This window comes from Amycolatopsis kentuckyensis (assembly GCF_041679295.1).
GTDB lineage: Bacteria > Actinomycetota > Actinomycetes > Mycobacteriales > Pseudonocardiaceae > Amycolatopsis > Amycolatopsis kentuckyensis_A.
On sequence record NZ_JBGDMD010000023.1, the window covers coordinates 1 to 47362 of the forward strand.

The window sequence follows — 47362 nt, forward strand, 5'->3', positions numbered from 1 at the left end:
TCTAACCCTGTTTCTCACTCACGACCCCGTGGTTAGGTCGCCCAGGTCGCCGGCGTGAACGCGTCTACGTCGGGCTCCGGCGGCCGACGTGGCCGGATCCTCGGTCCGCCGTCGGTCACGCTCGCCGGGCGGTCCGCGATCTTCGGGCCTTCCGAGCCGTCCGGCAGCAGGTCGCCCAGCAGCTCGCGACCCTGCGCCAAGGCATCCGAGCCTGCCTCCGAAGCCAGCCGCCGGATCAGCCCGGCCAGCTCCCCCGGCGGCTTGTTCAATGCCCATCGGTCGAACCTCAGGTCCACCAGTGCCCCGTGCAGGTCGACCACCACCGCGACCCCGTCCTCCGCCGCGGCAGCGCGGATCGCCGCCAGCCGTGCCCCGAATCCCGGCTCCGGGGCCGCGAAAGCGTCGTCAGCCAGTTCCACGGCCGTCCGGTTCACTGCGACCGCCAGCTGTCCGGTGTGGTCTCTTCCGCGGCTTCCCCCGGCTCGGGCAGGCCGAGGGCCTCGACACCGTCCTGGTTGCGCCACAAGGAAGCCGTGGCCCGCGCCGACGCGGCCGCCGTCAGCAGCAGGATGCGGCGCGCCAGCTCGTCCGGCTCCAGCCGCAGCGCCGCGGCTTCCAGGGTGAGCTCCTGCAGCGCCCCGCCGGGCGCGACCTCGACGGCGACCGTCCGGTCGGCGGCTTTTCCGGTGATCACGGGTGCACCCCTCCGTAGAACGTCGACGCCGACAGCGTGTGCGTGTTCCGGCGGACGGCGTCCCCGGAGTTGCCCTCGATCATCGTGACCCGGTTCCCGTCGACCTTCTCGACGATGCCGATGTGCGTGCTCGTCGACGTGTTCTGCGGGCCGGTGCCGAAGATCAGCACGTCCCCCGGCTTCGCTTCGTGCAGCGCGTTCTTGCCGTAGGCGTGCCCGTTGCGTTCGCCCCAGTGGTAGACGTCGCCGCTGAAGGGCAGGACCGGGATCTTCACGCCGGCCTTGCGCCACATCGCCGTCGCGAACGACGAGCACCACGCGGCGGTCGGCCCGTACGGGTTCCGGTTGCTGCCCGGCGGGTTCTCGCGCGTGCCCAGTTCCTTCCGCGCCGCGTGGACGATCTCCGTGCCCCGCCCCGAAGCCGCCTTCGTCGGCGCGGTCTTGTCCACGACGCCGTCGTGGGTCAGGTCCGTCCGCAGCTCGTGCAGTTTCTCCGCCGCCGTTTTGAGTTCGGCGTCGACGTGCCGCAGGGTCGACGCCGACTGCCGGGTATACCGCGGCGCCAGGTCGGCGGCGTGCCCGACGGCCCGCATCAGCGCCGCCTGCGTCCCGGCCGCGACCCCGGCGTCGAGAACCTGCTTGGCCCGAGCGGTGTACTCGTCGACCAGCCGCTGCACGGCCGTGTGCCCGCTGTCCACTGTGGACGCGACATGCGCGACGACCTTCTCCGCCGCCGCGCCGGCCGCACCGGTGACCCGAAGCTCCTTCGTCAGCTTCGCGCTGTTGTGGCGGAAGCCGTCGGCGCCGCGTCCGTGCCAGTGTTCCAGGACCGTGGTGCTTTCCTTGTGGTAGGCGTCGTGCTGGGCGTCCAGCGCCCCTGCGACCTGGTGCAGCGCGTATTCGGCGCGGACGGCGTCCTCGGCCTTCCCGGCGAGCTTGTTCCGGTGCGCGACGAGGTCCTTCGCGAAGGAACGTGCGAGCGCGGCGGTGTCCATGTCAGCCCTTCCCGTTCAACGCGGCGGCGGTGGCCGTCTCGTGGTCGCGATAGGACTTCGCGGCCTTTCCGGCCGCCGACGCGAGCCCGTCGGCGTGCGCGCCGACCCCCTTCACCTGGCGTTGCAGCGCCAGCCCGAACCCGGCGAGCGCGTCGGCGAAGCCCGACTCCTCGCCGATCTTCCCGAAGCTGTCGCGCGCGATCTCGCGGACGTCGCGCAGCTGCCCGGTCGCGGTGCCCAGCGCGTCGGCGACGTGCCGGGTCCGGTGCACGTACGAGTGCAGCACCGTGTCGTCCACCCGCAGCGGCTCGCCACCCCCTCGCGCCTGGGGTGCGCCGTGGTGCTTCGTGACGTCCTGGGCGGCCTCGCGCGCGGCCCTCAAGTGGTGCTTGTAGGCGCCGTTCGTGTACGTCGACCAGGGCGTGAAGTCGTGGCCGTCGCCCGAGATGCGATTCGCGACCCGTGCGTTGGTGTCCGCGTCGAACAGCTGGTCGTCGGACTTCAGGTGGTACTGGCGGCGCCGTTCCGGGCCGAGCGCGCCCAGCATGTTGATCTGCCAGAGGCCGTAGGAGTCGTCCGGCGGGGTGGCGTTGTGCGCGGTCGTCCGCCCGCCGGACTCGGCCAGCGCGACCGCGACCGCGGTGGTCAGGCCCTGGCCGCGGAACCCGGCCGCGTAGGCGTGCCGGGCGATCTGCTCGGCGCTCAGCTTCGTCATGGTTCGACCTTGTCCGTCCGGGTACCCGTTCCGGTAGGCGCGGTGCACGCAGGGACAACCCGCGTGCACGCGCGGCTCAACCTCCGGGGCCGCTCACCCGTACTGACCACGGGAGACCTTTCGGCGAGGGGAAGACGGATGCGCGCAACCGGGGTGCTGACCCTGCTGGGGTTGACGCTGGTCACGGCGTCGTGCGCGGCCCCGCGCGCGACGACGCCGAGCCCGATCGCGGAACCCGAGCCGCTGACGCGGACGTCCACTCCGGCCACCACGACCCCGCCGCCCGCGCCACCCTGCACGGTAGTGACCGGCGCGTGCGTGAGCCTGGCGCAGCACCTGGCCTGGCTGCTGCGCGACGGCCGGGTCGTGCGCGGCCCGGTCCCGGCCGGGTTCGGCCCGCCGGACCAGGCGACGCCGGCCGGGTCGTTCCACGTCGTCTGGAAGGACCGCGAGCACACCAGCAGCGTGTACGGCACGGACATGCCCAACTCGGTGTTCTTCGCCGCCGGCGGCATCGCCTTCCACGCCGGGCCGCTCGACGCGCCGTCGCACGGCTGCGTCCACCTCACCGACGCCGATTCCGCCGCGTTCTTCGACGGCCTGAACGTGGGGGACGCGGTGCAGGTCCAGTAGGCTCCCTCCCTGGTGGACACTTCGGTTGTGGTTTCCCGGCTGCGCGCGGCGGGCTGCGTGTTCGCCGAGGACGAGGCGGACTTGCTCGTCGCGGCCGCGTCGAGCCCCGCCGAACTCGAGTCGCTGGTCGGTCGCCGGATCGCCGGGCTGCCGCTGGAGCACCTGCTGGGCTGGGCGGAGTTCCACGGGCTGCGGATCACCGTGCGGCCCGGGGTGTTCGTGCCGCGCCGCCGCACCGAGTTCCTGGTCGACGTCGCCGTCTCGCTGGCGCCGCCGGACCCGGTGGTGCTGGACCTGTGCTGCGGATCGGGTGCGCTGGGTGCCGCGTTCGCGGCTTCGGTGGCCCCTCGTGAGCTGCACGCGGCCGACGTCGAACCCGCGGCCGTCGACTGTGCGCGGGTGAACCTCCCGGACGCTCGGGTCCACCTGGGAAATCTCTACGACGCGCTGCCGTCGTCCCTGCGCGGCCGGGTCGACGTGCTGCTGGCGAACGTGCCGTACGTCCCCTCGGAGGCCGTCGCGACGATGCCGCCGGAGGCGCGCCTGCACGAACCGCGGGTCGCGCTCGACGGGGGTTCTGACGGCCTCGACCTCGCGCGCCGCGTCGCGGACGGCGCTTCGCTTTGGCTCGCGCCAGGCGGGACACTGCTGGTGGAAACCAGCTCGAGACAGGCACCTGTGTTGAGCGGGATCTTCGCCGCGGCCGGGCTGGCGCCGCGGGTGCACGAGTCGGAGGAGCTGGGCGCCACCGTCGTCACGGGTACCACGAAGGTGTGACCTCACATTCGCGCCGCTCCGGACGTCTACAGGGTGTGATCGTGAAACCGTTCGAGCAGATCGTGGCCGAGCACGGGCCGATGGTCCTGCGTGTCTGCCGGGCCGTCCTCGGCCAGGCGGACGCCGAAGACGCCTGGTCGGAGACCTTCCTGGCGGCCCTCAAGGCGTACCCCGAGCTGCCCGCCGACGCGAACGTCCAAGCGTGGCTCGTCACGATCGCGCACCGCAAGGCCGTCGACGTCACCCGCGCGCAGGCCCGCCGCCCCCTGCCGGTGAGCGAGATCCCGGACCGCCCCGGCCGCACCGACGCGTGGAACGGCGACCTGTGGGACGCGCTCGCGAAGCTGCCGGACAAGCAACGCACGGCCGTCGCCTACCACTACCTGGCGGGGTTGCCGTACCGCGAAATCGCGGAGATCACCGGAGGCACGGCGGACGCCGCCCGCCGTGCGGCCGCCGACGGCGTCAAGGCCTTGCGGGCCGTCTACCCCCTGGAAGGAGCGCACTCATGATCGACGCAATCTGGTCGTTCCCGTTCGAGGCCCAGGTCCTGCCGCACCACATGCACGAACGGCTCACGGCCGACGCGGAGCGCGAGGGCCTGCTGGACATCGCCTACCACACGATCGACACCCCGGTCGGCCCCCTACTGCTGGCCGCGACGGCGCAAGGCCTGGTCAGGGTGGCATTCGACCGCCAGGACCACGACGCGGTGCTGGCCGAGCTGGCATCGCTGATCAGCCCGAGGATCCTCCACGCCCCGGCCCGCCTCGACGCGGCGGTCCGCCAGCTGGACGAGTACTTCACGGGAGGGCGCAGGAACTTCGCCCTGCCCCTCGATTTCCGTTTGGCACGCGGGTTCCGTCTGTCGGTATTGGAGCACTTGCCGGAGATCGACTACGGCCACACGGAGAGCTACGCCCAGGTGGCAGCGGCGGCGGGCAGCCCAAGGGCGGTCCGCGCGGTCGGCACGGCGTGTGCACTGAACCCGTTGCCGGTGGTGGTGCCGTGCCACCGGGTGGTGAGGTCGGACGGGTCGTACGGGCAGTACGCGGGAGGCGAGGAAGCCAAGCGCACCCTGCTCACTTTGGAGGCGGCTTGAGGTTGCGGAGTAGGTGAGAGGCTTCGGCCGGGGTCAGGCCGGAGGGCCAGGCCGGGGGCCGCAGGCCGGGCCGCAGGCCGGGGGCCGCAGGGCCAGGCCGGAAGGCCAGGCCGCAGGGCCAGGCCGGAAGGCCAGGCCGCAGGGCCAGGCCGGAAGGCCAGGCCGCAGGCCGGGCCGGGCCGCAGGGCTTGGCCGGAGGCCGGGGCCCGCAGGCCGGAGGGCCAGGCCGGAGGGGCCGGGGCCGCGAGCCGGGGGCGGGGGGGCTGGAGGCACGAGTAGACGCAGCCGGGGGGCGGGTGTGCGGTGACCGCCGCCTTCCTCGCCACCTCGCTCGGTCACGCCAACCACCCCAGCGCGCCGATAGCCGCTCCGGCCCCCACCGGGGGCCGCGGGCCGGCAGCCCCCGTGGGAGCCGGTGTGCGGTCGCCGCCGCCTTCCTCTCCACCTCGCTCGGTCGCACCGACCACCCAGCGCGCCGATAGCCGCTCCGGCCCGCCGCCACTTCAAGCACCCAGTGGCATCGACCCCGCACGCCCGGGCGGCGCCCGCACCGCCGCCGACACCCCACCGGCCGCCACCGAGCAGCCGCCACAACCGCCCGTCCCCACCGCACCCTTGTGCACCGGCCGACAACACCAAGCGAAATTCCCCGCCCACCCGATCTCACGTTTCACCCCGCCGGCGCGTCTACCCAATATGAGCACCTTCGAGAAACGAGTCGCCGCGGCGGACTGGGGCGCAGTGGCCGCCGAGGTCGATGACTACGGCTGCGCGCTCCTTCCACCGCTGCTCACGCCCACCGAATGCGCCGAACTCGTCGCCCTCTGGGACCAGCCCGAACACTTCCGCGCGACCGTCAACCTGCGGCGCCACCGCTTCGGCGACCACGGCGACTACCACTACTTCGCCGAACCCTTCCCGGAACCCGTACAACGCCTCCGACAAGCGCTCTACCCACGCCTGCTGCCCATCGCCCAAGACTGGTACACCCGGCTCGGCCGCGAACCCGAGTGGCCGTCCACTTTGGACGAATGGCTGAAGGTCTGCCACGACGCCGGCCAACGCAGGCCCACCCCGATCCTCCTCCGCTACGAAACCGGCGGCTGGAACGCCCTGCACCGCGACCTCTACGGCGACAAGGTGTTCCCGCTGCAAGTCGTGATCAACCTCAACGAACCGGGCGCCGACCACACCGGCGGCGAGTTCCTGCTCGTCGAGCAACGCCCACGAGCCCAGTCCCGCGGCACCGCGACCCTCATCCCGCAGGGCTACGGCCTGGTCTTCACCACCCGCGACCGCCCGGTCCGCTCGGCCCGCGGCTGGTCCGCGTCGCCGGTGCGGCACGGCGTCTCGGCCGTGCGGTCGGGCCGGCGGCACACCCTCGGCCTGGTCTTCCACGACGCCGCATGACCGACGCGGAACTCGAGGCACTCGTGAAGCTGATCGGCCCGGCCCGGCACGTCGTGCTCGGCACGGCCGCCGATCCGGCCTCGCGAGCCGACGGCGAACGGATCGCCGAAGCCTGGGGTGGCCTGGTGCTGGCGACCGTGACGTGGCCGGAAACGGCGGCGTCATGGCTGCGGCAGGCCCGGCGGTTCGCGACGCCCGACCCGGACGTCTGGGTGGTCAGCGCCACCCCGGCCGGCTGGGCGGGCATGACCCGGCGGCTGCTGCGGTCGACGTCGTGGCGTCCTCATCGGACGGTCGTGACCTCGAAAGCGGCCGACGTCCGGCTGCCCGGCCTGCGCGGCACCCGAACAGACGGCACCACTTGGGAGGACTGATGCACCACGCGATCATCGACTCGCCGATCGGCGAGCTCACCCTGGTCGGCGACGGCGATGTCGTCACCGGCCTCTACTTCCCGCACCACTGGACCCGCCCGGACCGCACCGCGTTCGGCCCGCGCGACGACTCGGCGTTCCCGGTCGCGGTAGCACAGCTGAAGGAGTACTTCGCCGGCCAGCGCACCGAGTTCGACGTGCCCACCCACGCCGACGGGCCGAACTTCGACCGCGCGGTCTGGGCCGAGATCGCGAAAATCCCCTACGGCGCAACAGCGACGTATGGCGACCTCGCACGGGCCGTCGGGGCGCTGCCTCACGAAGTCGGGGCGGCCGTGGGGCGGAACCCGCTGAGCATCCTCGTGGCGTGCCACCGGGTCGTCGGGAAGAACGGGAAGCTCACCGGGTACGCGGGCGGCGTCAAACGCAAGGAGTTCCTGCTGGAGCTGGAACGACCGCCGGCCGACGAGCGCGGGCAGCTCTGGTGAGTCACACGTGGCTCAGGAGCATCGTCGCACCCAGGCCCGTCATCGTGACGGCGATCAGGACGTCGAGGACGCGCCAGGCCGCGGGCCGGGCGAACAGTCCGGCGAGGCGACGGGCGCCGAAGCCGAGAGCGCTGAACCAGACGGCGCTGGCGATCCCGGCACCGACGCCGAACAGCCAGCGCCCGTCGCCGTGGGCGACCGCGACCGAGCCGAGGAGCAGCACCGTGTCGAGGTAGACGTGCGGGTTGAGCCACGTGAACGCCACGCAGGCGAGCACGGCTTTGCGCAACGGCGTCCGTTCCTCGCCGACGGCCATGACCGACGGCCGGAACGCCCGCCGCGCGGCGAGGGCGCCGTAGCCGAGCAGGAAGAGCCCGCCACCGACGGCGATCACCCCGATCGCCGTCGGCCACTGCTCCAGCACGGCGCCGATCCCGCTCACGCCGAGCCCGATCAGCACGAGGTCCGACACGGCACAGATGACGACGAGCGGGGCGACGGCGCCGCCGCGCAGGCCCTGTTGCAGCAGGAAGGCGTTCTGGGAGCCGATGGCGACGATGAGGGAGAGACCGGTCCCGAACCCGGCGAGGAGCAGTGGCAGCACCACTCTACGGTATGACCGGCCGGCTGGATTACTCCAGCTAAAGATTCTTACGTAACATTAGCGCTCGTGATGTCAGATCTTCCGCTCGACCAGGTCAGAACGCTGCTGGCCGTCGTGGACGAGCAAAGTTTCGACGCCGCGGCGGCGATGCTGCACGTGACGCCGTCGGCGGTCAGCCAGCGGGTGAAGGCCCTGGAGCAGCGCACAGGCCGCGTGCTCCTGCTGCGGACGAAGCCGGTCACGCTCACCGAGTCCGGCCGGGTCTTGATCCGCTTCGCGCGCTCACTCGCCCAGCTCGAGCAGGACGCGCTGGCCGAGCTGGGCCTCGGCTCGTCGACCCGGACGTTGTCGATCGCGGTGAACGCGGACTCCCTGGCCACGTGGTTCCTCCCCAGCTTGGCCCACGTCCCGGAGTCACTGGGAATCTGCTTCGACCTGCAACGCGAGGACCAAGACCACACGGCGGCGCTGCTGCGCGAAGGCCTGGTGATGGCGGCGGTGACGGCCTCACCGCAGCCGGTCCAGGGCTGCACATCGAGCCGCCTGGGCCGCATGCGCTACCGGGCGATGGCGTCCCCGGAGTTCATCACCCGCCGGCTGACGGCGCCCCTCACCACGTCCCTCCCCCAGGCACCGGTGGTCCTGTTCGACCGCAAGGACGACCTGCAGGACCGCTTCCTGCGCGCCCTGACCCGCCGCCGCACGTTCACGCCGGTCCGCCACTACATCCCGGCATCGGAGTCGTTCGCGGACGCGGTGGCAGCCGGCCTGGGCTGGGGCATGGTCCCGGAAATCCAGGCGGCCACCCGCGGCGACGCTTTGGTGGACCTGGCCCCGGACCGCCCGTTGGACGTCCCGCTGCACTGGCAGCAGTGGAAGCTGGACTCCCCCGCCCTGGCGGCCGTGGCGGCAGCAGTCGCCGAAGGCGCGAAGGCCGCTCTCCGCTGAGAACGATCACGACGTGCCGCGGACGATCCGGCGCGCCGCGGTAGTCGCGATGGGCGCGCCGCTCGGGTGAGCTCATCGGCCGCGGCAGTGCGTTTCCGGTCAGCTCGACGAAGCCGGGAAGTCGCCCACACCCCGCTCCACCAGGTCAAAAGCCTGATCGATCACCGCGACCTGCTCCCGCCGCACCACCTCCGCGTCCTCCCCCGCCACGATCCGCCCCATGGCGTGGGAAAACACCGTCGTGATCGCCGTCGTCAACAACCCTGCCACCATGCGGGACCGGAACACCTCGCCCGTCTCCGCGGCGAGCACCTCCGCGATCGCCGAAGCGATCTCCCGCTCCTGCTCGTACCAGCGGGCCATCAACGCCGGGCTCGACGTCAGCACCCACCAGAAACCCGGTCCGCCGGTGATGGCGCCCGACAGCGGATGCCCCGAAGCCAACAGCGCGTGCTGATGTGCTCGCAACGCCGCCACCGGGGACACCCCGTCCGCGCGGGAACGGACCACGTCGGTCAGCTCGGCCAGCCGGTCGGCGTGGCGGTCGAGGAACAAGTCCTCCTTGCGGGGGAAGTAGTTGAACACCGTCATCTTCGAGACGCCCGCCGCCTCGGCGATCTCGGCCACCGTCACCTCTTCGAAGCCGCGCTGGATGAACAGGCCTGTTGCCACGTTCGAGATCAGCTCGCGCGTGGCCCGCTTCTTGCGCTCGCGCAATCCGTGATCCGCCATGAGCCGAGAGTATAGACCGGACACAAAGTTTGACTCGGTAAAAGTTTCGCGGCATCATCGGAGCCATGAACAGGGATGTGGTGATCTCCGGGGGCGGACCGGTCGGGCTGATGCTGGCCTGCGAACTCCGGCTGAAGAACGTGGACGTGCTGGTCGTCGAGCGGCTGAGCGAGCCGGACCTGACAATCAAGGCCGGGTCGGTCAACCTGACGACCGCCGAGGCCTTCTACCGCCGTGGCCTGCTGCCCGCGGTGGACGAGGTCGTGCGGCAGAACGCCGAACAGATCAAGAAGTTCCTCGAATCACGCGGCGGGGGCGGCCCGAAGCCGGCGATGCCGGTCGGGCACTTCGCCGGGATCATGGTCGCGTCGAACGGCGTCGACTTCGGCGATCCCGCCTTCCGGGACGTCGGGCCGGCCTCGCGGGTGGTCGTGATCCAGCAGCAGGCCGTCGAAGCCATCCTCGGCGCCCGCGCCCTCGAGCTGGGGGCCGAGATCCGGCGGGGCGTCGAGGTGACCGGGTTCGACGCCGGCGACGACGGCGTGACCGTGCGGCTCGATGATGGGACCGAGGTCGGCGCCGGCTGGCTCGTCGGGGCCGACGGCGGCCGGAGCTTCGTGCGCAAGCACGCCGGGTTCGAGTTCCCCGGGACCGATCCGGCGATCACCGGGCGCCAGGCGCTCGCCGAGCTGACCGGCGCCGAGAAGCTTCCCGCCGGCTGGCAGCACGGCAATGGCGGCCTCTACGTCCACGGGCCGATGCCCGGCCGGATGCTGACCGTCGAGTTCGACGGGCCGCCCGCGGACCGGCACACGCCGATCACCGCCGAAGAGCTGGAAGAGAGCTTCCGGCGGGTGTCCGGCGCCGACATCCGGGTGACCGAGGTCCACAGCGCGACGCGCTTCACCGACAACGCGCGGCAGGCGGCCACCTACCGCCAGGGCCGCGTGCTGCTGGCCGGGGACGCCGCGCACGTCCACTCCCCCTTCGGCGGGCAGGGCCTCAACCTCGGCATCGGCGACGCCGTCAACCTCGGCTGGAAGCTCGCCGCTACCATCCACGGCACCGCGCCGGACGGGCTGCTCGACACCTACACGACCGAACGCCACCCGATCGGCGAGTGGGTCCTCGAGTGGACCCGCGCGCAGGTCGCGCTGATGCGCAGCGACGTCCGGACGAAGGCGCTGCGCCAGGTCGTCACCGACCTGCTCCTCACCGACGACGGCGCCACCTACCTGGCGAAGAAGCTCTCCGGGGTCCTGCACCGGTACCCGATCGACGGCGAGCACGACCTCACCGGCCGCGGCGCGCCCGACTTCGCGTTCGCCGACGGCACCCGGCTCGGCGAGCACCTCCAGGACGGCAAGGCGCTCCTGCTCGACCTCGCCGAGAACGCCGAACTGCGCGAAGCGGCGAGCGGCTGGGCCACCCACGTGACGACGTTGACGGCGAAGTGCGTCAGCGCCCCGGCCCTGACGGCCGTGCTGATCCGCCCGGACGGCTACATCGCCTGGGCACGCGAAGACGGCACGACGACCGGCTTGGCCGAGTCGCTGCGCCGCTGGTTCGGCGAGCCCGCCTGACGCCGAAAGGGGCGCGCCGGGCAAACCGGCGCGCCCCTCACGAACTTCAGTAGGCGACCGCGAAAGCGTGGCTCATCGCGTCGTAGTGCTTCGCCGTCGAGCCGCTCGCGTCGGGCAGACCGCCCGACGCCATCTGGACCGCCCCGGTCGAGCCGCTCACCCAGTCCGTCTTCACGTAGAAGTTGAACTTCGGGACGCAGCCGTTGCCCGTCGCCGCCGTGAAGCGGGTGTTCAGCGGGACCACCATGTGGTGGACGTCGCGGCGGACGACCGCCGTCACGCTGGACGACGCGTCCGACTTGCAGAGCGTGCCGTCGGCCTTCCACTGGTTGACGAACAGCGTCACCCGGGCGGTCATGCTGTTCACCGGGCAGTCGTAGTCCGCCGGCTCCGGGTAGCACGCCATCAGTTCCATGTCGCCGAAGACGCTGAGCCCGGTCACCGGCGCCGTCTCGAAGACAGCCGAGGCCGGCTCGCGCACGGTCGGGGCCGCGGAGCTGAGGCCGATGACGCGACCGGGAGGCGTGTCCCCATCGTCGGCCTGCGGCGGCGTGCCGGCGGTCGTGTTCGCGACGCTGGTGTCCGCGAACTTCAGCTCGCCGCCGACGAGGCTCACGGTCGAGTTGCCCAGCCCGAGGTTCGCGCTGCGCAGGTACGTCGTGCAGGTCACGGTGCCGGCCGCGCCCGGGTGCACCAGGAACCGCGTCGTGACGTTGATGTCCCGCAGCGAGGCCGGGGTGCCGGTGGCGCTCGCGATGATGACGTTCTGGCCGAGCACCTCGTTCTTCGTCCAGCCGCTCGTACTCGAACAGCGGACCTCGTTGTCGATCAGCGTCGTGTTCGACGCGTTGTTCACGCGCAGCGTCGAGTAGACGTACGCGGTCTGCGTGGCCGTCATCGACAGCTGCACCGAGCCCAGCGCCGCGACGTACTGGGTCTCGTGCGGCGAGGTCACCGTGCGCGGGGTGAACGTCACCGCCGTCGCCGCCTGGGCCGCCGGAGCGGCGCCGAGCAACCCGGCGAACGTGGCCGCGCAGGCGACGGCCGCGGCGAAGATCCTGCGTTTCATCGAAGTCCCCTCAGCTGGAGTGGAATGATCAACGGGACCGATTCTGTCGGCCGGCGGCGCGGCGCGGACCGGTCAAGACCGGTCGTTGACCGAAAGAGGACACCCGCCATGGCCGAGCTGTACCCGCCGATCGAGCCCTACGACCGGGGCTTCCTCGACGTCGGCGACGGGCACCGCATCTACTGGGAGACCAGCGGGAACCCGGCCGGCAAGCCCGCGGTCGTGCTGCACGGCGGCCCGGGCCAGGGCAGCACGCCGGGCATGCGGCGGGCGTTCGACCCGGCCCGCTACCGGGTGGTGCTGCTCGACCAGCGCGGTTGCGGCCGGAGCACGCCGCACGCCGTCGATTCGGTGCGGGACAACACGACCGGCCACCTCGTCGCCGACCTCGAGAAACTGCGCGAGCACCTCGGCATCGAGCGCTGGCTGGTGACCGGCGGGTCGTGGGGCACGACCCTGGCGCTCGTGTACGCCGAAAGCTTCCCCGAGCGGGTCACCGAGATCGTCGTGAGCGCGATCAGCACCACGCGCCGGTCCGAGATCGACTGGCTCTACCGCGGCCTGCGGCGGTTCTTCCCCGAGGAATGGGCGCGGTTCACCTCGGGCGCCGACGACGACGTCGCGGCGTACGCGCGGCTGATGGCCGACCCCGACCCGGCGGTCCGGCAGCGCGCGGCGGAAGCCTGGTGCCGGTGGGAGGAGGTGGTCCTGTCACTCGAACCCGGCGCGCCGCCGGTGAGCGACGCGCCGGTGCACGAAGCCGCGCTGGCGTTCGTCCGCCTCACGACGCACTACTACGCGAACGCGGGCTGGCTCGAAGAAGGCGCGGTGATCCGCGACGCCGGACGCCTCGCCGGCATCCCGGGCGTGCTGATCCACGGCCGCCTCGACCTGAGCTGCCCGGTGACGACGGCGTGGGAGCTGGCCGAGGCGTGGCCCGGTGCGGAGCTGCTGGTCGACGACCACTCCGGGCACCGGGCCAGCGACGTCAAGCGCGGCTGGAAGCTCGCCGCGCTGGACCGGTTCGCGGGTTAGCCCTCGGCGGCCAGCGTCACCGCCACGTCGATGATCATGTCCTCCTGGCCGCCGACGAGCGCGAGTTCGCCGCAGCGGCGCAGGATCGCCTGCGCCGGCACCCCGTACCGCTCGGCCGCGCGCTCCGCGTGCAGCAGGAAGCTCGAATACACCCCGGCCCAGCCCTGGACGATCGCGTTGCGGTCCATCTTCGGCCAGCGGTTCAGGTACGGGCGGACGACCTCTTCGGCCGCGTCGAGGAGACCGCCGACGTCGAGGCCCGTGTCGATGCCCAGCCGGTCGAACACTGCCGCGAGCACCTCGGTCGGCGAGTTCCCGGCACCCGCGCCGAGCGCGCAGAGCGACCCGTCGATGTAGCGGACCCCGGCCTCGTACGCCAGGACGGAGTTCGCGACGCCGAGCGAGAGGTTCTGGTGGCCGTGGTAGCCGACCCACGCGGTGTCGCCGACCTCGGCGACCAGCGCTTCGAACCGTTCCCTGGCCTCGTGCATCAGCAACGCGCCCGCCGAGTCCGTCACGTATGCCGCCTGGCAGCCCGCGTCTACCATGATCCGCGCCTGCTTCGCGAGGTCCTCCGGGGGCGTCCGGTGCGCCATCATCAGGAACCCGGCGGTCTCCATGCCGAGCTCGCGCGCCAGCCCGAAGTGCTGCGGCGAAACGTCGGCCTCCGTGCAGTGCGTCGCCACGCGGACCATTTCAGCGCCCGCGTCGAACGCGCGCTGGAGGTCTTCCGCCGTCCCGATCCCCGGCACGAGCAGCACGGCGATCTTCGCCTGCGTCGCCTCTTCCCGGGCTGCTGCGATCAGTTTCAGCTCGTCGACGGCGGAGAAGCCGTAGGTGAACGACGAGCCGCCGAGGCCGTCGCCGTGGGTCACCTCGATCACCTCGACGCCGGCGCGGTCCAGCGCGCGCACGGTGTCGCGCACGTGCTGTTCGGTGAAGCGGTGGGCCATCGCGTGGCTGCCGTCCCGCAGCGTCGTGTCGACGATCCGGACGTCGTGCTTCAGTTCCGGGCGGCCGGTGTGCATTGATTCGTTCGCAGGCTCACTCATGCCGGCACCTCCTGCTTCGCGCGGGCCATCAGCTCGCCGACGCGGGCGGCCGCGGCGGTCATGATGTCGAGGTTCCCGGCGTACTCCGGCAGGTAGTCGCCGTTGCCGCGGACCTCGAGGAAGATCCCGACCCGCGCGTTGCCGTCCCACTCCTCGCGCGCGTCGTCGAACTGCGGGTCCGCGCGCAGCGTGTAGCCGGGCACGTACTTCCGGACTTCTTCGGCCATTTCGTGGATGGACGCGGTGATGGCGTCGCGGTCGGCGTCGAGCCCGATCGCGCAGAACACGGTGTCGCGCATGATCATCGGCGGCTCGACCGGGTTGAGGATGATGATCGCCTTGCCGCGCCCCGCACCGCCGACTTCGGCGACCGCGCTGGACGTCGTGCGCGTGAACTCGTCGATGTTCGCCCGCGTGCCGGGTCCGGCGCCGCGCGAAGCCACCGACGCGACGATCTCCGCGTACGGCACCGGCGTCACGCGCGAAACCGCGTGCACCATGGGAATCGTGGCCTGGCCGCCGCAGGTGATCATCGAGACGTTCGGCGCGTCGAGGTGCGCGCCGAGGTTCACCGGCGGGCACACCATCGGGCCGAGGTGCGCCGGGGTGAGGTCGATCGCCTGGATGCCGGCGGCTTCGTAGCGCGGCGCGTTGGCGGCGTGCGCCTTCGCCGACGTCGCCTCGAACACCAGCTCCGGCAACGGGTCCTGCCGCAGCAGCCAGTCGACGCCCTCGGCGGACGCTTCGATCCCCTGCGCGCGGGCGCGCTGGAGCCCGTCGGACTCGACGACGCCGACCATGTATCCGACTTCGATCACTTCACTGCGTCGCAGCTTCGCCAGCAAATCGGTACCGATGTTGCCGGGGCCGACGATCGCCGCTTTCACGGGTGCCATGCGGTCGACCGTCGCACCGGGCCGGGTGGGCGGGACAGCCTGGTGTTCCGGCCAGCGGAACGCCACGTCACCTCCGCTTTCGAGCGTTCCCCGGCGGAGATCCCGACGGTCACGGCCGCGGCGCAGGGATGCCGGCAGGAACGCGACGACTCTTGGGCCGGCAGTTTGATCGACACGCGATCGGGGCAGCTTCGGGAGGTCACCCGAACGAGGAGGCGCGATGGCCGGGCAGACCCGTTGGCACGTGATCCCGAGGACCGCCCCGCTGTGCTGGCTCAGCCTGGCGGCGGGAGTGCTGCTGTTGGTGTCGAGCATCATCACGTTGACGACGGCCGCGGCCCGGGTGCCGGTCCTGGAGGTGATCGTCGCGGTGGTGGCGGTGGCGCTGATCGCGTTGGCGGGCATCGGCTTGGCCCGCCCGGACCTGCGCGGCCGCTGAGCTCAGGGACGCACGCACCGCTGGGTGTCGACGTCCCAGGTGCCGCCGCCGGCGAGGCAATCGGTGAATTCCCGCTGCCCGTCGACCCACGCTTTGTGGCCGGCGCAGACTTCGTACCTGGTTTCGTCGCCGTCCCGGCACTGGTAGCCGTATTGCGGCGGTTTCCGGGACTGCGTCGGCTTGCGCACCGGCGCCTTCTTGGTAGTCGCCGGGACAGGCAGGGAAATCGTCGTCGGAGCACTTGACGTCGTCTCGGTGACGGTCACGACCGGCGTCGGCTCGATGGTGAGGATCGATTCGCTGGTGAGCGGCGGATCGGGCGCGCCCGGAACTTTCGGAGACGCGTCGCACGCGGCCGTCGCCATGCCCGCGACGAGCAGCATCCCCCACCACCACGACTTCACCGGCGCACCCTCGACGATTCGGATCGGACAGCAGTTCGGTCGCCGAAGAGACTGCGACGGTTACCGTCGTCCGGTCGTTGTCGCCGGATCGCAATGTGCGGCCGCTGAGGTCAGCGCGGCCGGCGGCGGGTTGTCGTGTGCCGCGGAGTCGTCGGCTTCTTCGTCGTGGCCGTCGGCGTGTGGGCTCGCGTCTGCGTAGGCGCCGGGGTCGCCGGGGCTGTCGGCGAAGTCGTGGTCGCCGGCAGCCCGGTCGTCGCCGGGAAGTCCGTCGTGGACGGTGGCGGCGGGATCAGCCGCCCCGTTTCCGATCCGCCCCCGGCACACGCCGCCACCAGCACGGCCGTGCTCACGACCAGTCCGCACCACCGCGCCTTCACCCACCGGACGTTAGCAGCGGCAAGCCGCCGGTGAGGCCGGAACCGGCCGGGTCCCGCGGCGGCGCCGGGGCCCGGCCGGACGGCGCTACAGCTCCTCGTGGTCCGCGTGCTCCACCTTCGCCTCCGGGACCGGGCGGCCGTCGCTCACCCGGAAGTCGTCCACGCCGTCGAGGACGAACGTCGGGGTGCCCGCCACCTTGTCCGCCCGGCAGTGGTGCACGTCCAGGTCGGCCACGTCCCGCGCCACGAACGCCGGGCGCGTGTCCGGTGCTCCGAATCGGACGTCCACATTGTCCAGGCTGATCCCGCGCGCGTGGCGGATGAAGAACCCGTACGCCGGGAGCGTGCCGAACATCGACGGCTCCGGGTACGCCGTTTCCAGCTCCGGTGGGTTCTGGACCGCGTCGCCCGGGGTGAGGCCGCCCGCCAGGTGGTGGCGGATGTTGCTCAGCTTGACGTCCTCGATCGGGTGGCCCGGGATCCCCGCGAGGCACGACGGGTACCTCGGGTCCGCGGCGAAAGTCGTGACGTCGCTGATGCTCACCCGGCGGAGGAAGCCGACCGGGATGCCCGCCGGCCCGCGCATCCGCGCGCCCAGCCGCAGGAACAGCGGCATCTGGACGTTGCGCATCGTCAGGTTGCTGACCGTCACGTCCTCCAGCCACCCGCCGTCGACCGTCTCCAGCGCCAGGCCGCGGCAGTACTCGAAGACCACGTTGGAAATCGCGATGTTGCGGAACCCGCCGTTGGCCTCCGTGCCGAACTTGACACGGCCGGTCCGCCCGTACGACGACGAGGTCTTGAACGTCCCGTCGACCAGCGTCCCGAGGTCGTAGCCGCTGACGAAGCAGTTGTCGATCGTGACGTTCTCGGTGTCCCGCATCCGGTTGAGCGCGTACGAGCTCTTCAGCACGATCGCGTCGTCGTTCGGCGAGTTGACCGTCGTGCCGGAGATCCGGACGTTCTTGCAGCAGTCGATGTTGATGCCGTCGCGGTTGGTGTCGATCACGAGGCCTTCGATGCGGAAGTTGTCGACGCCGGTCGGCAGGATGCCGAAGTGGCCGCCGTTGACGATCGTGATGTCGCGGATCGCGACGTTGCGGCACAGCTTGAGCGCGATCGTCTTGTTGCCGTTGAGCGGCGCGGACTCCGCGCTGCCGCCCGCGACGAGGCCCTTGCCGTCGATCTTGCCCGGCCCCTCGATGGTGACGTTCTCCAGGTTCTCGCCCCAGATCAGGCTGTTGTGCCAGTGGCTGTGCCCGAAGTCCTGGTACGGGTTGCCCGCGCCCGGCTCGGCGGGGTCGTACCCCTTGCCGCCGGCCGGCGTGGCCGCGAGGATCGTCGCGTTCGCCGCCAGGTACAGCGCCACGTTGCTCTTGAGGTGGATCGAATAGCTCGCGTAGGTGCCGGCCGGGAAGTAGACGGTCCCGCCGCGGGTCGCGGCCGCGTCGATCGCGCGGTTGATCGCCGCGGTGTCGATGGTGAGGCCGTCGCCCTTGGCGCCGCACTTCGTGACGTCGAAGACGCGGCCGTCCGCCGCCAGCTCTTGGGCACTGGCAGCCGGAGATCCGATGAATGGCAGCGCGGCACCCGCCGCCGCTCCCCAGGTGACGGCACGACGACGGCTCAACGGTCTGCTCACAAGTCTCCCTTTCCTGGCCACAGCGGAAACACCACGCGGTGTTCCGACGGCGGATCGGGAATGCGCGAAATCAGGCTAGGAGGAAGTGATCGGATGAGTCAAGCGCGAGCGCATGACCAGTGCCGCGACGTGGTACGAGCACGGCTCCTCGCCGCGATTGGCGTACGAGTGCGTTTCGTCCGCCGGGAAGTAGACCGAATCCCCCGCCGTCAGGACGTACTCCGCCGAGCCGACGCCCAGCCACAACGTCCCCGATTCGACGGCCACGAACTCGTGCGAACCCGCCGCGTACGCCGGAAAACTCCCCGCGTCGCACCCCGGCGGCAACGTGGTGCGGATCCATTCGAAGTTGACGCCGGGGACCACCGGCGTCAGGACCGTGCGGTGCCAGCCACCCGGCTCCGCGACGTGGTCCTGCTCCGCCGCGCGGCGGACGATCACGCGGTCCGACTCGAGGCCGGCCAGCAGCCGCGACAAGGACAGCCCGAGGCCGTCGGCGACGCGGGACAGCACCACCACCGTCGGCGTCTTCTCGCCGCGCTCGATCGCCGACAGCATGCTCACGCTCACGGCGGCCCGCGCGGCCAGCGCGCTCAGGGCCAGGCCGCGGTCGGCCCGCAGGTCGTGCAGGCGGCGGCCGAGGACAACCGGATCGATCATTCCTCTATAATACCTGTCATGTCCACTATAGAGGAAGCCGTCGAAGCCGACGCCGAAGGCATCGCGGCGGTCTTCGCGCCCTACGTCACCGGCTCGGTCGTCACGTTCGAGACCACGCCGCCGACCGCGGACCAGTGGCGCGCGAAGATCACCGACCTGCCGTTCCTCGTGCTGCGCGGGACGAAGGTCGACGGCTTCGCGTACGCCGCGCCGTGGCGGCCCAAGCCCGCCTACCGGCACACCGTGGAGACCACGATCTACCTCGCGCCCGAAGCCGCCGGGCGCGGACACGGCCGGCGGCTGCTGGACGAACTGCTCGAGCGGTGCGCGAAAGCCGGTGCCCGGCAGGCGATCGCGGTCGTCGTCGACTCCGGCAACCCCGCGTCTCGGAACCTGCACCGCGCCGCCGGCTTCACCGACGCGGGCGTACTGCGGCGCGTCGGGTTCAAGCACGGCCGCTGGCTCGACACCGTCCTGATGCAACGCGAACTCGGCTGACCATCGGGCAGGATGCGCGCATGGACACCGAAGCCGACCTCCTGGCAGCGGCGCGGCGCGCGGACCGCGGCGCGTTCGACCGGCTCGTGCGGCCCTACCAGAGCGAGCTGCGCGCCCACTGCTACCGGATGCTCGGCGCCCTGCACGACGCCGAAGACGCGCTGCAGGAGGCGTTGCTCGGCGCGTGGCGCGGGCTGGCCGGGTTCGAGGGACGCAGCTCGGTGCGCGCGTGGCTCTACCGGATCGCCACCAACGCCTGCCTGCGGCTGATCAAGCAACGCCCGAAACGCTTGCTGCCACGTGACTTCCACCCCGCGGCCGACCCCGGCGACCCGCTCGCCGACCCGGTCGACGGCGAGGCGTTCGTCGAGCCCTACCCCGAGGACGACTGGGACCCGCAACGCCGCTTCGAGCTCCGCGAAAGCGTCGAGCTGGCGTTCATCGCCGCGCTGCAGCACCTGCCCGGCACCCAGCGGGCCGTGCTGATCCTGCGCGAGGTGCTCGCGTTCTCGGCCGCGGAAGTCGCCGACGCGCTCGGCACGTCGGTCGCTTCGGTGAACAGCGCGCTGCAGCGGGCCCGCAAGACCCTCGACGAGCACGCGCCGTCGCAGAGCCAGCAAGCGACGCTGCGCGCCCTCGGCGAGGAAGCGGAACGCGCGCTGGTGGCGGACTTCGTGGCCGCGTGGGAACGCGCGGACGTCCCGGCGCTGCTGGATCTCCTGGCCGAAGACGCCCGCTTCACGATGCCGCCGCTGCCCGCCTGGTTCGACGGCCGCGACGACGTCGCCCGCTTCCTTTCCGGCAGCGTGTTCGCGACGCCGTGGCGGCTGGTGCCGGTCCGGGCCGCCGGCCAGCTCGCGTTCGCCTGCTACCAGCGCCACCCGGACGGCGTCTTCCGCATCGGCTGCGTCAACGTGCTGACGCTGCGCGGCGACCGCGTCGCCGAGATCATCGGCTTCCTCGATCCGAGGATGTACGCGGGCTTCGGCCTGCCGGAGACCCTTCCCTAGCTCGTCCAGCGGCGGAGCTTCTCCGGGTTCCGGACGACCCAGATGTGCCGGATCCGGTCGCCGGCGACGTCGAACGCGAACACCGTCACCGTGACGCCGTCCTCCAGCGCCACCAAGCCGGGCCGGCCGTTCACCGTGCGCTCCAGGAACGCCGTGGTGGGCGGCCGGCGCCGGGCCAGCTCGACCCAGGCCGTAGCGATCCGCTCGCCGCCGTCGAGGGGACGCAGGAAGGTGGTGGCGAGGCCGCCCCCGTCGGCGGTCGCGGTGGCGGCGGGATCGAGCAGCCCGATCAGGGCGTCGATGTCCTTGGCCTCCCACGCCTGCTTGAAATCCCGGACGATCCCCGCCTGCCGGGCGACCGGAGTCGCCGGACCTCGCGACGCGCGGACCCGGCGGCGGGCCGAAGACGCCAGCTGGCGGCACGCCCCCGGCGTCCGCCCGACGATCTCGGCGACCTCCGCGAACGAATGGCAGAAGACGTCGTGCAGGACGAATGCGACGCGCTCGGCCGGCGTCATGGACTCGAGCACGACCAGGAAGGCCATGCTGACCGACTCGTCGAGGGTGACCCGGTCGGCCGGGTCGCCGCCCTGGTCCTCGGGCACCGGCTCGGGGATCCACTCGCCCACGTAGGTTTCGCGCCGGGCCCGGGCCGAGCCGAGGACGTTCAGGCAGATGCGGCCGGTCACCGTCGTCAGCCAGGCGCCCGGGGACACAATCTCCTCCCGCTGGGCCGGGGACAGCGCGCACCAGCGGGCGTAGGCCTCCTGAACGGCGTCCTCGGCCTCGGCGAGGCTGCCCAGGAGCCGGTACGCGAGGTCGATCAGCGGGCGCCGCTCGCCCATGACCGCGGCCAGGGTGGTCATCGCGCTCCCTTCGTCGTCACCGGTACGACCGGACAGCGCCCCGGAATGTGAGGCCTGACGTTCCGGGCGGCTGCGTGGTCGAACGGGGGAAACCGATCCGACCACGTTCTGGAGCCAGCATGACCACCTTCACCGAGCCGGCCGCCGCCGGCCGCCTGGAGCGCGCCGCCGCCGCGTTGACCGCCCACGGGTTCGCCGCGGAAGTCCTCGACGACGCCGCCGCCGCGCGCGTCCGCGTCAAGGAGCTGATCCCGGCGGGGGCCGCCGTGTTCACCGGGTCCAGCGAGACCCTCCGCCGGTCCGGCATCGCCGACGACATCAACGCGACCGGGAGCTACCAGGCCATCCGGCCCCGGGTGCTGGCCATCGACCGCGAAACCGGCGCCGACGAGATCCGGAAGCTGCTCGCGAGCCCGGACGTCGTCGTGGGCAGCGTCGCGGCGGTCACCGAAACCGGTTCGCTCGTGGCCGCTTCGGGCAGCGGCAGCCAGCTGCCCGCCTACGCCGGCGGCGCAGCCCGGGCGATCTGGGTCGTCGGCGCGCAGAAGATCGTGCCCGACCTGGAGACCGCGCTGCGCCGCGTCGAGGAGCACTGCCTGCCGCTGGAAAGCGTCCGCACGCGGGAGGCCCACGGGTGGCCCAGCGCCGTCAACCGCCTGCTGGTCCTCAACGCGGAACCCCGGCCCGGCCGCGCCACCGTGCTGTTGCTGCGCGAAGCGATCGGGTTCTAACGGGACTTGGCCCGCAGGTGGAGCCGCTCGCCCTGCTTCCCGAACAGGCTGAGGATCTCCGCCGGGCGGCCGACCGCGCCGAACCAGTGCGGCAGCCGCGTGTCGAACTCCGCCGCCTCGCCGGGGCCCAGCGTCATGTCCCGGTCGGCCAGGATCAGGCGCAGCCGGCCCGACAGGACGTAGAGCCACTCGTAGCCTTCGTGGACCTGGGGCTCGGGCTCGCCGGTCTCCGGTTCCAGGATCATCTTGAACGCCTGGGGCGCGCCGGGCTGGCGGGTCAGCGGCAGGACGGTCATCGTCGCGCCGTTGCTGCGCGGGAAGCGGCGGGCGGTCAGCCGGACGCGCGGGTCGCCGACCTCCGGGGCGCCGACCAGCTCGTCGAGGGGCACCTGGTGGGCCTGCGCGATCGGCAGGAGCAGCTCGAGGCTCGGTTTGCGCTGGCCGGACTCCAGCCGCGACAGCGTGCTCTTCGAGATGCCCGTCGCGGCCGAGAGGTCGGCCAGCGTGACCCGCCGCTGCGTGCGGACCCGCTTGAGGCGCGGGCCGACCTCGGACAGGGCCTGGGTGATCGCGTCGGTCATGTCTCCAGGAAACGCGCTCGTTGCGGAAACGGCAACATTTGTTGTCGGATTCGCGAAGCCGGGCCCAGGGTGGCGGCATGACCGAAAACAGCTATGACGTCCTGGTGGTGGGTGGCGGCGCGGCGGGCTTGAGCGCCGCCCTGATGCTGGGCCGGGCGCGGCGGCGCGTCGCGGTCGTCGACGGCGGCTCGCCGCGCAACGCGCCCGCCCGGCACATGCACGGGTTCCTGTCCCGCGACGGCCTGCCGCCGTCCGAACTGCTCAAGATCGGCCGCGAGGAGCTCGCCGGCTACGGCGTCGAGGTCCTCGACGACCAGGTGACCCGGCTCGAAGCGGGCTTCACGGCCGAGCTGGCGAGCGGCCGGGAGCTGACCGCCCGCCGCGTCCTGGTCGCCACCGGCGTCCACGACGACCTGCCCGACCTCCCCGGGCTGCGCGAAAGCTGGGGCACCGACGCCGTGACCTGCCCGTACTGCCACGGCTACGAGGTCCGTGACCAGCCGCTCGGCGTCCTCGGCACGGAGCCGCTGAGCGTCGAGCACGCGCTGCTCGTGCGCCAGTGGTCGCCGGACGTCGTGTACTTCGCGCACACCGCGCCACTGTCCGAAGAGGACCGGACCCGGCTCGACGCGCGCGGCATCCGGGTCGTCGAGGGGACTGTCACGGCGGTGCGGCGCGAAGACGGGCGCCTCACCGGGATCGAGCTCGGCACGCGGTTCGTGCCGCGGGTGGCGCTGTTCGTCCGCACGCGGACCGTTCCGCACGCCGACCTGCTGCGCAGGCTTGGTTACGAAGAGACCGACGCGATGGGCCAGACGAACGTGCCGGGTGTCTGGGCGGCCGGGAACGTGGTCGACGCGCGGGCGACGGTGATCATCGCCGCGGCCCAGGGCGCGGCCGCCGCGGGCGCGCTGAACCACGACCTCGTCGCCGAAGACGTCGAGCGGGCGGTGGCGAAGTTCGGCGGGTTCACCCCGGCCGCCGAGCGCGCGGCCGCGGCGGCGCGCTGACGTCCTGGCGTCCGGCGGCCGGGCGTGCCAGGCTCGACGCGTGCGTCCGACGCTGTACGACTTCGCCGGCGGCGACCCCGCGTTCCTCGCGCTGGCCGCCGCCCACCACGAGCGCTGCCTGGCCGACCCCGAGCTGAACCACCCGTTCTCGCACCCGGGGCAGAACCCCCGGCACGTGGAGCGGCTGGCCTGGTACTGGGCCGAGGTCATGGGCGGCCCGCCGCGGTTCTCCGCCGGGTGCAACGACCACTCGGCGGTGCTGCGGATGCACGCGGGCAACGGCGACATGAGCGACCTCGGCCGCCGGTTCGTCGACTGCTTCGTGCGCGCCGCGGACGACGCCGGCCTGCCCGCCGATCCCGAGTTCCGCGCCGCGCTGCGGTCCTACATGGAGTGGGCGGTGGCCGAGGTGCTCACCTACCCCGGCCCGGCCTCGGAAGTCCCGGGCGGGCTGGCCATGCCGCGCTGGTCGTGGACGGGACTGCAACCGGTGTAACGCCCGGGGCGGTGGCGGCGTCTTGCAGGCAACGACCGGCTGTGGAGGTCCGTCGCAGAGCCGGCCCGCGGCGCGTTTCCCCCAACCCGCCCGGGCCGGCTCGTCCACGGTGTCCGAAACCCGCCCGCGCCGGGCCCGGCACCGGGCCAGACTGGCGGGCATGCTCCTTGATCGCTTTCTGGCCGCCAGCACGGGTTTCGAACGGCAGGTCCGTGCGGTCCCGCCCAACGGCTGGACCGCACCGACGCCGTGCAGCGAATGGGACGTGCGGGCACTGGTGAACCACATGACCCGGGGCAACCTCAACTACGTCGGGCTCCTGCGCGGCGCCACCCGCGAGGACTTCCTGGCCGCGCGCGACGCCGACGCCCTCGGCGACGACCCCGTGACCGCGTTCACCGAGTCGGTGCGGGCCTGCGCCCAGGCCTTCGCCGAAGCGGGCGCGCTGGACCGGGTCGTCGACTACCCGCTGGGCAAGCTGACCGGGCGGCGCGCACTGGCCGTCCGCACCACCGACAGCACCGTGCACACCTGGGACCTCGCCCGCGCCCTCGGCGCCGACGTCACACTCGACCCCGGCCTCGTCGCGTGGATCGACGACAGCTACGACGACATCTTCGCTGGGCTCGCGCTGAATTCCCGCGTCTTCGCCGAGCCGCCGGCCGCCGCGCCCGGCGCGTCCCGGCAGGACCGGCTGCTCACGCGCTTCGGTCGCGATCCCCTCGGACCGCGCACCCCAGACGCGCCGCCAGCTCGGTGAGCGCCCGACCCAGCGGCAGGTCGACGCGGAGCGAGGCATGGCGGTCGCCGCGCGTCTCGCCGCGGTTGACGATCACCACCGGCTTGCCCGCGGCCGCCGCGTGGCGGACGAACCGCAGGCCCGACATCACCGTCAGGGACGAGCCCAGCACCAGCAGCGCGCCGGCCTCGTCGACCAGGCGGTAGCACTGCTCGACGCGGGGCCGCGGCACGTTCTCGCCGAAGAACACCACGTCCGGCTTGAGCACGCCGGCGCACTCGGTGCACGGCACCGGCGTGAACCGGCGCACGACGTCCTCGGGCAGCTCGACGTCGCCGTCCGGGTTGATCCGGGTGGCCGCGCCCCCGAAGTCCGGGTTCGCGGCCCGCAGCCGGCGATCGAGGTCGGCGCGCGGGCTGGTGCGGCGGCAGTCCAGGCAGATCACCCGGTCGAGGCTGCCGTGCAGCTCGACCGCATCCGCGGTGCCGGCCGCCTGGTGCAGGCCGTCGACGTTCTGCGTGATGACGCCGCCGAGGTACCCGCCGTCGCGCAGGGCGGCGACCGCGCGGTGGCCGTCGTTCGGGTCGGCACGGGCGATGGTGCGCCAGCCGAGGTGGCTGCGCGCCCAGTACCGCTGCCGTCCCTCGGCGCTGGTGACGAACTCGTCGTAGGTCATCGGCGTGTGCTTGCGCAGGCTGCCGGACTCGCCGCGGTAGTCGGGGATCCCGGACTCCGTCGACAGCCCGGCCCCGCTGAGCACGGCGACCCCGCGCCGCGCGACGACGTCGGTGAGCTCGTCGAGGCTCGAGGTCCGGGGCAGCGGCGCGTCCGGGGACGTCCAGGTCAGGGTGGGGCGGGTCCGCACTACGCCAGAGTACGTGTGCTCTGGCGTCTGTAACGCCACGGCGCCCGTGGCAGACTTCCCGGTGTCGGGGTGCCTTGCGGAAAGGGTGCGCGTGAGCTGGCAGTTCGGCCCGTACCGCGTCGAGTCGTTGATCGCCCGCGGTGGCATGGGCGAGGTCCTGCGCGCCTACGACTCCCGCCACGACCGGGTCGTGGCCTTGAAGCTGCTCGCCCCGGAGTTCGCGGCCGACCGCGACTTCCAGGAGCGGTTCCGGCGGGAGGCGCACGCCGTGGCGCGGCTGCGCGAGCCGCACGTGATCCCGATCCACGCCTACGGCGAGATCGACGGGCGCCTCTACCTCGACATGCGCCTGGTCGACGGCGACGACCTCGGCTCCCGCCTGGCCGCGGGCGGCGCGCTGGCCCCGGCCGAGGCGGTCGACGTCGTCGGGCAGGTCGCGCAGGCCCTGGCGGCCGCGCACGCCGAAGGCCTGGTGCACCGGGACGTCAAACCGTCGAACGTCCTGGTCGGCGCCACCGGCTTCGCCTACCTCGTCGACTTCGGCATCGCCCGCGCGGCCGGGCCCGCCACCGGGATCACCGCCACCGGCGGGGCCGTCGGCACCCTCGACTACATGGCGCCCGAGCGCTTCACCGACGCGCCGGCCGACCACCGGGTCGACGTCTACTCGCTCGCCTGCGTGCTGCACCAGTGCCTGACCGGCAGCAAGCCGTTCGCGGCGACGACGGCCGCGGCGCTGATCGGCGCGCACCTGAACCAGCCGCCGCCGCTGCCGAGCGCGCTGCGGCCCGGGCTGCCCGCCGCGTTCGACGCGGTGATCGCGCGGGGCATGGCGAAGGACCCGGCAGTGCGCTTCGGCAGCGTCACGGAGCTGGCGGACGCCGCCCGGGCCGCGCTCGGCGGCACCACCCCGGTCCACGTCGCCCCTCCCCCGACCCGCCAGGCCACCCGGACGACCCCGGCGCCGGAGGGGAGGCGGCCGTCGAAGGCGCCGTGGCTGGTCGCGGGCGTCGCGCTGCTCGCGCTCGTGGCCGTCGTCGGGTGGTTCACGGTCCTCAAGCCGTCGTCTCGGACCGCGTCCGGCTCGACACCGCCCTCGACGCCGCCGTCGTCGACGTCGTCCGCGGTGCCGCCGGTGACCGCCCCGCCGGTCACGACGACGCAGGTCACCGTCCGGACGTCCATCGCCACCAGCGTCGCGAGCAGCGCCGACCTCGGCCTGGCGACGGCGATGAGCACGCCGGCGTGCGACGGCTCGTTCGTCGTGATCCTCGGTTCGGCCATCACCCCGGCCCGCTACCGCGCCGACGTCCAGCGGTTCCTCGACGCCCACCCGGGTTCGGCGTACCTGCACGTGCCGAGCACGGGGTGCGGCTCCTTGCGGCGGCAGGTGAACGGCGCCGACGTGTACGCCGTCTACAGTGGACCGTTCGGCACGAAGGACGCGGCCTGCGCCCATCGCAGCGGCGGCGCATACGTCAAGCGGCTCGACAACACGACGTCGCCGACGCAGGTCGTCAACTGCTGAAAGCGTTCCACACGGATTCGGCGTCCACAAAGGACTTCAGTAGCGCGGTCAGCCGGGTGTCACCGCGCCCGTTCAGCGCGTCGGAGGCGATCCGGCGGGCGACCCCGGCGAGGAAGTCGGCGACCTGCACGCGGGCGTCGGACCGCGAGTCGACGAACCGGACGCCGGCCAGCCGGTGCCCGAGCGTGGCCTTGAGCTGCAGCACGCGCTCGCCGGTCAAGGCCAGCTGCTCGTCGTGGACCAGGGCGACCGGGGTGCCGCCGGTGCTGAAGTGCCGGACGGTGTGGATCACCGCGGGCACCAGCGGGTCCAGCACCGGGATCAGCCCGGGGTCGGTCGCCAGCCGGACGCGGTAGCCGGCGACGCGGCCGCCACCGTCCTTGAGGTGGCCCAGGATTTCGCCGGCCTCGCCGGGAACCGCGGCGAGTTCGCCGGCCAGGGCGAAGAACTCCGCCGGCGACGTCGTGACGCCGCGCCGCGGCCGGAGCCGCAGCACGCTGGTGAACGCGGCCAGGAAGTACGCCCAGCGCTCGGCACCGAACGCGGCCGGGCCGGCGCGGTGGAGGGTGCGAGCCATCGCGTCCGTGCCGTCCGCGGCCAGCAGCGTGACCGCGGCCCGCACGGCGAAGAACGTCTTGTCGGTCAGGTGCACGTGCCCGCGGCCGGCGAGCGGGCCGCCGGGGTCGAGCAGCCACTCGAGCACCGGGCGGTGCTTGGCGCGCAGCAGGTGGTTGGCCTTGTACTCCTCGGCGGGCGAGCCGATCCGCGCGCGGATCTCGGCCACGCAGGCGCGCGCGGCCTCCGGGGTCAGGCGGACGCCGGCGTGGGCGAAGACGTCCGTTTCGCCGCCGACGAGGTTCTCGCCCTCGGAGCCCGACTCGTCGCAGGCGATCTCGACCGGGCTCACCGGTCCGATGGTGCCAAACGAGCCGCCCGGCGGCGACCGATTACCGGCCGCGGCGGCCGTCCGCGGTGAACCCCGGTCGCGCCGGCGTCGTTCGCGCCGCGCGCCCCCGGCGCTGTCACGGTTGGGCCACGGCGGCTAACGACCGGGAGGGGTCCGGTGACTTGCCGGAGGTAGGGGGTTCCGGGAGGCGCCGATGGCCACGAACGACCGGCCGGCCCGGCTCGCACTGACCGCGGCGGTGCTCGTGCTGCTGCTCGGTGGGGCCGGAGTGCTGGTGCAGCACCGTTTTCCCGCGACGGCGGGTCCGGCTGGGACGGTCGCCGGGATCGAGGTCGACGCGCCCGCCGGCGCGCGCGTCTCCGTGCGGCCGGTGCCGGAACCGGCCGTCGTGCCGCCGTTGACGCGGCGGGCCGGCGGTGGCGCGGACCTGGGTTTCGACGGCGCCGCTCCGGTGCGGGTGCGGATTCCCGTGCCCGCGGCGCCGCCGGCCGGGTTCGCGCCCGTCGTCGTCCGGGAGCGAACGCTCGTCCCCGCGGCGTACGACCCCGCGAGCCGGAGCATCGTCGCGGAACTCACCCGGGAAGGCCCGGTCTGGGGCGGGCTGCTCGACTTCGCCGCGCTCGGCCGCGAAGTCCGGCCGGCACCGGCGCCCCGGCCGGGCTGCGCCGGCCGCTCGGCAGGCTCCGACGGCGTCGTCGTCACCCTCGGCGCCCTCGACCCGGCGGCTCCGCTGTCCCTCTGCGTGAGCGCCGGCAGCGGCCACGCGAACGTCACCTTGACGTCGAACGCCCGCGTGCCCTACCGGATCGCCCTGCCGCCGAGCTGGCCCGAACCGGCCGCCCGGATGGTCACCGCCGGCCGTTCGCGGCAGCGTGACCTGCTCTGGCCGGGTGCCGCCGTGACCTACGACGTCCCGTTCGGCCGGCTACCCGGTGCCGTCCGCGGTCAGGCCGAGCCCGGCCCCGCGATCGGCACCACGCTCGCCGCGGCCGCCCACCGCCTCGCCGCGCTGTTCGGCATGACCGACGCCGCCGAGCCCGCTCCCGAAGTGCTGGCCTGCGCCGCGGACGCCGGCGCGGGGCACTTCGCCGCGGACCGGCCGGAGGCCGCCGTCTGGGCCGCGCTCCGGTCCTGCCACCCGGCCGGCGGCGACGTGGTGCGCCGGTTCCTCGCGCCCGGGATCGGGCCGGTGACCGGTGGTCTCGCCGGGGCGAGTCCCGCGTTCGAGGTCCCGGTGACGACGAGCCGGGCGCAGCGGTTCACGCAGACCGTCGAGTACCGGCCGCGGGCCACGACGAACCGGGCGACCGGGGTCTGCGGTTCGGTGTCGGCGGTGACCGGCCGCCACGACGCGTACCGCTGCACGAGCGGCGGCACGACGTACGACCCGTGCTTCGCCGCGCCGGGCACGCGGGTGGTTTGCCCGGTGTCGGCGGTGAAGGCGGTGGCGCTGACGTACGGCGGTGCGCTGCCGATGCCGCCGGAGCCCGGCGGGACGGCCGACCCGTTCCTGCTGACGCTGGAGGACGGCGTGCAGTGCACGGCGGCCGCGGACGATTCCGTCCCCGGCACGCGGTTCGCCTGCGCGGACGGCCGCGTCACGCGGGGGCTGTTGGACACGTCGGGTCCACTGTGGATGGTCGACGGGCTGACCGTCGTGAAGGCTTACACCTAGGAGGTGTCAGTCCACCGGGGCGAAGTCCCCGCCGGCCCGGGCGGCGGCGAGACGTCGGTGTCGATGTCGTCAGTGGCGCCCCGGCCGGTCGCCGGATCCGCGGCCTCGAACTCCATCCCGAGCCACCGGTGCGGCTCGACGATGACGGTGGCCCGCCACGTCGACCCGGCGAGCCGCTCGCCCGCCCCGGACGTCATGCACCCACCACTTCTCAGGCCAGCGTGATCTTGCCGTTCGCGACGGTGACCGCCTTCTTGTCCAGGGCCTTGGCCGCCGGGCCGTTCGCGACCGAGCCGTCGGCGATCTTGAACTTGCTGCCGTGGCAGGGGCAGTTGATGGTGCCGTCCGCGACCGTGTCCACCGTACAGCCCTGGTGCGTGCAGACCGCCGAGAAGGCCGCGAACGTCCCCGCCGCCGGCTGGGTCACCACCACCTGCTTGTCGGCGAACACCTTGCCGCCGCCGACCGGGACGTCGGCGGCCGCGCCCAGTTCGGTGCCGCCCGGTGCCGCGGGTGCCGGCGCGGCGGACGGGGTGGCCGTGCTGCCGCCGTAGGTGCTGCAACCCGCCACCAAGCCCGCGCCGGCCGCCGCGATCGCCGTCCGGCGGGTGACCGCCGGGTCCGTGTCCTCGTTGCCCACGATCGTCCCCCTAGAAGGTCAAGCCCGATTGGGTGAAGAACCACAGCGACGCGGTCAGCCAGAGCCCGACCAGCCCGGTGAACACGAGCCCGCCGAGGACCGGCAGCGACCAGCCGGGCGCGCCGTCCTTGCGCAGCAGCAGCATCTTCGCGACGAACGCGCCGTAGAAGAAGCAGCCCAGCAGCGAGTGCAGCAGCACGCGCGTGTCGAACGCCTGGAACCCGAGCGCGTACAGGCAGTGCAGCGCCACCGGGATCGACACCAGGAACGCGAGCCGCCCCGACCACCGGTGCACCGGCGACACCCAAGCCGGGACGTTCCGGCCGAGCTTGCCGTACATCGCCAGCGCCGAGAGCAGCTGCACGACGGCCAGCACGACGACGACTGTCGCGAGCCACGCCTTCACCGCCATCGGGCTCGAGAACCCGGCGACGTTCACCGCGACGCCGGTCGGCGTGTGCAGGCTGCCGTAGACGCCGAGCACCACCGACACGACGGCGCCGACGACGAGGGGCACGAGGAGCGCGACCGCGGCGCGGTTGCCCGCCGTGGTCATCAGAAGTCACCGTTCCCGGTGAGGCCGCTGACCGGCTCCGCGGTCACGGGCGCGCCGTCGACGGTCGCGGTGCCGGCCGCCGCGTCGAGCGCGGGCGCGGCCACCGAGTCCGCCTCCGTCGTGAGGACGCCGACCTGGCTGCCGTCGGGCTGCACGATCCAGCCGACCTTCGCCGGCTTGCCCTTGACCTTGGGCGCCGCGCGGTAGAGCCCCGCGGGCTTCTTCGCCGTGGGCGCGGTGAACTGCCACGTCTTGCCGGCCGCCGTCACGGTCCCGGTGACCGCGGCCGCGTCGAAGCTGCCGGTCAGGCTCGCGTTCTTCGCCCCTTTGAGGTCGAGCTTCCCGCCGGCCGTCACGCCCTGCAGCCAGGCTTCGACCTTCTTGCCGTCGCAGAGGTAGGCGATGGCGTGGCCGTCGCGCACCGACACCGCGACGGACGCGCCGCCGCCGGTGACGCGCCCCGCGTAGTCCGCCCGGGCGGGCGCATCCGCTTGGGGTGCTTCGGTTTTCGGCGCGTCGGCCGGCTTGGGCGGCGCCGCCGTGGTGCTTGCGGCGGCCGCGTTGGCGGCTCCGGCGACCGGTGCGACACCGGTCCCGGTAACCAGGTTGACGATCCCGATCCCGCCGGCGAGCACGACACCGGCGAGCAGTGTGAACAACGGCCCCGGATGTTTCATGGTTCTTCCCCGCATTCCCCTGACCCACCACCGTGCCCATAACACGGAGGTCGGGGCGAAACGGCTCAACGCTACGCGCGGAAAAGAGGTATCGCTTAGCCCCCGCAACCGGTTGGGCCGTGGTTGACTGGCGGCATGCTGCCCTGGGACGGCGACCTCGCCGGCCGGCTCGACCGGCACACCGTCACTTCCGCGCTGCTGCGCGGCAACCCGCTCGGCGACCCGCACGAGCGGCCGCTGTGGGTGTACGTCCCGCCGGGCTACGACGACGGCGCCGAGCGGTACCCGGCGGTGTACGTCATCCAGGGCTACACCGGGCACCTGTCGATGTGGGCCAACCGGACGCCGTTCCGGCAGCCGTTCGTCGAGACGGCGGACGCGGTGTTCGCGGACGGCGCGCCGGGCTGCGTCGTCGTGTACGTCGACGCGTGGACGGCGTACGGCGGCTCGCAGTTCGTCGACTCGCCGGGCACGGGCCGCTACCACTCGTACCTGTGCGACGAGATCGTCCCGTGGGTGGACGAGCACTACCGGACGATCCCGGACCGCGAGTCCCGCGCGATCGCGGGCAAGTCCTCCGGCGGGTTCGGCGCGATGATCACGCCGATGCTGCGCCCGGACCTGTTCGGCGCCCTGGCGACGCACGCGGGCGACTCGCTGTACGAGCTGTGCTACGTCCCGGACTTCGGCAAGGCGGTCCGCGCGCTGCGGGGCTACGGCGGCGACATCCACGAGTGGTGGGCGGACTTCCGCTCCCGCCCGGCGTTCACCTCCCCCGACGACCCGACGCTGCTGCAGCTGCTCGGGGTCTCGGCGTGCTTCTCGGCCCGCACCGACGGGACGCCGGAGCTGCCGTTCGACCCGGCGACGGGGGTGCTCCGCCCGGAGGTGTGGCAGCGCTGGCTGGACTGGGACCCGGTCCGCATGGTCCCGGCGCGCGCTTCGGCGGTGAGTTCGTGGCGAGCGGTCTGGATCGACGCGGGCACGAGCGACGAGTACTTCCTCGACGTGGGCGCGGAGGCGTTCCGGGCGGAGATCGTCAAGGCGGGGTTGCCGGAGGAGCGGATCCACTTCGAGCTGTTCGAGGCGGGGCACGCCGCGATCGACTACCGGTACCCGTTGTCTTTGGCCTGGCTGGCCGGAAAGCTGGCGCGGTGACCATCACCGAAGCCGACCTCGACCTGCCCGGCGGGCGCACCCTGCACGTCTACGACACCGGCAACCCCGCCCGGCTGACCGTCCTCTGGCACCACGGCACGCCCAACCTCGGCGCCCCGCCCGGACCGCTGCTGCCGCTCTCCGAGACGCTCGGCATCCGCTGGATCGGCTACGACCGGCCCGGCTACGGCTCGTCCACGCCCGTGCCCGACCGGACCGTCGGGGACGCCGCCGAGTACGCGGCCGCCGTCGCCGATGCGCTCGGGGTCGGCCGCTTCGCCGTCATGGGCCACTCCGGGGGCTGCTCGCCCGCCCTCGCCACCGCCGCCTTGCTCCCCGACCGCGTCGTCGCGGTCGCGATCCTCGCCGCCGTCGCGCCCTTCGAGGCCGAGGGCTGGTTCGACGGCATGGCCGCCGCCAGTGCCGAATCCCTGGGTGCCGCCGCCGAAGGGCGGGCCGCCAAGGAAAAGTACGAAGCCGCCGCCGAGTTCGATCCCGACGTCTTCACCGAAGCTGACTTCGCCGCCCTCAACGGGTCGTGGAACTGGCTCAACGACGTCGTCCGGCCCGCGCTCGGGGCCGTCGGCCTGATCGACGACGACCTCTCCGCGGTCCGGCCCTGGGGCTGCGACCTCGCCGCCATCACCGCGCCGGTCCTGCTGGTGCACGGCGAGGACGACCGGATGATCCCCGCCACGCACAGCAAGTGGCTGGCCGAGCGGATCCCCGGTGCCGAGCTCCGCGTCTCCCCCGGCGACGGGCACATCTCCGTCCTGAGCCACGCCGCCGACGCGCTCACCTGGCTCGCCGGTCAGGACAGCAGCGCCAGCGACGCGACGACCGGAGCCAGGTAGAGCACCGGGAACGCCAGGTGCCCGTACGACCGCGCGCGGGCCACGGTGAGCACCGCGCCGAGGAAGTACAGCACCAGCCCGATCGCCGCGGCGACGCCGATCGGCGTCCAGCACAGGCCGGCGACCAGGCCGGCCGCGCCGGCGGCCTTCGCCGCGCCGAGCCGGTTCCACCACGCCTGCGGCACGCCGTAGGAGGTGATCGGCTCGACGACCCACTTGGCGCGGGCGAAGACCGAGACGGCCGAGAAACCGACGAACGCGGCGGCGAACAGGGTGACGATCACGTAGGCGGTGGACATCGGGGACTCCTTCGAGGGCGCGGACACCGGGGTTTCGGTGTCCGTCACCCCCACGACTCCGCCCACCGCGCCGATGTGACCGGCCGTGACGGCGATCACAGCACGAGCCGCAGCACGATCTCCCCGTGGTCGATCTCGCCCGTCGGCGCGAACCCGTACTTGCGGTAGAACGCGCCCGGCCCGTCGTCGCCCGGCTGGTGGCTCGTGAGCAGTTCGGTCGCGCCGGCGGCCCGCACCAGCGCGACGACCTCGTCCAGCACCGCGCGGCCGATCCCGCACCCCTGGTGCCGCCCGTCCACGAGCAGCCGCCACAGGAAGTACGGCCCGAGGATGCCGTCCCGCCCGGGTGGGACGTTCCAGCTGAGCATCACGAACGCCACCGGCTCGTCGCCCGAGTAGACGGCGCGGTACCAGGGTTCGCCTTCGGGCGTCGTCGCCGCGTCGTCGAGGGACTTCGCCACCGACGCCACGAACCGCTCCTGGCCGGGCCGCACGCGCAGGGCGCACACCGCGTCGCGGTTGGCGTCGGTGATCTCGACCAGGCGCACCGAGGTGGTCATGCCGCTCCCGTCGGCCGGGGCACGCGCACCTCGGCGGGGGTCCGGTCCGGGCGCAGGCCGCGCCAGGACGTGTGCCGCAACCGCAGGTCCGGGGTGACGCGGCGGTAGACGACTTCGCCGACGAGGTCCGGCTCGACCCAGTGCGCGCCGCGGGCGCGGTCTCGCGGTACCTCGGTGCCGAACGGGCACCGCGTTCGGGCCAGCGGGGCCAGGACGTCGCGGAGGCGGTCGAGCGCGTCGTCGGTGAACCCGGTGCCGACGTCGCCGATGTAGACGAGCGCACCGTCGTCGTCGTAACCACCGAGCAGCAACGCACCCAGCGTGCCGGCGCGACGGCCGGCGCCGGTCCGCCAGCCGCCGACGACCACTTCGCGCGTCTGGGTCAGCGCGTGCTTGGTCCACAACGGCGACCGCGTGCCGGGCAGGTAGGGCGCGTCGAGCCGCTTCGCGACGACGCCTTCGATGCCGTGCTGGGCCGCCGTCGCCAGCAGCTGGTCCGGCGCGATGTCGGCGCGGGTGTACCAGGGCGGGACGACGAGCCGGCCGTCGGCGGGCCGGACCAGTTCGGCCAGGAGCTCGCGACGCTGTTCGTACGGCCGGTCCAGCAGCGGCTCGCTCCCGATCCGCAGCAGGTCGAAGGCGAAGTAGACGACCGGGACCTCGGCGCGCAGCTTCGCCGTCGGCTCGTGCATGGCGCGGCGCTGCATCAGCTCGAACTCCGGGCGGCCGGCCGCGTTCAGCGCGACGACCTCGCCGTCGAGCACCGCCGGGTGGCCGCCGAGCGCGGGCGCGAAGACGTCCTGCAGCTCGGGGTAGCGGTGGGTGTGGTCGCTGCCGCTGCGGCTGGTGATCCGGGCTTCGCCGGTGGCCGCGACCCGGGCGCAGCCGCGGAAGCCGTCCCACTTCCATTCGTAGCCGTGCTGATCGTCGTCCGGGAGCGTCCCGTCGACGGCCAGCATCGGCGCCACCGCGTCCGGCACCGTCCCCATCGCTCCAGTGTGGAGGATCGCCCCGCCTCGCGTCACCCGGCCGGCAGCAACGGCAGCAGGTCCTGGTGGCTGCCCGCGCGGCGCAGCACGGGGGAACCGGGCCCGTCCGGTGCCAGGTCCCCGGCGCGCAGCGCGGCCAGGAACCGCACGATCACGCGCGGCGGCGGGAGGATGTCGGCCCCGCCGAGGTAGGCGAGCACGATCATCTCCTCCCCGCACGCCGCCTCGACCGCGACGGCCCAGCCGTGCACCTCGTCCCACAGCAGCGCGACGTCGCGGTCGGGGTAGCGGCGCAGCCGCCAGTCCACCGCGACGTAGGCCGACACCGGGACGTCGACGTCCACGGTGCAGGACTCGAAGCCGAAGCCCAGCGCGCCCGCCACCTCGCCGAGGTACGCGCGCAGGCCGCGCTGGAACCAGAACTCGAGATCGGTGTCGATCAGGACGGACACCCGTTTCCTTTCTTCCCGGACCCCACCGGGCACCCTGCCCGGCGGGTCGAAGCGGATCAGCCGGCCGCCGCCAGTGCGTCGGCCTGATCCCGGTAGCAGGAGAAGCCGGTGACGCCGGGTCCCCGCAGCAGCCGCCGGACCGCCGGGGTGCGCACCACCCACGCGACCGGGACGGTCAACTCGTCCGCGCGGTGCTGCACCCGGTGCAGCGCCCGGAGGCCGGCGCCGGAGCAGAACGCCGTCCCGCCGAGGTCCACGACGAGCGCGCCGCCGCGCGCGAGCGCCATTTCCGCGCATTCGACAAAAGTGGCGACGGTCGCCAAATCGATGTCACCCACCACCACGAGAAGCGTGCACCGATCGGCGGGGAACGTCGCGGTCACCGAGAACGGCTCGCACAACGCCCCCGGCGACGAACGGCCGAAAGCACGCGAAAGCCGTGGCGGTTTCTGGATCTTCATGACCGGCTCCGGCGGCTCAAGACGAACGTTTACGGGTAGACCGTACCCACTTCGTCCACCTTGCCGCACAACAAGATCCGCCCGGTCGCCGGGGTGTGCAGCGACACGGCCGTCTGCACGTGCAGCAGTCCACAAGGGACGATCGAAATCGCCTGGTCGGACGTTGATTTCTCAATTCCGCCGAACCGTCCGATCGACACCTCCGGAACCGGGGTGTCCACACCGGATAATTGCGGTTTCCGAAATTCAGCCGAATGCGGGAATCGCGGCGCGCGTCCGGTCCAGGTCCGCGAACAGGTCGCCGAGGTCGCCGACGCGCTCGAGCACCTCGCCGGCAGTGAAGCGCAGGTGCGAGACGTGCCGGCAGGCGCGCACCTCGTCCCACGTGACCGGGGTGGACACGGTCGGCTCGTCGCGCCCGCGCAGCGAGTACGGCGCGACCGTCGTCTTGAACGGGTTGTTCTGGCTCCAGTCGATGAAGACCTTGCCCGGCCGCAGGGTCTTCGTCATCCGCGCCACGACGAGGTCCGGCGTCTCGGCGGCGAGCCGTTCCGCGAGCGCCTTCGCGTACTGCGACGTCTCGCCGGGGTCCGTCGTCACGACGCCGGCGTAGAGCTGCATCCCCTTGGAGCCACTGGTCTTCGCGACGGGGGTGAGCCCGTCGGCGGTGAGGACGTCGTGCAGCCGCTCGGCGACGCGGCAGCAGTCGACGACGGTCGCGCCGGGCCCGGGATCGAGGTCGAAGACGAGCCGGTCGGGCGTGCTCCGCTCGTCGCCGGCGTCGACGGTCCACTGGTGGACGTGCAGTTCGAGCGCGGCGAGGTTGGCCGCCCAGACGAGCTCGGGCAGGTCGTTGATCAGCGGGTAGGCGACGACCTCGGAGTCCTTCCCCCGCCCGCCGACGGCGAGGCGCGCGGTGCGGACCCAGTCGGGCGCGTGGCGCGAGACGTCCTTCTCGAAGAAGGAGCCCCCGGCGACGCCGTCCGGGAACCGCACGAAGGTCATGGCGCGGTCGCGGATGTGCGGCAGCAGCACCGGCGCGACGCGGGTGTAGTAGTCGAGCACCTCGCCCTTGGTGAAGCCGTGCCGCGGGTAGAGGACCTTTTCGAGGTTCGAGAGCGTGAGCTGCCGCTCGCCCACCCGCACCGTGATCCGGCTCCCCGCCACGCCGCCGACGATATCACCCATGGTTATGATGCACTTGTATCAACAACCGGGAGGGGACGACGTGAAGTTCGACGTGCTGCAGATCGTGGGGGCGGTTCTGACGGTCCTGGGCGCCCAGGGCGCGATCCGGCTGCTGGTGGACCACGGGAACACGGGTCTGCTGACCTGGCTGGGGGCGGCGTTCGCGGGGACGCTGGTCTGCTACGTGGTGGTGACGGCGGCGGGGATCGTGCTGGCCGGCTGGGCGCACGACCGCGCCAAAGCCCTGGGGCGGCGGAAGTAGGGCGCAGATCCCCAGGGGGTGGCCTGTTGCCGGTAGATTGCCTTCGGTGGCAGCAGTTCGGGAACAGGCGACCGCGGACGCCGTGGTCGTCGTGCCGGGGATCATGGGGAGCGAACTGGTCGACGCCGAAACCGGCACTCTGCTCTGGGGTTTGCGGCGGCTCGGCTGGTACGTACGGGCGTGGAGTTCCGGCGACGGCCTTGCCCCGTTGCGGGTCACTCCGGACGAGCTCGAAGGTCGCACCGGCCGGGTGAAGGCCACCGGGCTGCTCCGGTTCCCCGCGTTCGCGCCGTGGCTCGCCGGGTTCGAGCCCTATACCCCGCTGGTCAACGGGATTCGGAACGCCACCACCGATCCGGGTGCGGTGCTCGAGTTCGCCTACGACTGGCGGCTGCCCGTTGACCACAACACCCGATTGCTGGCCGAGGCCGCGTCGGCGCACCTGACCACCTGGCGGGCCAGGTCGGGGCGGACCGACGCCAAGCTGGTGTTCGTCGCGCACTCGATGGGTGGCCTGCTCTGCCAGGGGCTCTCCGGCATTTCCGGGATCACCGACGAGACCCGGACTGTCATCACCCTCGGCACGCCCTTCGACGGAGCCGCGAAAGCGGCGGTCATCCTCGGCTCCGGCCGCGGTACGCCGTTGCCGCGGGGCAAGCTGCGTGAGCTGGCAGCCGGCTTTCCCGGGGTTCACGACCTGCTCCCGACCTATCGCTGCGTCGACGAGGGCGACACAGTCCGGCGGCTGACCCCGGCGGACGTCGCACGCTTCGGCGGCTCGGCCGAACTCGCCCGAGCGGCCTTCGATCGCCGAGCGGCTCCGCTTCCCGGGCACCGGGCGTTGATCGGCATCGGACAACCCACCATCAGCAGCCTGAAGCTGGCCGATGGGCTGGTCGAGCATCGGTCTCACACCTTCCGGCCGGACCCGGAGGGCGGGTTCCAGCGCGAGGCAGATGGCTCGCTTCTGCGCGTCGACGGCCGGGGTGACGGGACCGTGCCGCGCAACTCGGCGGTACCACGCGCCATCGCCGCGACGCCGGTCGCACAGCAGCACGGCACGCTCGCCCGATCACGCGAAGCGATCGACTTCGTCCGCGACATCCTGATCAACACCGAATCCGACCTCGGGCCACGGCTCGGCGCGGGAGACATCGGCCTCGCCTTGCCCGACGTCGTCACGCCGGACACGGAATGGACCGCGACCATCAGCGGCGCCGAACCGCACGAGGCACAGTGCACTGTCACCGACGCCGAAACCGGAACCGTCGTCGACCATCCGTCGCTTCACCGTCGCGACGGCGAAGTCGCGATCGCCGTCACGCTGCCCGCGCCCGGCGTTTACCGGGTGGCGGTTTCCGGAGGCGGCTCACCGGTCGAGCAGCTCGTCATGGCGCGGGAATGACGTCGACGATCGCGACGCCGGCGGCCCCGCCGATCGCGAGATGACCCGCCGTCGGCCGGCCGCCGGAAATGGTGGCTCGCACGACGCACAGCGTCTCCACCGGCGCCGCGACCACCAGGCGAATCACCTCGCGCTTGGCACCCACGTCCCAGATCCGCACCGTCCGATCGTCGCCGCCGGTGGCCAGCAGGACCTGCCGCCGCGGCCCCATGAACGCCTCGATCGCGTTCACTCCGCCGACGTGTCCGGGCGGTATGTTCGTCCCGACGTGACGGCCGGGCAGCGAGCCCAGCCGCTCGCCGGTCAACGGATCCCAGATCCGCACTTCGTGTTCGCCGTGGTTGCCGGTCGCGAGTGCGACCCGTCCGTCCGCGTCGACGAACGTGGTCACCGCCTTGACCGCGCTGGGATGACCGGTCAGTTCGGTCACCGTCGTCCCCGTGGCGAGATCCCAGATCCGCACGGAATGGTCGTCACTGGCGCTGGCCAGCAGCTGCCGACCAGCGCCGGTACGGAACGGCACGAGCGCGTTGATCCAGTCGCCGTGGCCGGTCATCGGGGGCAGGACCTCGGCCCCGGTTTCGACGTCCCACACCCGCACGGTGGCGTCCCGGCTGCCACTGGCCAGCCACTTCCGCCCGGCGGGACCGGGCACCGCGGCAACCGCCTGGACTCCGCTCGTGTGCCCGGCCAGGCTCCGCACCGGTTCGCCTGCCACGGGATCCCAGATCCGGATCGTGTGCTCGTCGGCGGCGACGGCCAGCAGCGCCCGCCCGTCGCGGCCCGGCACCGCGGCCAGTGACCAGGTCGAACCCCAGCGACCGGTCAAGGTCCGCACCGGGTCGCCGGCGTCCGGATCCCAGATGTGCACCGCGCTTTCCTCACTGGCGCCGGCCAGGAGCCGCCGTCCCCCGGGAGCCCGGAATTCCGTGACCGCGGTGATCCGGTCCATCGGCCTGGCGCGAGACCCGCGGTGCGCGACGGTCCGGCCCGAGACGTCCCAGACCCGGACGGTTCCGTCTCGGGTGCCGGCCGCCAGCAGCTGCCCGGTGTCGCCGGCGAACGTCGTCATCGCGTTGACCCAGCGGGTGGTACCCGTGAGAGCGTCTCCGATCGGGCTGCCCGCAGCATTCCAGACCTGAAGGGTGGCATCGAAGTTGGCGGTGACCAGCCTGGCCTGACCGTCGGCCGTGAACCCGGCGATGGCATGCGCGCCACCGCCCCGCCCCACGATCGGCTTGGAGCCCTCGACAGCGGTCTGCGGATCCCACACGCGTACAGTCCCGTCCGCGCCGCAGCTGACGAGTTGCGCAGGTCGCGGCCACTCCCCCGTGGATTGCGCAAGCACAGTGTTCACCGGTCCGGTGTGGCCGGTCATCGGGTGCCCGACCGTACTGCCCCTGCCGATCTCCCACACTCGGATCGTCTGGTCCCAGCTGCCGGTCGCCAGGTGGGTTTTCCGGCTCTGAGTCCTGAACGACGTCACCGTGCGCACCCCACCGGTGTGTCCGATCAGCGGCTTGCCGAACTGTCGCAGGGCAGCAAGATCCCAGAGCCGGACTGTCTCGTCTTGGCTCGCGCTCGCGAGCAGGGTTCGGCCGGCCGATCGGAAGGTGTGCAGGGCGTTGATCGAGCTGGTGTGCCCGGTCATGGGCCTGCCGCCCAGCCGGCCGGTGGCGGGGTCCCACACCCGGATGGTTCCCCGGCGGCCCCCGATCGCCAGCAGCGCCCGGCCGTCCGGCCCGCTGAACGCGGCGAGAGCGGTCGCGTCGCCGGACAGCGGCTCGCCGACCTCTCGTCCGGTGGCCGGGTCCCACACCTGAACGGTGCCTGCGGAATCCGCCGTGGCCAGCAACGCCTTCTTGTCAGGACCTTCGAAAGCCAGTAACGCGACTGCCGGCGACGCGAGACCGGCCACGACGTTCCCCAGGACGGACCACCGGGTCCACCGTGGCCGTAGCGCGATCGTCTGGCGCCCGTCCACCACGGGTTCGACCGAACCGGTCGCACCGGTGGCGAGCCGGGAGAAACGCAGGCTGAGCTCCCGTGAGGGCAGGTCGGCGGCACCGAGGAACGGCTCGATGCGAGCCCACGCCGACAACGTGGCTTTCGACGGAGCGTCGGTCGCGGGCAGCCCCAGCAGGCCCCGCACGTGGCCGCCGGTTTCCCACGGGAGGAAGGACGGGCTGACGACGTGGTCGTCGAGCACGCCGCCGAGCGCGGCGTGATCGACCAGGTGGCGGCGGAGGTAGGGGTGCGGCGGGAGACCGGTCGTCCGGCGCGCGAGCTCACCGAGCCGTTCGGCGATCCGTCCGTGCGGGACGCGTCCCTCGGTGACCGGGGTGCTGTCCAGTATCCGTTCCGGATCGTCCCGCAGCACCTGGGCGAGCCGTTCATGGGCGGGGCGGTAGACGCTTCGCCCGTCCTCGCTGTCACGGGCGAGGTAGCCGCACAGGCGACCGCCCACCACGTGGGCTATCGCGCCGTCCAAGCCGGACTCGGCGACGCCCAGCACCGCCGCCGCGGCCGCCGGCCAGATGTCGGCCCACGGGATACCCGCGCCTTGCGCGAACGCCGCGGCCTGCAGCACCGCGAGGAGCTCGCCGGCGGAGTGCTGCCGCGTTCCCGCGTCGAGCAGGTCCTGCCGAAGCAGCCCGACGGTTCCCTCGTCGAGTGACGCCAGCCATTGCGGATCGTCGATCCGTTGCGCTCCGGGAGTTTCCCGGAGACGTTGGCCTGCCAGGCGTGCGTCGAGGAACGACGGTGCGACCCGGTCCGCGACGACCGTGGCCACCGCGGTTCGGTAAGCAGCCGTTTCCTCCTTGAGCAACGCCTCGACGTACTGTGCGATGGCTCCCGTGGTTTCGGCGCCATCGGTTCGCAGCTCCACCACGTCGTCGGCCGACTCGCGCAGGAGGTCGACGAGCTCGGGCTCGGCGGTGTCCCTGCCTAGCGGCCTGCTGCTGCGCACGCCGACGATCAGCCGCACTTTGTGCCGGCCGTCCCGGTCGGTCAAGCGCGCGAGACGGCCGATCACGTCGACGATGAGCAACGTCGGGTTGCTGGCCTCATCGACCCCGTCGACGACGATCGTGAGGCCGGAGCGTTCCTCCAGGAGCTCCGGTAGCAAGGAGGAATTCCTCGGCCCTGCGCCGTTTCGGCCGAGCGCCGCCAGCACTTGGCCGACGATCTCGTCGACGCCTTTGTTCCTCGCCAGCACGGCGACGTCGACGGCGCCGGGTGGCGGGACCGTCTCGGGCGGCGCGGAGGCGATCGCGTCCTGGTACCGCGTGTCGGACCGGAACGCCGGATCGCTCAACGTCACGGCGCGAGCGATGATCGCCGACTTCCCCGTCCCGGCGGCACCCGTGACGATCAGGGTTCCTGCCCCGTCGCGGAGGAAATCCGCGACCTGGCCGGTCAGCTCACGACGACCGGAGAAGTACCAGCCCGGATCATCGCCCGACAGACGGCCACTCGCACGATCAAGCCAGTAGTCCAGCTCCTCCGCGCTGGTGGCGACCTGCCGGAGGGCCGGCGAGACCACCTCGTCGGGCGGCCGGTACGCCGGGTTGGGAATGCACGGGCTCGGCTCGTCGCCGGGCCCGGTCCGCCACACCCGGCGCGGTTCGAGCAACGCGGGCTCACGGCGGGCGGCGTCGACCAGTTCCTTCTCGAATTCGTCGAACGTGAGGTACGGCGCAGTGTACTGGGCCTTGGCGAGCAGCCACTCGCGGAGCCGGACGAGCAACTCGGCGAACTCGCGAACCCGTGGCATTTCGTCGAAATCCGCGCTGGTGAACACGCTGACCGAGGCGAGGTGGCGACGCTCGGGCGGCAGATCCTTGCGCAGCGCGGCAAGCTCGGCATCGAGATGACCCGAGAAACAGGAGTTGACGATGACCAACAGGTGACGGACGTCCGAGTCCAGCGCCGCCGCCACGACGTCGGCCGTCGGGTACGCATGTCCGAGCAGCCGCCCGTGCGGCGTATCCGGCAGAACCAGGTAGTGGCGACCGGACGGGCCACCCTTGCCGTGTCCCGTTACGTAGACGATCGCGACATCTGCCGCCCCGAAATCGCGTAAACCGAGGTCGTGGATGGCGTTCTCGAGCTGTCCGCGAGAGCCGATCCCGGCGACGCGATGCGCGGAGAACATGCGGCTGCCGAGTTCCGGCGCGCACCACCACGCCTCGACCGCGGCCAGCTGAGCGTCGAGTCCGCTCTGGAAGGCCGCCGAGGCCGCCGCTTCCGGAATCGCGATGGTGATCAATCGCCGGTGGTACTCGCCCATGTTCTGCCGCCCTCCCCTTCTGTCCCGAGCTAGCTGCCTTGCTCTCCGGCCAGCGCCCGGTACACCGGCCGGAGCAGCTCGGTGACGTCTTCGCCGCCCGCCGTGATCGTGAACGGCGGGGCCTGATCCACCAGCGCCTCGGCCGGTGTCCGCGGGCCGTGCTGTGGCGCCGCGCCGTTCAGGCCCGGGGCCGCGCCGCAGTCGAAGAAGGTGTCCATGACTTCCGTCAGGGCCGGCGACCGGTCGTCCGGATCGAGCGGCTCGGCGGACATCAGCCGGTTCTTCAGCTCGTCGAGGAGGGCTTCGCGGTCCCGGCCGCGCAAAGCGAGGACGGTGAACGGATCCTCGGCGACCCGCGCCACCAGCGCGGAGAACACCGCGTTCAGGTGGCCGCACGGCACCTCGGTGGCCGGGCAGGTGCAGTCCAGCGACACCTCCCGCGCCGACGACGGGAACAACGGCAGCCGGACCGCCTTGAAGACCTCTTCGACGTCCCGGGGCAGCTCGCCGCGCAGCAGCTGGACCGTGGCCGACGCCTTCGCGGCGAGCGCGTGGGTGAGCGCCGCCCATTCCGTCTTCCCGAACGCCGTCAGGCCGATCCGCACCTGAGAACGCCGGCCGTCCCGCACCTCGGCGTCGACGCGCCCGGCGCCGACCGTCAAGGACATGACGTGCCCCTCGGCGGGTGCGGGCAGGAGGATCCCGATCGCCGTCAACGCCCGCATGAACCGGGTCGGCCACCACGGGAGCGGCTCAGTCATCGATCGCCTCCTCCCCCAGCGTGAGCACGCCGCGCACCGCGTCCGTGGACAGTTCGGTGAGCCAGCTGTCGCCTTCGCCGACGACCATGCCCGCCAGTGCGCGTTTCTTGGTGATCAGGGTTTCGATGCGTTCCTCGATCGTGCCCGGGCAGACGAACTTGCGGACCTGGACGGTGCGTCCCTGCCCGATCCGGAAGGCCCGGTCGGTGGCCTGGTTCTCCACCGCCGGGTTCCACCAGCGGTCCAGGTGCAGGACCTGGCCGGCGGCGGTCAGCGTGAGCCCGGAGCCGCCGGCTTTGAGCGAGAGCAGGAGGATCCGCGGCCCGTCGCCGGCCTGGAAGCGTTCCACGATCGCGTCCCGCGCCCCTTTCGCGAGACCTCCGTGCAGGAAACCGACTTCGGTGCCGAGCCGGTCCGTCAGGTGGGGGACGAGCAGGTGGCCGAATTCGGTGTACTGCGTGAAGCACAGCACCCGGTCGCCCGACGCGAGGATTTCCGCCAGGATCTCTTCGAGGCGGCTGACCTTGCCGGAGCGCTGCCCGATCGGCGATCCGTCGTGCAGCAGGTGCGCGGGGTGGTTGCAGACCTGCTTGAGCTTCGTGATCGCGGCGAGGATGTGGCCGCGGCGCTTGATGCCCTGGCTGTCCTCGATCTTCTTCATCATCTCGTCGACGATCGCGCTGTAGAGCGTGCCCTGTTCGCGGGTGAGCCGGTATTCCTGGCGGATTTCGATCTTCTCCGGGAGTTCGGGGACGATCGCGGGGTCGGTCTTCACCCGGCGCAGCAGGTACGGCTGCGTGAGCCGGCGCAGCTCGGCCGCCGTGGCGGTGTCGCCGCCGCGCTCGATCGGGGCCGCGAACCGTTGCCGGAACTCGAACCTGCTGCCGAGCAGCCCGGGGTTGAGCACGTCCAGCACCGACCACAGGTCCGCCAGCCGGTTTTCCACCGGGGTGCCGGTCAGCGCGAGCCGGTGCCCGGCCGGGAACCGGCGCACCGCCTTGGCCGTCGCGGTGTCGGCGTTCTTGATGGCGTGCGCTTCGTCGAGCACCAGGCGCCGCCAGGTGACCGTCTCGAGTTCGCCGGCGTCCCGGGTGGCGGTGGCGTAGGTCGTGACGACGAGGTCGGCCGCGGCGATCTGCTCGGCGAGCGCGTCCCCGTGCGCGCGGGCGCTGCCGTGGTGGGCGAGGACCCGCAGGCCCGGGGCGAAGGTCGCCGCCTCCCGCTGCCACATGCCGACCAGCGACATCGGGCACAGCACCAGCGTCGGCCGGCGCTCGCCGTCCGCCCGCTCGACGGCCTCGAGCGCCAGCGTCTGGACGGTTTTGCCGAGACCCATGTCGTCGGCCAGGCACGCGCCGAACCCCAGCGCGGCCATGAACGCCAGCCAGGCGACTCCGCGCTGCTGGTACGGGCGCAGCGCGGCGCGGAACGACGACGGCAGCTCGACCGGCTGGAGCTCCTGGTGGACCCGCCCGGCCAGGACGTCTCCGACCCAGCCGTCCGCGCTGACGTCGGTGACCGGGAGCGGCGTCTCCTGCCCGAGGCGGACGAGCTCCAGCAGTTCGGCGGCGGTGGGGTGCCCGGTCTGCCGGTGCGGGTCGCGGCGCAGGAACTCGAGACCGGCGCGGAGCCGGTCGGCGTCGACGCTGATCCACCGGCCCCGCAGCCGCACCAGCGGGGTCTTCGCCGCGACGAGCTTCGCCAGCGTTTCCTCGCCGATTTCGTCGTCGCCCACCGCGATCGACCAGCGGAACGCGGCCAGCTCGTCACGGCCGACCCGGCTGCGGGCGACGACCTGCTCCGACGGCGTGCTGCGGACGGACAGCCGCAGCCCGAGCCGGCGCCGGCCGTCCCAGGTGGCCGGGAGCTGCGCTTCGAACCCGGCCTCGATCAGCCGGGTCGCGCCCGAGGTGAGGAACTGCTCGGCTTCCTCGACGGTCAGGTCGTACTCGGACGGCCGGGTCCGGCGCAACGCCGGCGCGAGCATCGGTTCCACCAGCGCGGCCCGGCCCAGTTCGGCGACGAGCAGCCCCTTCGGGTCCCTGGCCAGCCCGTTCGCCTCGCCGGACCAGATCTGCCCGGCCGACAGCAGCAGGCTCGGATCGGCCGTCGCCCGCAGGAGGAACTGCAGCTGCCACTTGGTGCCGTCGCCGGTCTGGTCGTCGGGATCGTCGTCGACCGGCCGGCGCAGGGTGCCGACTTCGGCCAGCCGGAAGCACGCCCGGCCGTCGACGGTGTCGGTGTCGGCGACCGCGTCCCACTTCGCGACGGCGTCCGCCAGGACGCCGAGCTCGTCCAGCGGCAGCTCGACGCGGGCGTCGCCGCCCTGCAACGCGGACAGCCAGGCCCCGGCCGCGCCCCGGCTCCCGCGCAGGTCGACGGGCGGCTCCGCCCGCGCCAGCCGGTCCCGGACCGCCGCGTCGACCAGGGCGTGCAGGGCATCGGTGACGAGCGCGCGCGGCGACGCCCCGGTGAGCGGCGCGATCTGCTCGGCCCGCCCGACCGGCGGCATGGCCTCGACCAGCGAGTCGAAGGCGACGAAGTCGACGCCCTGGAGGACCGGCCGCCAGCGGGCCTCGGCCGCGTCGCCCCGGCGGACCAGCGTCGGCAGCACGCGCCCGCGCCGCACGAGATCCGCGGCCAGGCGGGCCACCGCCCGCAGGTGGCCGACCGAAGAGCCGTACGACGCCGAGTCGTCGAGGTCGTCCAGCTCGGTCGCGTCGACGATCAACGCCGGCACCGACCACGGCCGCAGGGACGGCGCACGCCGGTGGGCGCCGGTCGCCGGCTCGGAGGACGCGAGCGGCCGGCTCGCCCGCGACGGCAGCAGCAAGGTCGCCGACGTGGGTTTCCCGGGATGCAGCGCGGTCAGCTGCGCGCTGGAGACCGCGAACGGATGCGGAAGCGCGATGTGCGCCGAGCGGCTCGACGTGCCGGCCGGGCGCCGGTCGCGCTCGGCCCAGAGCAGCAAACCACGGCCCGGAGACCACAGAGCGTGCACCAAGAGCAAGGTCCGAGGCTCCTTCGTCCGATCCGGGTTACCCGCAGATCGTCGCACGGGGCTGGTCGCTGCCCGGGGCTACCGTCCCAGCCGGTCGCGGAGGACGTGCTTGCGGATCTTGCCCGGACCGGTCAACGGGAATTCCGTGACGAACCGCCAGATCCGGGGTGTCTTGTGGGGTGCGAGGTGCCGGCGCACGTGGGCGAAGAGTTCCGCTTCGCCGGCGGTCTCGCCGGGCGCGAGCCGGACGAACGCCGCGACCTGTTCGCC

General features: G+C 72.7%; 55 protein-coding genes. 24 read left to right on the forward strand and 31 right to left on the reverse strand.

The features are described from left to right. Positions 1–32: 32 nt before the first annotated feature. The 4 genes from ACERZO_RS48755 to ACERZO_RS48770 are packed head-to-tail and all read right to left on the reverse strand — an operon-like array spanning position 33 to position 2404. Entirely contained in the window at positions 33–419 is a 387-nt protein-coding gene (locus ACERZO_RS48755) for a hypothetical protein (RefSeq protein WP_372672859.1), read from the reverse strand. Between the two features lie 11 nt (positions 420–430). Continuing rightward, complete coding sequence (locus ACERZO_RS48760) at positions 431–694, reverse strand: YbaB/EbfC family DNA-binding protein (RefSeq protein WP_372672860.1); 264 nt, start codon at positions 692–694, stop codon at positions 431–433. After that, positions 691–1689, reverse strand: coding sequence for a CHAP domain-containing protein (locus ACERZO_RS48765; protein ID WP_372672861.1), 999 nt, complete (start codon positions 1687–1689; stop codon positions 691–693). The genes ACERZO_RS48760 and ACERZO_RS48765 overlap by 4 nt, the downstream gene beginning before the upstream one ends. Before the next feature lies 1 nt (position 1690). Further along, positions 1691–2404, reverse strand: a complete 714-nt coding sequence (locus ACERZO_RS48770; protein ID WP_372672862.1) for a lytic transglycosylase — start codon at positions 2402–2404, stop codon at positions 1691–1693. A 138-nt stretch (positions 2405–2542) separates the two neighbouring features. Here ACERZO_RS48770 and ACERZO_RS48775 point away from each other — a divergent pair, with 138 nt between their 5' ends. From ACERZO_RS48775 to ACERZO_RS48805, 7 genes are all read left to right on the forward strand, one after another. Continuing rightward, the gene (locus ACERZO_RS48775; RefSeq protein WP_372672863.1) at positions 2543–3037 is read left to right on the forward strand and encodes a L,D-transpeptidase; all 495 of its coding nucleotides are present in this window, start codon (positions 2543–2545) and stop codon (positions 3035–3037) included. A 12-nt stretch (positions 3038–3049) separates the two neighbouring features. Then, on the forward strand, positions 3050–3814 hold the full coding sequence (locus ACERZO_RS48780; RefSeq protein ID WP_372672865.1) for a putative protein N(5)-glutamine methyltransferase: 765 nt from the start codon (positions 3050–3052) through the stop codon (positions 3812–3814). A gap of 35 nt (positions 3815–3849) precedes the next feature. Beyond that, the gene (locus ACERZO_RS48785) at positions 3850–4326 is read left to right on the forward strand and encodes an RNA polymerase sigma factor (protein WP_372672866.1); all 477 of its coding nucleotides are present in this window, start codon (positions 3850–3852) and stop codon (positions 4324–4326) included. Then, positions 4323–4916, forward strand: coding sequence for a methylated-DNA--[protein]-cysteine S-methyltransferase (locus tag ACERZO_RS48790; protein WP_372672867.1), 594 nt, complete (start codon positions 4323–4325; stop codon positions 4914–4916). Before ACERZO_RS48785 ends, ACERZO_RS48790 begins: the two co-directional genes overlap by 4 nt. A 696-nt stretch (positions 4917–5612) precedes the next feature. Beyond that, positions 5613–6326: a 2OG-Fe(II) oxygenase gene (locus ACERZO_RS48795; protein WP_372672869.1), complete on the forward strand. Its 714-nt coding sequence runs from the start codon at positions 5613–5615 to the stop codon at positions 6324–6326. Further along, positions 6323–6700 (forward strand): hypothetical protein, encoded by a 378-nt coding sequence (locus ACERZO_RS48800; protein ID WP_372672870.1) that lies wholly within the window; start codon positions 6323–6325, stop codon positions 6698–6700. Before ACERZO_RS48795 ends, ACERZO_RS48800 begins: the two co-directional genes overlap by 4 nt. After that, a complete protein-coding gene (locus tag ACERZO_RS48805; protein WP_372672872.1) occupies positions 6700–7188 on the forward strand; it encodes a methylated-DNA--[protein]-cysteine S-methyltransferase in 489 nt (162 codons plus the stop codon). Before ACERZO_RS48800 ends, ACERZO_RS48805 begins: the two co-directional genes overlap by 1 nt. A 1-nt stretch (position 7189) precedes the next feature. On the opposite strand, the gene ACERZO_RS48810 is transcribed toward ACERZO_RS48805, so the two are convergent. Continuing rightward, positions 7190–7792: a LysE/ArgO family amino acid transporter gene (locus ACERZO_RS48810; protein WP_372672874.1), complete on the reverse strand. Its 603-nt coding sequence runs from the start codon at positions 7790–7792 to the stop codon at positions 7190–7192. Positions 7793–7861: 69 nt separating this feature from the next. Here ACERZO_RS48810 and ACERZO_RS48815 point away from each other — a divergent pair, with 69 nt between their 5' ends. Continuing rightward, complete coding sequence (locus tag ACERZO_RS48815) at positions 7862–8740, forward strand: LysR family transcriptional regulator ArgP (RefSeq protein WP_444843249.1); 879 nt, start codon at positions 7862–7864, stop codon at positions 8738–8740. Between the two features lie 99 nt (positions 8741–8839). Here the strand turns inward: ACERZO_RS48815 and ACERZO_RS48820 are convergent, their stop codons facing one another. After that, positions 8840–9472: a TetR/AcrR family transcriptional regulator gene (locus ACERZO_RS48820; protein ID WP_372672877.1), complete on the reverse strand. Its 633-nt coding sequence runs from the start codon at positions 9470–9472 to the stop codon at positions 8840–8842. Between the two features lie 65 nt (positions 9473–9537). Between ACERZO_RS48820 and ACERZO_RS48825 the strand changes: the two genes are divergently transcribed. Then, complete coding sequence (locus tag ACERZO_RS48825; protein ID WP_372672878.1) at positions 9538–11055, forward strand: FAD-dependent monooxygenase; 1518 nt, start codon at positions 9538–9540, stop codon at positions 11053–11055. 46 nt (positions 11056–11101) lie between these two features. Here ACERZO_RS48825 and ACERZO_RS48830 read toward each other — a convergent pair whose 3' ends face one another. Next, positions 11102–12124 carry a hypothetical protein gene (locus tag ACERZO_RS48830; RefSeq protein ID WP_372672879.1) on the reverse strand — a complete coding sequence of 341 codons (1023 nt, stop codon included), beginning with the start codon at positions 12122–12124 and terminating at the stop codon, positions 11102–11104. A 108-nt stretch (positions 12125–12232) separates the two neighbouring features. Between ACERZO_RS48830 and pip the strand changes: the two genes are divergently transcribed. Beyond that, positions 12233–13159, forward strand: coding sequence for a prolyl aminopeptidase (gene pip, locus ACERZO_RS48835; RefSeq protein WP_372672880.1), 927 nt, complete (start codon positions 12233–12235; stop codon positions 13157–13159). On the opposite strand, the gene dmpG is transcribed toward pip, so the two are convergent. Beyond that, on the reverse strand, positions 13156–14211 hold the full coding sequence (gene dmpG / locus ACERZO_RS48840; protein ID WP_372672881.1) for a 4-hydroxy-2-oxovalerate aldolase: 1056 nt from the start codon (positions 14209–14211) through the stop codon (positions 13156–13158). The genes pip and dmpG overlap by 4 nt on opposite strands. Next, the gene (locus ACERZO_RS48845; RefSeq protein WP_372672882.1) at positions 14208–15107 is read right to left on the reverse strand and encodes an acetaldehyde dehydrogenase (acetylating); all 900 of its coding nucleotides are present in this window, start codon (positions 15105–15107) and stop codon (positions 14208–14210) included. Before ACERZO_RS48845 ends, dmpG begins: the two co-directional genes overlap by 4 nt. 220 nt (positions 15108–15327) lie before the next feature. Here ACERZO_RS48845 and ACERZO_RS48850 point away from each other — a divergent pair, with 220 nt between their 5' ends. Further along, on the forward strand, positions 15328–15546 hold the full coding sequence (locus ACERZO_RS48850; RefSeq protein ID WP_372672883.1) for a hypothetical protein: 219 nt from the start codon (positions 15328–15330) through the stop codon (positions 15544–15546). Positions 15547–15548: 2 nt separating this feature from the next. Here ACERZO_RS48850 and ACERZO_RS48855 read toward each other — a convergent pair whose 3' ends face one another. Further along, on the reverse strand, positions 15549–15929 hold the full coding sequence (locus ACERZO_RS48855) for a hypothetical protein (protein WP_372672884.1): 381 nt from the start codon (positions 15927–15929) through the stop codon (positions 15549–15551). Between the two features lie 156 nt (positions 15930–16085). Here ACERZO_RS48855 and ACERZO_RS48860 point away from each other — a divergent pair, with 156 nt between their 5' ends. Beyond that, positions 16086–16361 carry a hypothetical protein gene (locus ACERZO_RS48860; protein ID WP_372672885.1) on the forward strand — a complete coding sequence of 92 codons (276 nt, stop codon included), beginning with the start codon at positions 16086–16088 and terminating at the stop codon, positions 16359–16361. Between the two features lie 51 nt (positions 16362–16412). Here ACERZO_RS48860 and ACERZO_RS48865 read toward each other — a convergent pair whose 3' ends face one another. Then, the gene (locus ACERZO_RS48865; protein ID WP_372672917.1) at positions 16413–17909 is read right to left on the reverse strand and encodes a rhamnogalacturonidase; all 1497 of its coding nucleotides are present in this window, start codon (positions 17907–17909) and stop codon (positions 16413–16415) included. Positions 17910–18044: 135 nt separating this feature from the next. Further along, positions 18045–18629 carry a helix-turn-helix domain-containing protein gene (locus tag ACERZO_RS48870; RefSeq protein ID WP_372672886.1) on the reverse strand — a complete coding sequence of 195 codons (585 nt, stop codon included), beginning with the start codon at positions 18627–18629 and terminating at the stop codon, positions 18045–18047. A gap of 18 nt (positions 18630–18647) precedes the next feature. On the opposite strand from ACERZO_RS48870, the gene ACERZO_RS48875 reads away from it, so the two are divergent. Beyond that, on the forward strand, positions 18648–19127 hold the full coding sequence (locus tag ACERZO_RS48875) for a GNAT family N-acetyltransferase (RefSeq protein WP_372672887.1): 480 nt from the start codon (positions 18648–18650) through the stop codon (positions 19125–19127). Between the two features lie 20 nt (positions 19128–19147). Continuing rightward, entirely contained in the window at positions 19148–20137 is a 990-nt protein-coding gene (locus ACERZO_RS48880) for a sigma-70 family RNA polymerase sigma factor (protein WP_372672888.1), read from the forward strand. Here ACERZO_RS48880 and sigJ read toward each other — a convergent pair. After that, a complete protein-coding gene (gene sigJ / locus ACERZO_RS48885) occupies positions 20134–21003 on the reverse strand; it encodes an RNA polymerase sigma factor SigJ (protein ID WP_372672889.1) in 870 nt (289 codons plus the stop codon). The genes ACERZO_RS48880 and sigJ overlap by 4 nt on opposite strands. A gap of 119 nt (positions 21004–21122) precedes the next feature. On the opposite strand from sigJ, the gene ACERZO_RS48890 reads away from it, so the two are divergent. Next, complete coding sequence (locus ACERZO_RS48890) at positions 21123–21734, forward strand: LUD domain-containing protein (protein WP_372672890.1); 612 nt, start codon at positions 21123–21125, stop codon at positions 21732–21734. Here ACERZO_RS48890 and ACERZO_RS48895 read toward each other — a convergent pair. Beyond that, positions 21731–22315: a helix-turn-helix domain-containing protein gene (locus ACERZO_RS48895; RefSeq protein WP_372672891.1), complete on the reverse strand. Its 585-nt coding sequence runs from the start codon at positions 22313–22315 to the stop codon at positions 21731–21733. The genes ACERZO_RS48890 and ACERZO_RS48895 overlap by 4 nt on opposite strands. 77 nt (positions 22316–22392) lie before the next feature. Between ACERZO_RS48895 and ACERZO_RS48900 the strand changes: the two genes are divergently transcribed. From ACERZO_RS48900 to ACERZO_RS48910, 3 genes are all read left to right on the forward strand, one after another. Further along, the gene (locus ACERZO_RS48900; RefSeq protein ID WP_372672892.1) at positions 22393–23325 is read left to right on the forward strand and encodes an NAD(P)/FAD-dependent oxidoreductase; all 933 of its coding nucleotides are present in this window, start codon (positions 22393–22395) and stop codon (positions 23323–23325) included. A gap of 40 nt (positions 23326–23365) precedes the next feature. After that, positions 23366–23821: a group II truncated hemoglobin gene (locus ACERZO_RS48905; RefSeq protein ID WP_372672893.1), complete on the forward strand. Its 456-nt coding sequence runs from the start codon at positions 23366–23368 to the stop codon at positions 23819–23821. Between the two features lie 160 nt (positions 23822–23981). Further along, positions 23982–24581, forward strand: coding sequence for a TIGR03086 family metal-binding protein (locus ACERZO_RS48910; RefSeq protein WP_372672894.1), 600 nt, complete (start codon positions 23982–23984; stop codon positions 24579–24581). Here ACERZO_RS48910 and ACERZO_RS48915 read toward each other — a convergent pair. After that, the gene (locus tag ACERZO_RS48915) at positions 24520–25425 is read right to left on the reverse strand and encodes an NAD-dependent protein deacetylase (RefSeq protein WP_372672895.1); all 906 of its coding nucleotides are present in this window, start codon (positions 25423–25425) and stop codon (positions 24520–24522) included. The two genes, ACERZO_RS48910 and ACERZO_RS48915, sit on opposite strands and share 62 nt — an antisense overlap. A gap of 91 nt (positions 25426–25516) precedes the next feature. Between ACERZO_RS48915 and ACERZO_RS48920 the strand changes: the two genes are divergently transcribed. Then, positions 25517–26953 (forward strand): serine/threonine-protein kinase, encoded by a 1437-nt coding sequence (locus ACERZO_RS48920; protein WP_372672896.1) that lies wholly within the window; start codon positions 25517–25519, stop codon positions 26951–26953. Here ACERZO_RS48920 and ACERZO_RS48925 read toward each other — a convergent pair. Further along, positions 26943–27860, reverse strand: a complete 918-nt coding sequence (locus ACERZO_RS48925; protein ID WP_372672897.1) for a DUF3800 domain-containing protein — start codon at positions 27858–27860, stop codon at positions 26943–26945. The two genes, ACERZO_RS48920 and ACERZO_RS48925, sit on opposite strands and share 11 nt — an antisense overlap. Before the next feature lie 193 nt (positions 27861–28053). Between ACERZO_RS48925 and ACERZO_RS48930 the strand changes: the two genes are divergently transcribed. Continuing rightward, positions 28054–29535 carry a hypothetical protein gene (locus ACERZO_RS48930; protein WP_372672898.1) on the forward strand — a complete coding sequence of 494 codons (1482 nt, stop codon included), beginning with the start codon at positions 28054–28056 and terminating at the stop codon, positions 29533–29535. On the opposite strand, the gene ACERZO_RS48935 is transcribed toward ACERZO_RS48930, so the two are convergent. Genes ACERZO_RS48935 through ACERZO_RS48950 form a run of 4 tightly spaced genes read right to left on the reverse strand, consistent with a single transcriptional unit; the run spans position 29532 to position 31408 of the window. Then, complete coding sequence (locus ACERZO_RS48935) at positions 29532–29732, reverse strand: hypothetical protein (RefSeq protein WP_372672899.1); 201 nt, start codon at positions 29730–29732, stop codon at positions 29532–29534. The genes ACERZO_RS48930 and ACERZO_RS48935 overlap by 4 nt on opposite strands. A gap of 14 nt (positions 29733–29746) precedes the next feature. Then, positions 29747–30175 carry a Rieske (2Fe-2S) protein gene (locus ACERZO_RS48940; RefSeq protein ID WP_372672900.1) on the reverse strand — a complete coding sequence of 143 codons (429 nt, stop codon included), beginning with the start codon at positions 30173–30175 and terminating at the stop codon, positions 29747–29749. 10 nt (positions 30176–30185) lie between these two features. Further along, a complete protein-coding gene (locus tag ACERZO_RS48945; protein WP_372672901.1) occupies positions 30186–30731 on the reverse strand; it encodes a DUF6529 family protein in 546 nt (181 codons plus the stop codon). Next, positions 30731–31408 carry a hypothetical protein gene (locus ACERZO_RS48950; protein WP_372672902.1) on the reverse strand — a complete coding sequence of 226 codons (678 nt, stop codon included), beginning with the start codon at positions 31406–31408 and terminating at the stop codon, positions 30731–30733. Before ACERZO_RS48950 ends, ACERZO_RS48945 begins: the two co-directional genes overlap by 1 nt. A gap of 135 nt (positions 31409–31543) precedes the next feature. Here ACERZO_RS48950 and ACERZO_RS48955 point away from each other — a divergent pair, with 135 nt between their 5' ends. Further along, the gene (locus ACERZO_RS48955) at positions 31544–32566 is read left to right on the forward strand and encodes an alpha/beta hydrolase (protein WP_372672903.1); all 1023 of its coding nucleotides are present in this window, start codon (positions 31544–31546) and stop codon (positions 32564–32566) included. Further along, positions 32563–33420 carry an alpha/beta fold hydrolase gene (locus ACERZO_RS48960; RefSeq protein ID WP_372672904.1) on the forward strand — a complete coding sequence of 286 codons (858 nt, stop codon included), beginning with the start codon at positions 32563–32565 and terminating at the stop codon, positions 33418–33420. Before ACERZO_RS48955 ends, ACERZO_RS48960 begins: the two co-directional genes overlap by 4 nt. Here ACERZO_RS48960 and ACERZO_RS48965 read toward each other — a convergent pair. The 7 genes from ACERZO_RS48965 to ligD (ACERZO_RS48995) all read right to left on the reverse strand — a co-directional run bounded on the left by ACERZO_RS48965 (position 33378) and on the right by ligD (ACERZO_RS48995) (position 37369). Then, entirely contained in the window at positions 33378–33719 is a 342-nt protein-coding gene (locus ACERZO_RS48965) for a DoxX family protein (RefSeq protein ID WP_372672905.1), read from the reverse strand. The genes ACERZO_RS48960 and ACERZO_RS48965 overlap by 43 nt on opposite strands. A gap of 95 nt (positions 33720–33814) precedes the next feature. Continuing rightward, on the reverse strand, positions 33815–34279 hold the full coding sequence (locus tag ACERZO_RS48970) for a GNAT family N-acetyltransferase (RefSeq protein WP_372672906.1): 465 nt from the start codon (positions 34277–34279) through the stop codon (positions 33815–33817). Beyond that, positions 34276–35268, reverse strand: a complete 993-nt coding sequence (gene ligD, locus ACERZO_RS48975; RefSeq protein WP_372672907.1) for a non-homologous end-joining DNA ligase — start codon at positions 35266–35268, stop codon at positions 34276–34278. The genes ACERZO_RS48970 and ligD (ACERZO_RS48975) overlap by 4 nt, the downstream gene beginning before the upstream one ends. Before the next feature lie 32 nt (positions 35269–35300). Then, positions 35301–35720: a DUF6292 family protein gene (locus ACERZO_RS48980; protein ID WP_372672908.1), complete on the reverse strand. Its 420-nt coding sequence runs from the start codon at positions 35718–35720 to the stop codon at positions 35301–35303. 56 nt (positions 35721–35776) lie between these two features. Beyond that, positions 35777–36181: an STAS domain-containing protein gene (locus ACERZO_RS48985; protein WP_372672909.1), complete on the reverse strand. Its 405-nt coding sequence runs from the start codon at positions 36179–36181 to the stop codon at positions 35777–35779. A 29-nt stretch (positions 36182–36210) separates the two neighbouring features. Further along, positions 36211–36402 (reverse strand): hypothetical protein, encoded by a 192-nt coding sequence (locus tag ACERZO_RS48990; RefSeq protein WP_372672910.1) that lies wholly within the window; start codon positions 36400–36402, stop codon positions 36211–36213. Positions 36403–36427: 25 nt separating this feature from the next. Next, positions 36428–37369 carry a non-homologous end-joining DNA ligase gene (ligD, locus tag ACERZO_RS48995; protein WP_372672911.1) on the reverse strand — a complete coding sequence of 314 codons (942 nt, stop codon included), beginning with the start codon at positions 37367–37369 and terminating at the stop codon, positions 36428–36430. 40 nt (positions 37370–37409) lie between these two features. On the opposite strand from ligD (ACERZO_RS48995), the gene ACERZO_RS49000 reads away from it, so the two are divergent. Beyond that, the gene (locus ACERZO_RS49000; RefSeq protein ID WP_372672912.1) at positions 37410–37631 is read left to right on the forward strand and encodes a hypothetical protein; all 222 of its coding nucleotides are present in this window, start codon (positions 37410–37412) and stop codon (positions 37629–37631) included. A gap of 46 nt (positions 37632–37677) precedes the next feature. Beyond that, positions 37678–39036 carry a lipase/acyltransferase domain-containing protein gene (locus ACERZO_RS49005; protein WP_372672913.1) on the forward strand — a complete coding sequence of 453 codons (1359 nt, stop codon included), beginning with the start codon at positions 37678–37680 and terminating at the stop codon, positions 39034–39036. On the opposite strand, the gene ACERZO_RS49010 is transcribed toward ACERZO_RS49005, so the two are convergent. From ACERZO_RS49010 to ACERZO_RS49025, 4 genes are all read right to left on the reverse strand, one after another. Next, positions 39020–43330, reverse strand: coding sequence for a hypothetical protein (locus ACERZO_RS49010; protein WP_372672914.1), 4311 nt, complete (start codon positions 43328–43330; stop codon positions 39020–39022). The two genes, ACERZO_RS49005 and ACERZO_RS49010, sit on opposite strands and share 17 nt — an antisense overlap. Before the next feature lie 29 nt (positions 43331–43359). Continuing rightward, positions 43360–44091: an SWIM zinc finger family protein gene (locus tag ACERZO_RS49015; protein ID WP_372672915.1), complete on the reverse strand. Its 732-nt coding sequence runs from the start codon at positions 44089–44091 to the stop codon at positions 43360–43362. Then, a complete protein-coding gene (locus tag ACERZO_RS49020; protein WP_372672916.1) occupies positions 44084–47101 on the reverse strand; it encodes a DEAD/DEAH box helicase in 3018 nt (1005 codons plus the stop codon). The genes ACERZO_RS49015 and ACERZO_RS49020 overlap by 8 nt, the downstream gene beginning before the upstream one ends. A 69-nt stretch (positions 47102–47170) precedes the next feature. Next, positions 47171–47362 (reverse strand): AMP-binding enzyme (locus ACERZO_RS49025; RefSeq protein ID WP_444843250.1); only part of this gene is annotated, 192 nt, incomplete at its 5' end.

Excerpts from the sequence above, each read along its gene's own strand:
- ACERZO_RS48950 (WP_372672902.1), bottom strand. The coding sequence starts at position 31,408 with ATGAAACATCCGGGGCCGTTGTTCACACTGCTCGCCGGTGTCGTGCTC.
- ACERZO_RS48875 (WP_372672887.1), top strand. The coding sequence starts at position 18,648 with ATGTCCACTATAGAGGAAGCCGTCGAAGCCGACGCCGAAGGCATCGCG.
- ACERZO_RS48955 (WP_372672903.1), top strand. The coding sequence starts at position 31,544 with ATGCTGCCCTGGGACGGCGACCTCGCCGGCCGGCTCGACCGGCACACC.
- ACERZO_RS48910 (WP_372672894.1), top strand. The coding sequence starts at position 23,982 with ATGCTCCTTGATCGCTTTCTGGCCGCCAGCACGGGTTTCGAACGGCAG.
- ACERZO_RS48970 (WP_372672906.1), bottom strand. The coding sequence starts at position 34,279 with ATGACCACCTCGGTGCGCCTGGTCGAGATCACCGACGCCAACCGCGAC.
- ACERZO_RS48935 (WP_372672899.1), bottom strand. The coding sequence starts at position 29,732 with ATGACGTCCGGGGCGGGCGAGCGGCTCGCCGGGTCGACGTGGCGGGCC.
- ACERZO_RS48850 (WP_372672883.1), top strand. The coding sequence starts at position 15,328 with ATGGCCGGGCAGACCCGTTGGCACGTGATCCCGAGGACCGCCCCGCTG.
- ACERZO_RS48900 (WP_372672892.1), top strand. The coding sequence starts at position 22,393 with ATGACCGAAAACAGCTATGACGTCCTGGTGGTGGGTGGCGGCGCGGCG.
- ACERZO_RS48855 (WP_372672884.1), bottom strand. The coding sequence starts at position 15,929 with ATGCTGCTCGTCGCGGGCATGGCGACGGCCGCGTGCGACGCGTCTCCG.
- ACERZO_RS48895 (WP_372672891.1), bottom strand. The coding sequence starts at position 22,315 with ATGACCGACGCGATCACCCAGGCCCTGTCCGAGGTCGGCCCGCGCCTC.
- ACERZO_RS48790 (WP_372672867.1), top strand. The coding sequence starts at position 4,323 with ATGATCGACGCAATCTGGTCGTTCCCGTTCGAGGCCCAGGTCCTGCCG.
- ACERZO_RS48795 (WP_372672869.1), top strand. The coding sequence starts at position 5,613 with ATGAGCACCTTCGAGAAACGAGTCGCCGCGGCGGACTGGGGCGCAGTG.
- ACERZO_RS48770 (WP_372672862.1), bottom strand. The coding sequence starts at position 2,404 with ATGACGAAGCTGAGCGCCGAGCAGATCGCCCGGCACGCCTACGCGGCC.
- ACERZO_RS49015 (WP_372672915.1), bottom strand. The coding sequence starts at position 44,091 with ATGACTGAGCCGCTCCCGTGGTGGCCGACCCGGTTCATGCGGGCGTTG.
- ACERZO_RS48945 (WP_372672901.1), bottom strand. The coding sequence starts at position 30,731 with ATGACCACGGCGGGCAACCGCGCCGCGGTCGCGCTCCTCGTGCCCCTC.
- ACERZO_RS48870 (WP_372672886.1), bottom strand. The coding sequence starts at position 18,629 with ATGATCGATCCGGTTGTCCTCGGCCGCCGCCTGCACGACCTGCGGGCC.
- ACERZO_RS48880 (WP_372672888.1), top strand. The coding sequence starts at position 19,148 with ATGGACACCGAAGCCGACCTCCTGGCAGCGGCGCGGCGCGCGGACCGC.
- ACERZO_RS48845 (WP_372672882.1), bottom strand. The coding sequence starts at position 15,107 with ATGGCACCCGTGAAAGCGGCGATCGTCGGCCCCGGCAACATCGGTACC.
- ligD (WP_372672911.1), bottom strand. The coding sequence starts at position 37,369 with ATGGGTGATATCGTCGGCGGCGTGGCGGGGAGCCGGATCACGGTGCGG.
- dmpG (WP_372672881.1), bottom strand. The coding sequence starts at position 14,211 with ATGAGTGAGCCTGCGAACGAATCAATGCACACCGGCCGCCCGGAACTG.
- sigJ (WP_372672889.1), bottom strand. The coding sequence starts at position 21,003 with ATGACCACCCTGGCCGCGGTCATGGGCGAGCGGCGCCCGCTGATCGAC.
- ACERZO_RS48830 (WP_372672879.1), bottom strand. The coding sequence starts at position 12,124 with ATGAAACGCAGGATCTTCGCCGCGGCCGTCGCCTGCGCGGCCACGTTC.
- ACERZO_RS48985 (WP_372672909.1), bottom strand. The coding sequence starts at position 36,181 with ATGAAGATCCAGAAACCGCCACGGCTTTCGCGTGCTTTCGGCCGTTCG.
- ACERZO_RS48775 (WP_372672863.1), top strand. The coding sequence starts at position 2,543 with ATGCGCGCAACCGGGGTGCTGACCCTGCTGGGGTTGACGCTGGTCACG.
- ACERZO_RS49010 (WP_372672914.1), bottom strand. The coding sequence starts at position 43,330 with ATGGGCGAGTACCACCGGCGATTGATCACCATCGCGATTCCGGAAGCG.
- ACERZO_RS48765 (WP_372672861.1), bottom strand. The coding sequence starts at position 1,689 with ATGGACACCGCCGCGCTCGCACGTTCCTTCGCGAAGGACCTCGTCGCG.
- ACERZO_RS48930 (WP_372672898.1), top strand. The coding sequence starts at position 28,054 with ATGGCCACGAACGACCGGCCGGCCCGGCTCGCACTGACCGCGGCGGTG.
- ACERZO_RS48965 (WP_372672905.1), bottom strand. The coding sequence starts at position 33,719 with ATGTCCACCGCCTACGTGATCGTCACCCTGTTCGCCGCCGCGTTCGTC.
- ACERZO_RS48800 (WP_372672870.1), top strand. The coding sequence starts at position 6,323 with ATGACCGACGCGGAACTCGAGGCACTCGTGAAGCTGATCGGCCCGGCC.
- ACERZO_RS48890 (WP_372672890.1), top strand. The coding sequence starts at position 21,123 with ATGACCACCTTCACCGAGCCGGCCGCCGCCGGCCGCCTGGAGCGCGCC.
- pip (WP_372672880.1), top strand. The coding sequence starts at position 12,233 with ATGGCCGAGCTGTACCCGCCGATCGAGCCCTACGACCGGGGCTTCCTC.
- ACERZO_RS48820 (WP_372672877.1), bottom strand. The coding sequence starts at position 9,472 with ATGGCGGATCACGGATTGCGCGAGCGCAAGAAGCGGGCCACGCGCGAG.
- ligD (WP_372672907.1), bottom strand. The coding sequence starts at position 35,268 with ATGGGGACGGTGCCGGACGCGGTGGCGCCGATGCTGGCCGTCGACGGG.
- ACERZO_RS48805 (WP_372672872.1), top strand. The coding sequence starts at position 6,700 with ATGCACCACGCGATCATCGACTCGCCGATCGGCGAGCTCACCCTGGTC.
- ACERZO_RS48825 (WP_372672878.1), top strand. The coding sequence starts at position 9,538 with ATGAACAGGGATGTGGTGATCTCCGGGGGCGGACCGGTCGGGCTGATG.
- ACERZO_RS48815 (WP_444843249.1), top strand. The coding sequence starts at position 7,862 with ATGTCAGATCTTCCGCTCGACCAGGTCAGAACGCTGCTGGCCGTCGTG.